At 41.7% G+C, this 57,671-nt stretch carries 49 protein-coding genes and 2 pseudogenes (2 of these 51 running past the window's edge); 19 read left to right on the top strand and 32 right to left on the bottom strand.

Translation table 11 applies throughout. The annotated features are described in order from the left end of the window. Together PU629_RS17080 and PU629_RS17085 are read right to left on the bottom strand one after the other, a co-directional pair. Positions 1 to 247, bottom strand: partial view of an aminopeptidase gene (locus tag PU629_RS17080; RefSeq protein ID WP_481900451.1) — the 5' end (the start) only. It extends 998 nt beyond the left edge of the window; only the first 247 of its 1,245 coding nucleotides appear in the window; the start codon lies at positions 245 to 247; its stop codon lies off the left edge, out of view. A gap of 44 nt (positions 248 to 291) precedes the next feature. Beyond that, the gene (locus PU629_RS17085) at positions 292 to 1,515 is read right to left on the bottom strand and encodes an aminopeptidase (protein ID WP_275284478.1); all 1,224 of its coding nucleotides are present in this window, start codon (positions 1,513 to 1,515) and stop codon (positions 292 to 294) included. 177 nt (positions 1,516 to 1,692) lie between these two features. Here PU629_RS17085 and PU629_RS17090 point away from each other — a divergent pair, with 177 nt between their 5' ends. From PU629_RS17090 to PU629_RS17105, 4 genes are all read left to right on the top strand, one after another. Beyond that, the gene (locus PU629_RS17090) at positions 1,693 to 2,925 is read left to right on the top strand and encodes an MFS transporter (protein WP_275281248.1); all 1,233 of its coding nucleotides are present in this window, start codon (positions 1,693 to 1,695) and stop codon (positions 2,923 to 2,925) included. A 223-nt stretch (positions 2,926 to 3,148) separates the two neighbouring features. Then, on the top strand, positions 3,149 to 3,244 hold the full coding sequence (locus tag PU629_RS17095) for a YjcZ family sporulation protein (protein ID WP_275281249.1): 96 nt from the start codon (positions 3,149 to 3,151) through the stop codon (positions 3,242 to 3,244). A gap of 155 nt (positions 3,245 to 3,399) precedes the next feature. Then, a complete protein-coding gene (locus tag PU629_RS17100; RefSeq protein ID WP_275281250.1) occupies positions 3,400 to 3,570 on the top strand; it encodes an SE1832 family protein in 171 nt (56 codons plus the stop codon). Between the two features lie 57 nt (positions 3,571 to 3,627). Continuing rightward, positions 3,628 to 4,644, top strand: a complete 1,017-nt coding sequence (locus tag PU629_RS17105) for an NADP-dependent oxidoreductase (protein ID WP_275281251.1) — start codon at positions 3,628 to 3,630, stop codon at positions 4,642 to 4,644. A gap of 593 nt (positions 4,645 to 5,237) precedes the next feature. On the opposite strand, the gene PU629_RS17110 is transcribed toward PU629_RS17105, so the two are convergent. The 9 genes from PU629_RS17110 to PU629_RS17150 form a co-directional block, all read right to left on the bottom strand. Further along, positions 5,238 to 7,157: an FtsX-like permease family protein gene (locus PU629_RS17110; RefSeq protein WP_275281252.1), complete on the bottom strand. Its 1,920-nt coding sequence runs from the start codon at positions 7,155 to 7,157 to the stop codon at positions 5,238 to 5,240. Next, positions 7,154 to 7,912 (bottom strand): ABC transporter ATP-binding protein, encoded by a 759-nt coding sequence (locus tag PU629_RS17115; RefSeq protein ID WP_275281253.1) that lies wholly within the window; start codon positions 7,910 to 7,912, stop codon positions 7,154 to 7,156. The genes PU629_RS17110 and PU629_RS17115 overlap by 4 nt, the downstream gene beginning before the upstream one ends. A gap of 109 nt (positions 7,913 to 8,021) precedes the next feature. Continuing rightward, positions 8,022 to 9,086: a sensor histidine kinase gene (locus tag PU629_RS17120; RefSeq protein ID WP_275281254.1), complete on the bottom strand. Its 1,065-nt coding sequence runs from the start codon at positions 9,084 to 9,086 to the stop codon at positions 8,022 to 8,024. Continuing rightward, entirely contained in the window at positions 9,083 to 9,784 is a 702-nt protein-coding gene (locus PU629_RS17125) for a response regulator transcription factor (RefSeq protein WP_275281255.1), read from the bottom strand. Before PU629_RS17125 ends, PU629_RS17120 begins: the two co-directional genes overlap by 4 nt. Before the next feature lie 101 nt (positions 9,785 to 9,885). Further along, positions 9,886 to 10,854, bottom strand: a complete 969-nt coding sequence (locus tag PU629_RS17130) for a sugar phosphate isomerase/epimerase family protein (RefSeq protein ID WP_275281256.1) — start codon at positions 10,852 to 10,854, stop codon at positions 9,886 to 9,888. Between the two features lie 39 nt (positions 10,855 to 10,893). Continuing rightward, on the bottom strand, positions 10,894 to 11,916 hold the full coding sequence (locus tag PU629_RS17135; RefSeq protein WP_275281257.1) for a Gfo/Idh/MocA family protein: 1,023 nt from the start codon (positions 11,914 to 11,916) through the stop codon (positions 10,894 to 10,896). 23 nt (positions 11,917 to 11,939) lie between these two features. After that, positions 11,940 to 12,698: a sugar phosphate isomerase/epimerase family protein gene (locus PU629_RS17140; protein ID WP_275281258.1), complete on the bottom strand. Its 759-nt coding sequence runs from the start codon at positions 12,696 to 12,698 to the stop codon at positions 11,940 to 11,942. A gap of 18 nt (positions 12,699 to 12,716) precedes the next feature. After that, positions 12,717 to 13,727: a LacI family DNA-binding transcriptional regulator gene (locus tag PU629_RS17145; protein ID WP_275281259.1), complete on the bottom strand. Its 1,011-nt coding sequence runs from the start codon at positions 13,725 to 13,727 to the stop codon at positions 12,717 to 12,719. A 138-nt stretch (positions 13,728 to 13,865) separates the two neighbouring features. Further along, positions 13,866 to 15,647, bottom strand: a complete 1,782-nt coding sequence (locus PU629_RS17150; RefSeq protein WP_275281260.1) for an ABC transporter substrate-binding protein — start codon at positions 15,645 to 15,647, stop codon at positions 13,866 to 13,868. Between the two features lie 148 nt (positions 15,648 to 15,795). On the opposite strand from PU629_RS17150, the gene PU629_RS17155 reads away from it, so the two are divergent. The 5 genes from PU629_RS17155 to PU629_RS17175 all read left to right on the top strand — a co-directional run bounded on the left by PU629_RS17155 (position 15,796) and on the right by PU629_RS17175 (position 21,730). Beyond that, a complete protein-coding gene (locus tag PU629_RS17155; RefSeq protein WP_275281261.1) occupies positions 15,796 to 17,031 on the top strand; it encodes an MDR family MFS transporter in 1,236 nt (411 codons plus the stop codon). Between the two features lie 100 nt (positions 17,032 to 17,131). Next, the gene (locus PU629_RS17160) at positions 17,132 to 17,992 is read left to right on the top strand and encodes an NAD(P)-dependent oxidoreductase (protein ID WP_275281262.1); all 861 of its coding nucleotides are present in this window, start codon (positions 17,132 to 17,134) and stop codon (positions 17,990 to 17,992) included. Positions 17,993 to 18,071: 79 nt separating this feature from the next. Then, the gene (locus tag PU629_RS17165) at positions 18,072 to 18,878 is read left to right on the top strand and encodes a VOC family protein (RefSeq protein WP_275281263.1); all 807 of its coding nucleotides are present in this window, start codon (positions 18,072 to 18,074) and stop codon (positions 18,876 to 18,878) included. Positions 18,879 to 18,928: 50 nt separating this feature from the next. Continuing rightward, positions 18,929 to 19,783 (top strand): AAA family ATPase, encoded by an 855-nt coding sequence (locus PU629_RS17170; protein ID WP_275284479.1) that lies wholly within the window; start codon positions 18,929 to 18,931, stop codon positions 19,781 to 19,783. Between the two features lie 45 nt (positions 19,784 to 19,828). Then, entirely contained in the window at positions 19,829 to 21,730 is a 1,902-nt protein-coding gene (locus PU629_RS17175; RefSeq protein ID WP_275281264.1) for a vWA domain-containing protein, read from the top strand. Positions 21,731 to 22,121: 391 nt separating this feature from the next. Here PU629_RS17175 and PU629_RS17180 read toward each other — a convergent pair whose 3' ends face one another. The 6 genes from PU629_RS17180 to PU629_RS17205 form a co-directional block, all read right to left on the bottom strand. Beyond that, complete coding sequence (locus tag PU629_RS17180; protein WP_275281265.1) at positions 22,122 to 23,402, bottom strand: ArsB/NhaD family transporter; 1,281 nt, start codon at positions 23,400 to 23,402, stop codon at positions 22,122 to 22,124. Positions 23,403 to 23,592: 190 nt separating this feature from the next. Next, positions 23,593 to 24,420: a YihY/virulence factor BrkB family protein gene (locus tag PU629_RS17185; protein ID WP_275281266.1), complete on the bottom strand. Its 828-nt coding sequence runs from the start codon at positions 24,418 to 24,420 to the stop codon at positions 23,593 to 23,595. Between the two features lie 469 nt (positions 24,421 to 24,889). Next, positions 24,890 to 24,997: a small acid-soluble spore protein P gene (locus PU629_RS17190; RefSeq protein WP_275281267.1), complete on the bottom strand. Its 108-nt coding sequence runs from the start codon at positions 24,995 to 24,997 to the stop codon at positions 24,890 to 24,892. A 163-nt stretch (positions 24,998 to 25,160) separates the two neighbouring features. Beyond that, a complete protein-coding gene (locus PU629_RS17195) occupies positions 25,161 to 25,598 on the bottom strand; it encodes a MarR family winged helix-turn-helix transcriptional regulator (RefSeq protein ID WP_275281268.1) in 438 nt (145 codons plus the stop codon). A gap of 49 nt (positions 25,599 to 25,647) precedes the next feature. After that, entirely contained in the window at positions 25,648 to 27,255 is a 1,608-nt protein-coding gene (locus tag PU629_RS17200) for a DHA2 family efflux MFS transporter permease subunit (RefSeq protein WP_275284480.1), read from the bottom strand. A gap of 547 nt (positions 27,256 to 27,802) precedes the next feature. Next, positions 27,803 to 28,459, bottom strand: coding sequence for a beta-barrel domain-containing protein (locus PU629_RS17205; RefSeq protein WP_275281269.1), 657 nt, complete (start codon positions 28,457 to 28,459; stop codon positions 27,803 to 27,805). A gap of 636 nt (positions 28,460 to 29,095) precedes the next feature. Here PU629_RS17205 and PU629_RS17210 point away from each other — a divergent pair. Further along, positions 29,096 to 29,170 (top strand): annotated as a pseudogene (locus PU629_RS17210) (YjcZ family sporulation protein); the annotation flags it as partial. A gap of 135 nt (positions 29,171 to 29,305) precedes the next feature. Here the strand turns inward: PU629_RS17210 and PU629_RS17215 are convergent. From PU629_RS17215 to PU629_RS17225, 3 genes are all read right to left on the bottom strand, one after another. Next, positions 29,306 to 29,494 carry a hypothetical protein gene (locus PU629_RS17215; protein ID WP_275284529.1) on the bottom strand — a complete coding sequence of 63 codons (189 nt, stop codon included), beginning with the start codon at positions 29,492 to 29,494 and terminating at the stop codon, positions 29,306 to 29,308. Positions 29,495 to 29,635: 141 nt separating this feature from the next. Next, complete coding sequence (locus PU629_RS17220; protein WP_275281270.1) at positions 29,636 to 30,442, bottom strand: undecaprenyl-diphosphate phosphatase; 807 nt, start codon at positions 30,440 to 30,442, stop codon at positions 29,636 to 29,638. 323 nt (positions 30,443 to 30,765) lie between these two features. Next, positions 30,766 to 31,131 (bottom strand): DUF2680 domain-containing protein, encoded by a 366-nt coding sequence (locus PU629_RS17225; protein ID WP_275281271.1) that lies wholly within the window; start codon positions 31,129 to 31,131, stop codon positions 30,766 to 30,768. 244 nt (positions 31,132 to 31,375) lie between these two features. Here PU629_RS17225 and PU629_RS17230 point away from each other — a divergent pair, with 244 nt between their 5' ends. The 7 genes from PU629_RS17230 to PU629_RS17260 all read left to right on the top strand — a co-directional run bounded on the left by PU629_RS17230 (position 31,376) and on the right by PU629_RS17260 (position 38,367). Beyond that, positions 31,376 to 31,984, top strand: coding sequence for a manganese efflux pump MntP (locus tag PU629_RS17230; RefSeq protein WP_275281272.1), 609 nt, complete (start codon positions 31,376 to 31,378; stop codon positions 31,982 to 31,984). A 238-nt stretch (positions 31,985 to 32,222) separates the two neighbouring features. Beyond that, positions 32,223 to 33,008, top strand: coding sequence for a ZIP family metal transporter (locus PU629_RS17235; protein ID WP_275281273.1), 786 nt, complete (start codon positions 32,223 to 32,225; stop codon positions 33,006 to 33,008). A 298-nt stretch (positions 33,009 to 33,306) separates the two neighbouring features. Further along, the gene (locus tag PU629_RS17240) at positions 33,307 to 33,954 is read left to right on the top strand and encodes a DedA family protein (protein ID WP_275281274.1); all 648 of its coding nucleotides are present in this window, start codon (positions 33,307 to 33,309) and stop codon (positions 33,952 to 33,954) included. A gap of 476 nt (positions 33,955 to 34,430) precedes the next feature. Continuing rightward, positions 34,431 to 34,970, top strand: coding sequence for a DUF420 domain-containing protein (locus PU629_RS17245; protein WP_275281275.1), 540 nt, complete (start codon positions 34,431 to 34,433; stop codon positions 34,968 to 34,970). A gap of 326 nt (positions 34,971 to 35,296) precedes the next feature. Beyond that, positions 35,297 to 36,466 carry an MGDG synthase family glycosyltransferase gene (locus PU629_RS17250; protein WP_275281276.1) on the top strand — a complete coding sequence of 390 codons (1,170 nt, stop codon included), beginning with the start codon at positions 35,297 to 35,299 and terminating at the stop codon, positions 36,464 to 36,466. Beyond that, entirely contained in the window at positions 36,441 to 37,085 is a 645-nt protein-coding gene (locus PU629_RS17255) for a TVP38/TMEM64 family protein (protein WP_275281277.1), read from the top strand. The genes PU629_RS17250 and PU629_RS17255 overlap by 26 nt, the downstream gene beginning before the upstream one ends. Positions 37,086 to 37,134: 49 nt before the next feature. Then, entirely contained in the window at positions 37,135 to 38,367 is a 1,233-nt protein-coding gene (locus tag PU629_RS17260) for an O-antigen ligase family protein (protein WP_275281278.1), read from the top strand. A gap of 553 nt (positions 38,368 to 38,920) precedes the next feature. Here the strand turns inward: PU629_RS17260 and PU629_RS17265 are convergent. After that, positions 38,921 to 43,078: a DUF6359 domain-containing protein gene (locus PU629_RS17265; RefSeq protein ID WP_275281279.1), complete on the bottom strand. Its 4,158-nt coding sequence runs from the start codon at positions 43,076 to 43,078 to the stop codon at positions 38,921 to 38,923. 347 nt (positions 43,079 to 43,425) lie between these two features. Then, positions 43,426 to 43,527: a YjcZ family sporulation protein gene (locus tag PU629_RS17270; protein WP_275281280.1), complete on the bottom strand. Its 102-nt coding sequence runs from the start codon at positions 43,525 to 43,527 to the stop codon at positions 43,426 to 43,428. Positions 43,528 to 44,206: 679 nt separating this feature from the next. On the opposite strand from PU629_RS17270, the gene PU629_RS17275 reads away from it, so the two are divergent. After that, the gene (locus PU629_RS17275; protein ID WP_275281281.1) at positions 44,207 to 44,362 is read left to right on the top strand and encodes a hypothetical protein; all 156 of its coding nucleotides are present in this window, start codon (positions 44,207 to 44,209) and stop codon (positions 44,360 to 44,362) included. A 1,367-nt stretch (positions 44,363 to 45,729) separates the two neighbouring features. On the opposite strand, the gene fsa is transcribed toward PU629_RS17275, so the two are convergent. Beyond that, positions 45,730 to 46,386 carry a fructose-6-phosphate aldolase gene (gene fsa / locus PU629_RS17280; RefSeq protein ID WP_275281282.1) on the bottom strand — a complete coding sequence of 219 codons (657 nt, stop codon included), beginning with the start codon at positions 46,384 to 46,386 and terminating at the stop codon, positions 45,730 to 45,732. A 137-nt stretch (positions 46,387 to 46,523) separates the two neighbouring features. After that, the gene (tkt, locus tag PU629_RS17285; protein ID WP_275281283.1) at positions 46,524 to 48,521 is read right to left on the bottom strand and encodes a transketolase; all 1,998 of its coding nucleotides are present in this window, start codon (positions 48,519 to 48,521) and stop codon (positions 46,524 to 46,526) included. 395 nt (positions 48,522 to 48,916) lie between these two features. Between tkt and PU629_RS17290 the strand changes: the two genes are divergently transcribed. Continuing rightward, positions 48,917 to 52,360 carry a glycoside hydrolase family 2 TIM barrel-domain containing protein gene (locus PU629_RS17290; RefSeq protein WP_275281284.1) on the top strand — a complete coding sequence of 1,148 codons (3,444 nt, stop codon included), beginning with the start codon at positions 48,917 to 48,919 and terminating at the stop codon, positions 52,358 to 52,360. Between the two features lie 107 nt (positions 52,361 to 52,467). Here the strand turns inward: PU629_RS17290 and PU629_RS17295 are convergent, their stop codons facing one another. From PU629_RS17295 to PU629_RS17330, 8 genes and pseudogenes are all read right to left on the bottom strand, one after another. Next, entirely contained in the window at positions 52,468 to 53,259 is a 792-nt protein-coding gene (locus tag PU629_RS17295) for a Nif3-like dinuclear metal center hexameric protein (protein WP_275281285.1), read from the bottom strand. A 17-nt stretch (positions 53,260 to 53,276) separates the two neighbouring features. Further along, on the bottom strand, positions 53,277 to 53,897 hold the full coding sequence (locus PU629_RS17300) for a polysaccharide deacetylase family protein (RefSeq protein ID WP_275281286.1): 621 nt from the start codon (positions 53,895 to 53,897) through the stop codon (positions 53,277 to 53,279). A 63-nt stretch (positions 53,898 to 53,960) separates the two neighbouring features. Further along, positions 53,961 to 54,374 (bottom strand): VOC family protein, encoded by a 414-nt coding sequence (locus tag PU629_RS17305; RefSeq protein ID WP_275281287.1) that lies wholly within the window; start codon positions 54,372 to 54,374, stop codon positions 53,961 to 53,963. 15 nt (positions 54,375 to 54,389) lie between these two features. Then, positions 54,390 to 54,593 (bottom strand): annotated as a pseudogene (locus tag PU629_RS17310) (Gfo/Idh/MocA family protein); the annotation flags it as partial. Positions 54,594 to 54,785: 192 nt separating this feature from the next. After that, positions 54,786 to 55,631: an SDR family oxidoreductase gene (locus PU629_RS17315; RefSeq protein ID WP_275281288.1), complete on the bottom strand. Its 846-nt coding sequence runs from the start codon at positions 55,629 to 55,631 to the stop codon at positions 54,786 to 54,788. A 20-nt stretch (positions 55,632 to 55,651) separates the two neighbouring features. Beyond that, positions 55,652 to 56,677: an endo-1,4-beta-xylanase gene (locus tag PU629_RS17320; RefSeq protein ID WP_275281289.1), complete on the bottom strand. Its 1,026-nt coding sequence runs from the start codon at positions 56,675 to 56,677 to the stop codon at positions 55,652 to 55,654. A gap of 33 nt (positions 56,678 to 56,710) precedes the next feature. Then, positions 56,711 to 57,400: a YesL family protein gene (locus PU629_RS17325; protein WP_275281290.1), complete on the bottom strand. Its 690-nt coding sequence runs from the start codon at positions 57,398 to 57,400 to the stop codon at positions 56,711 to 56,713. Between the two features lie 171 nt (positions 57,401 to 57,571). Then, on the bottom strand, positions 57,572 to 57,671 hold the end of the coding sequence (locus tag PU629_RS17330) for an ABC transporter substrate-binding protein (RefSeq protein WP_275281291.1). It continues 1,559 nt past the right edge of the window; only the last 100 of its 1,659 coding nucleotides appear in the window; the start codon falls outside the window, past its right edge — the gene reads right to left on this strand; the stop codon is at positions 57,572 to 57,574.

Below are 57,671 nucleotides of genomic sequence, written 5' to 3' on the forward strand. Positions count from 1 at the left end.
CATTAAACACTTCGCTTGGAGCTCCTTCATAATCAATACGGGTCAACTGATCATCCGTCCATCTGAAATAGACTCTTTTGGCGCCTGCGTCGTAGGCCTTTTTGGCTACTAAACGGACGAAGCTGACGGATTCAACAGAAGCGCTTACGACTAATTCTTGACCTGGTTGAAGGTTAATTCCGTTCTTTACCGCAAGCTCTGCATATTTTTCTAATTGTATTTCGAAATTTGACACCTTAGAATCCATCCCTTCTTCAATTGCTTAAAAATTAATTTATAAGAAACAGCCCATTACTTCACCCATAGTCCGTTTCTTAGGATCGGTTCAATCGTCCCATCCTCAGTTTCTCCATCAATGTTCAACTCATTCGAACCAATCATGAAATCGACATGGACGACACTATTGTTCATGCCGCGAGATTCCAGCTCTTCCTTAGATGCTGTATCGGCATCCTCGAAGGTTGGATAAGCCCGTCCTATGGCTAAATGGCAAGAGGCGTTTTCATCGTACAGAGTATTATAAAAAATCAACCCAGACTGGGCTATAGGCGAATCCTGTGCGACAAGTGCGACCTCACCAAGATAGTGAGAACCTTCATCAGTTTCAATAATACTCTTAAGCATCTCATAGCCCTTTGTGGCAGAATAATCGACAATTCGTCCATCCTTAAATGTAACAGAAATGCCTTCAATTAATGTTCCGTTATAGTTAAGCGGCATGGTGCTTGCAACGGTTCCGTTGACACTCATTTTATCTGGCAATGTAAATAGTTCCTCTGTTGGAATATTTGGAGCAAATGAAACCTCTCTTTGCTCAAGATCATTGGGCACCCAAACATGCTTTGGATGAAAACCAATAGAGAGATCCGTGCCTGGTGCTTTATAGTGAAGCTTCTTATATTTAATTGTATTAAGACGTCTTGAATTTTGATTAAGCGTATTAAAATGGTCTTCCCAAGCTTTTACCGGATTCTCCAAGTCAGCCCGTGTCATTTTAAATACGACCTCCCACAGCTTCTCAACGCCCTCTTTTGGATCAAGATCTGGGAACACCTTTTCCGCCCATTTCTCTGAAGGGATGGAGAGAATCGTCCATGGGACCTTATGAGACATTTGACCTTGAACAAGAGTCTCTAATGCCTTTCCAGAAGCTTGACTGTTAGCCGATAATCGCTTTGGATCGACACCTTCCAACATTTCTGGGTTTGGGGAGTTAAAATGAATAAAAGCTGCTTTTCTCTCAGCTAGTGTATTCAATGTCAAAGCATCCCACTCTGGGAATTCTGAAAATGTCTCTTCAGGAGCTAACAAATAATGAGTTCGAACTAATTCATCATCCGACCAGCGAAAATGAACACGTTTTGCTCCCGCTTGATAAGCTTTCTTTGCGACTAAACGGACAAATTCGACCGCATGAATTGGAGCTTGGATGACCACATCTTGTCCTTCTTGAACATTGACTCCAACACGAACAGCCAAATCTGCATAATTTTCTAATTTTTCTTCAAATGACAACATATAAACCCCCCTTGCTTTCTTTTCTACACGCTTTCATCTTACCACAAATAGACCATGAAGTCATTTTTGTGTTTTCGAAATAATTGTAAGCCTTTACCTCTTTCAAAAAGTAAGTTATTCTAATGTAAAACATTCTTACAATTACAAATATAAAATTAAGTCAGGAGAATCTTTGTGAGACTCACTCTTATTCGTTTGTCTGTCATGATGTTCCTTGAGTACTTTGTCCATGGCGCCTGGTATGTCACTTGCGGGCTTGCTATGGCTCATTATGGGTTTTCATCCATCATCGGCCTTACTTATTCTCTTGTGGCAGTAGCCTCAATCATTGCACCACTCATCCTCGGGGTTATTGCCGATCGCTTCTTTTCATCTGAGCGTGTTTTAGGCGTGCTTCATTTAATTGGCGGGCTTTTGCTGTTATTTATTCCTGCCCAACTCAAAGAGGGTCATTCCCTCCTCTTTTTACTTCTATTATTTTTATTCTTACTTTGTTTGATGCCAACCTTTGCCTTGACCAATAATGTCGGATTCCACCATGTATCCAATAGTGAAAAACAGTTTCCCATCATTCGTGTTTTTGGGACAATTGGTTGGATTATAGCCGGCCTTTTCATCGGGCAGCTCGGCCTATCCGACAATAAAGCCATCTTTTTTATCTCAGGGGGAGCCGCCCTGCTGCTAGGCCTTTACAGCTTTACACTTCCACACACACCTGCCCCAGGAAAGGGAAAACCTTTTTCCAAAAGGGATCTCTTTCGACTGGATGCCTTTTTATTATTCCGAAATTGGAACTTTGCTGTCTTTATGCTGACGTCCTTGCTCTTTTACATCCCCATCTCAACCTATTATTCTTTTGCAGCCACCTTCTTAGGGGCGGCAGGCTTTAAAAATGTCAGTTCCATTATGTCGATTGGACAAATGCTTGAAGTGATTTTCATGCTCTCCATTCCTTTCTTTCTATTACGAGTGGGAATTAAGAACATGCTGATGATCGGAATGGCAGCTTGGATCGTACGGTTTGTCATCTTCAGCTTTGCTGGGCCCGCTGGTCTGATGGGCCTCATCATTGTCGGCATCGCGATTCACGGAATATGCTCTGATTTCTTTATGATCACGGGGACTATTTACGCGGAAAAAGCGGCTGGTCCCGAAGTAAAAGCACAAACACAAAGCTTATTTACTCTATTCACAAATGGTTTTGGATCCTTCATCGGCTCTCTAATTGCAGGTGGTCTCTACAATTCAACGATTTCACAAAATGGAGCGGATATACTACGGCAATGGCAAACTTTCTGGATCGTTCCAGCTCTCATTGGATTAGGCCTACTCATTGCCTTTTTCATCAGCTTCAAACAAGAAAAGAAAGCGCATAGAAATTCTGGAAAGAAGCAGGCGGCACTATAAAAAACTGTCTGCTTTTTTAATTCGTCTACATGAGACGAGACGCTTAGGTGACTTCTTTTAGAAAAACAAGGCTTTGTGCGAAAGCGGTCCCTAATTTTTCTTAAGTCGATTTTCTGCCTAGCTAAAATTAATGCAGAACAAAAAAAGATTAGTCATTTGCCCTAACCAATTTATTTTTTTTGCGTACAATGTACTATCTCGAGATTCAAGGGGGTGCACATCCATGGCATACGCAGGTGGTGGTTACGGCGCTGGCTTTGCGCTTATCGTTGTTTTGTTCATCTTGTTAATCATCGTTGGTACTTCTTACGTTTGGTAAGACGTCACCATATAAGGCAGGAACGTTTATCCGTAACGTTCCCGCCTCACTTTGTCAATTTAAATTAGTTTTTTAATAGGACAAGTCTCTCGAGTTTATGGGAAAGGCATGATTTAGTATACTTAGGGTAAGATTTGTGAGGAGGTTCTGCTCAAATGCCTACCAAAAAGGAAATTGAAGAACGAATTGCCGAATTAAAAATGGATTATATCCGAATTCAAGGTGATATGGAAAAGCTTGAAACAACCGGGAGAACCGTTCGTCCTCTTGAACGCGAGCTCAAGGCTATTGAAGACGAGCTTAAAACACTTAGAAATCAACTATAAGCTGCTATCCAACAAGGACCGTTCGAGATAAAAGAAGAAATTAATGGAGGTAATAAGATGGTTGAAGCAAAACGCATTTTATTAAAAGAAAGACCGGTTGGCTTCCCGAATCACGAGACCTTTCAATTTGAAACTGTGCTTGTCCCAGAGCCTGACGAAGGGCAAGTGAGGTTAAAGGCCTTATACATATCTGTCGACCCTTACATGCGAGGAAGAATGAGTGATCAGAAATCTTATGTGGCTCCCTATGAAGTGGGCCAGCCTATTACAGGCGGAGTAGTAGCAGAAGTCACGGCAACGAACAGCGACAAATTTCAGTTGGGTGATCTTGTCTTAGGCGAGCTTGCTTGGCAAACCGAACAGCTAGCCCAAGATCGTTATTTGCAAAAACTTGACCCAACCCTTGCCCCTCTGCCTACATTCTTAGGTGTTCTAGGAATGACAGGGCTCACGGCTTACTTTGGTTTACTAGATATCGGAGATCCTAAAGATGGGGAGACCGTTGTTGTATCTGGTGGGGCAGGCGCTGTAGGGACAGCAGTCGGCCAAATCGCCAAAATAAAAGGAGCCCGCGCCGTCGGGATTGCGGGGTCCGAAGAAAAATGCCGCTATTTGGTTGAAGAACTCGGCTTTGATTCAGCAGTCAATTACAAATCGGACACCTTTCGTGATCAATTAAAGGCCGCCTGTCCGAGTGGTGTCGACGTGTATTTTGACAACGTCGGCGGTACGGTATCAGATAACGTCATGTCATTAATTAATGATGGGGCGAGAATTCCGCTTTGCGGCCAAATTGCCCTCTATAATAACACAAAGCTTGATATGGGACCGCGTATCCAGACACTCATTCTGATTCATCGCGCCCTTATGAAAGGCTTTATCGTCAGCGACTATCGCAGCCGATTTGGCGAAGGAATGAAGGAGCTTGCGACATGGGTGAAAGAAGGTAAACTAACAGCGCGTGAAACCGTTGTTGAAGGGTTTGACGCCGTACCCGACGCTTTCCTCGGCCTGTTCAGCGGCGAAAACATCGGAAAATCTGTCGTAAAAGTCGCCGACCTAAGCTCACGCTAAAGAACCTTTTAGCCGAAACCAAGATTCGCTATTCTAAAAAGCAAATCCAAATTGGATGGCCAAGATATTATGGCCATCCAATTTTCATTCATCCAAGTGGAAGCGCCGGATTTCGTGGACGCTCATCCGAAATAGGCGTAACGACATTCCCTTATTTCGGCTTTCCGGCCGGATTCGCGGCGGTTAGCGTATCCTCGTTACGCTCAAGCAAAATAAGCGTAACCTCAGTCCCTTATTTCGGCTTTCCGGCCGGATTCGCAGCGGTTAGCGTATCCTCGTTACGCCTATCCAAATTAGGCGTAACGTCATTCCGTTATTTCGGCATTCCGGCCGGATTCGCGGCGGTTAGCGTATCCTCGTTACGCTCATCCGAATTAGGCGTAACGCCAGTCCCTTATTTCGGCAGTCCGGCCGGATTCGCGGCGATTAGCGTATCCTCGTTACGCCTATCCGATTTAGGCGTAACGCCAGTCCCTTATTTCGGCATTCCGGCCGGATTCGCGGCGGTTAGCGTATCCTCGTTACGCTCAAGCAAAATAAGCGTAACCTCGATTCGCTATCTAGCTCAATCAATGGATTGGGCATTGCTTTTTTTACCTTAGAATCCGTCTAACAAACGATTGCTTAGTTATATAGAAATAGATAAGTTGCATGACAAAGAACAGTAGAATGATCAAACCACCGTATCCCCACACGTTTCCAAATAGCTTCAAATTTTGAAGCATCTTAAAGGCAAAGAGTGCATGAATGACACTTATTAGAAACGGAACAAAAAAGATAGCTGCGATTTGGCGGGTTACGATTCGCTTGATTTCCTGATCCGACATCCCAATGCGGCGCAAGGCATGGAATTGAGCTTGATCCTCTTGCAGCTCTGTAAACAACTTAAAATAAATCATACTGCCCGCTGCGATGAAAAATAGAAAACTCACAAAGATCCCAATAAACATCGTGAGTGACCCCAATTGTTTGGCAAATTGGTAAGGCTCTATTCTCGAAGAAAAGGAAGATTGCACGTCACTTGGAAGGGCACTCTCAACCTGTTTCATAATGGATGGAGATACATTTTCCCAGTTCACCAGATTATAACCATTAAAGGTCCACCATTTGCTCTTGGGAATATCGGCTGTCAAATTTTTAAATTGCCCGTCATTAACGACTAGTACCCCTGATCCTAACTCACCTAGATCTGCAATACCTTGATTGCTTTGGCCGGCAAGGGTCATCTTAACCGCTTTACCATTTATTTGGACCTGCTTAGTCAGACCCTTATCGTTCGCCGGCGCAAGATTAGGACTGGCATAGGAAAAGAAAACTTGCCCTTTCTTTAGAGAAATCGGCTTAGCCCCTTCGACATTGGTTGACGCTTTATTATAGTTGCTCTCTGGTATTAATAGAGCAGTGACAAGCCTCTTCCCATACTTATCTAGCTGTAAATTGGCAGGCACACCTTCAACTGTCAGTGTATTTTTAACCTTAATTCCGTTCTGATCAAGAATTCGATCGATTTTTTCTCGATCGACAAGTGTTGTCTTCATCTGTACATAACTAAACGTTTCCGGATACGATTCCTTCACATTAAAGAGCATCCCTTGAAAGAAGATATAGAAAGTTCCACTTGCTGTTAGAACCACTGCACTCAGAATGGAGACCATAAAAAGCACACGGGCATTATCTTTCATTTTGAAAATCATTTGTGAAAACGTTACTAAATTGGTCCCGCGGTAATAAATAGACAGTTTCTTCTGAATCAAGTTGAATACCGCGACACTCCCTTGAGTAAATGCGAAATAAGTACCGATAAGAACAAGGATTAAAACTGGAAACATCACGACTGGAACCGTGAGAAGCGTTGAAAAATAGGCCATGCCATAAGCGACTAGAAGACAAATAACTGCCAAGACCACAAGCCATTTGGATGTAATCGGCTGACTCTTAGGCTTTCTTGAAGCTCGGAGCAGGTCAATGACTTCGCTTTTTCCGACACGGACCAATTGAAACAACGTGACTATACAAAACAGGACAAGAAACACAAGACTAGTAATCATGATCGCTTTAGGGATTAATTGAAAGTGGATCGGACTGCTAACCTTTAATAATTGGCTGATCACCATTAAAAAAAGTTTAGAGAACAACGTCCCTAAAACAAGACCTGATAGAATAGATAAAACGGCAATCAGCATATTTTCCAAAAAAACAAGCTTCCATAGTTGACCTCTTGTCATTCCGAACAGCGATAAAAGTCCAAATTCCTTTTTTCTAGACTTGATAAAGGCTGATTCCGAGTACAGAACAAAGAAAAATGAGAAAATGATAATGATCGATTCACAGGCTTGTAAAGCAATTCGCACATTTTTCCCGCCTTGAATATGGCCATTGACGACATCTGGATGATAGATAAATGACGCGAACATCGCAAAGATCATGACAGAAAATGTGCAGCTTAAAAAGAAGGCCGTGTACTGATGCCAATTTCCCGTTACATTTTTTATGGCAAGCCCCCGGAAGGTCATTGGAAGCTCCCTCCTAAAACACTTAATGAGTCAACAATTTTTTGAAAAAAAGCTTGGCGATTATCCCCTCTGCGAATTTCTGAGTAGAACTTGCCATCCTTAATGAATACAACCCTTTGGCAGTAACTAGCGGTAAAAGGATCATGTGTAACCATCATGATCGTTGCACCTTTTTGCTCATTTAAGTCTTGTAGCGAATCCATTAATTGCTTAGCCGCTTTTGAATCGAGGTTCCCAGTCGGTTCATCTGCTAGTAGAATGGCAGGATCGTGAATTAAGGCACGCGCAGCTGCAGCCCGCTGCTGCTGACCACCGGATACTTCATACGTCCGTTTGTTAAGGATCTCTTTGATTCCTAGAAGTGATGCAAGATCTTCCACTTTTTCTTCCATTTCTTGAACGGGCTTCTTTTCCAACACAAGAGGCAAGATGATATTTTCCTTAATGGATAAGGTATCAAGCAAATTGAAATCTTGGAAAATGAAGCCCAACTGGCGCCTGCGAAAGAGCGCAAGTCTTTTCTTCTTTAATGAACGGATATTCACGCCAATGATTTCAATGACACCTGAAGTAGGAGAATCAATCGTTGATAGGACATTCAAGAGCGTTGTCTTCCCGCTTCCCGATGGTCCCATTACACCGACAAACTCTGCTTTTGATATAGTCAAATCCACATGATCAAGCGCTTTATAAGTAAGTTCACTTTTTTTCGAACGATATATTTTAGTAAGAGACTGTGCTTTTAAGACGTCCATTCGTTTTCACTCCTGTTTGGTGTAGTTACATCAATTATAAGCAGCCTCATCGCACAGCCCCATCGATTTACCTTTCATTTATTATCTCAGACCTTACAAATTTGTCAGGCTACCATCCTAAAACATCCTTATGCAAGGTTTCACTTGGAAATTTAATTGTGACACAGGTCCCTTTCCCAGGTTCTGACTCAATCGTTACGGGATGTCCAAGTTTTTTACACACCTCTTTGACTAAATAAAGACCCATCCCTGTTGACTCTGTTCCTCTCCTCCCGTTTTCACCAGTAAAAAAGGCATCAAACACTCGAGGAAGATCTTCTTTCGGGATCCTCATACCATAATCACGGACAGACAGCTTATATGAGTCATGGTCCAAAACGATATGATAGACGATGGACTGATTAGCTCCTTTTGCTGAATACTTTATAGCATTAGAAGTTAATTGACTGATAACAAAATGAAGCCATTTGGGATCCGTATATATCCAAGCTTCACCACTGTTACATTCAAGCTTAGGAAAAATAGAATGGTGAATCATTGTTCTTTTATATGTGTTGATACAATCACGAACCACCCCGGCCAGATCTACCTCTTTAGGAGAGAGATCTGTCTCAAATTTTCCTAATCTCGCTAAATGAAGAGCCATCTCGAGCCCTTTAGTTAATCGAACCGTCTCCTCGCGAATGCTTTGAAAAAGTTCTTGAGCCTCTTCATCATGTACGGACTCATGCCCCTTCTGAGTCAAAAGGTCAATGACTGATACAGGTGTTTTCATATGATGAACCCATTGATTAATAAAGGTTAAATGCTGTTCTTGCTGCTTTTGGTAGCGAACAAGTTCTTCTCTAAATGACTGATAAGTGGATTGAGCCAATTCTTGAAAATGAAGCTGTTCCTTTGTGAGGGCACTTTGAAGGCCTATGACTCGTTCCAGGCTTTCGTCCGCTCTGGCACGTTTCAATTCTCGATAGAACGGCATCTGATTTAAATAACTGATAGCCAAGTAAATGATTAAAACAGCTAAACTTAATATGTATATATATAAAATATTGCTGAAGCCTAAGGCATTCCCAGATTGCAGCCAATCTAATTGAATGACAAGAATGGAGAGGCTGATGCTGATAAAATAAACCAAAATATAAAGAAGCCGGTCCTTTAAAAAGTCAAGAATCATGCGCCGCTCCCCCAGGTCACATTTAATCGGTAACCCTTCCCACGAACCGTCTCAATAGCATTCGGAATAGCCAATTCCTCAAGCTTCTTTCGAACGCGTGTAACGTTGACTGTCAAGGTGTTATCGTCGACAAACTCCTGGTCATCCCAAAGGACCTCTAATAGCTCTTCTCTCGGTACGATCTGCTCCTTCCGTTTTATAAGACAATCTAATAATAAAAATTCCTTTTGGGTCAGTATCACTTTTCTCTCCTGCCATTCAAGGGCGTATTTTGACCGATTAAGATAAAGTCCGTTCAAATCGACAAAATCACTTTGCTGCGGCATGGCGTATTCCCCATAAGCACGCCTTAAGGCACTCTTGATTTTGGCCATGACGACATCGAGATGAAACGGCTTCGTAAGGTAATCATCACCGCCGTTTTCAATGGCCATGACTTGATCCATCTCACCAACCCGAGCTGACAAGAAGATAATAGGTACATTGGAGATACCGCGAATCTGCCGGCACCAATAAAACCCGTCATAATAAGGCAGGTTAATATCGAGGATCACTAAATCAGGCTGAAAGCGAAGAAATTCCCCCTTCACATCATCAAATTGCTGAACTCTATATGTTTTATAATTGTATTTTTCAATATATCCACTTAAAATATCTGCAATTTTATCATCATCTTCTACAATCATAATTTGGTACATCCTTGTCCCTCCTTATTCTTCCCATTATTATACATGAAACAAAGGTGAAACAAAGGGACGGTTCTCCTGTTTCAAAAACAGGAGAACCGTCCCTTTAATTATTAAGCCCACCACATATCGGTCGGTTGATCTCTTATGATAAGTTGTTTGAGATTTGATACGGCTCTGTCAAAGCCTTCGTCAATGGACATGAGCGGATCCTCATGTTCAATGCTGACCACATAATCATAACCATAAGTGCGGAGGGCACTGATGATATCTGACCACTCTTGAAGTCCATGGCCGCAACCCACTGAACGGAAGGTCCAAGCACGTGACTGGACGTTTCCATAAGGCTGCATATCAGTTAACCCGTACATATTGACATTTTCTTGGTCAATATAGGTATCTTTTGCATGGAAATGATGAATCGCGCCTGCTTTTCCTAAGATCTTAATCGCTCCAACAGGATCAATTCCTTGCCACCATAAATGACTTGGATCAAGGTTGGCGCCAATAGCATCACAGGTTTCCTCACGAAGCTTTAACAGGGTATAAGGAGTATGGACTAAGAAACCACCATGCAGCTCAAGCCCAATTTTCACATTAGAGTCCTTCGCGAGCTGACCCACCTCTTTCCAATAAGGAATGAGCTTCTGTTCCCATTGCCACTCTTTAACATCCTGATATTCAGGCGGCCATGGTGTTACCGGCCAATTCGGATATTTGGCTCCTTCATGATCCCCTGCCGTTCCAGAGAAAGTATTGACAACCGGCACATCCATAAGACTTGCCAGTTTAATGGTTTTACGTATGGTCTCATCGCATTCCTTTGCAAAGGCCGCGTCTGGTGAAATCGGATTCCCGTGACAGCTAAATGAACCAATCGTTAACCCGTAGGATTCCACTGTCTTTTTATACTGCTCACGTTTTTCAGCATCCTCAAGCAGCTCATCAAGCGGACAATGAGCGTTCCCTGGATAACCACCTGTACCAATCTCAACCGTATCTAAGCCAGCATCTTTCACCCGCTTCAACATGTCTTCAAAGGATTTCTCAGAAAAAAGGACTGCAAATACACCTAGTTTCATGGTTGACCACTCCTTATTTTATTAGGTTATTTAAACCAATTACAGTTTTACAACGGTTCCTTTTTCATTGGATTCAAGTGCTGCCAGAATAACATCAAGCGATTTCGCGCCTTCTTCTCCTGTGATCAACGGTTGTTTGTTATTCATCACGGAATCAACAAAGTGATCAATAACATGCGAAGTGGACTGACCGCCTTCATCATTTGTTTGGATTTGGCCAAGCGCTTGTTTATCAACCGTTCCATCTTTGTATTGAATAATGAAGGAATAATCAGGATCATCCTCTAATCGAACAACCGCATTCTCAGCGAAAATCACTGTTGCATTGTTATCCCCTGCAACATATGCCCATGAAGCAGCCAAATTCCCAATTGCACCATTTTCCATTTTCAAAATAACAACCGCATTGTCATCCACATCTGCGCCTTCTTTTGCGCTTGTTTCAACAAAGGATGCCACCTCCGACACCTCACCAAGCAAATAGCGAATAAGATCCGATTTGTGCACACCTAGATCCCCAAGTGCCCCAATAAAGGCGCGTTCTTTATCAAAGAACCAGCTGTCCCGGCCATCAATGCTCCAGCCTTCTGGACCAGGATGACCAAAAGTCGTTCTGAAGCTGTAGACTTTCCCAAGCTCGCCGCTGTCTAAGAGCTCTTTTGCTTTTTGATGGGAATCGACAAAACGTTGATTATGACCAATCATTAAAATCTTATTAGTTTCCTTCGCAGCTTGAATCATCGCATTGGCTTCTTCACGCGATGTCGCCATTGGTTTTTCACAAAGAACATGCTTTCCTGCATTTAGAGCATCAATCGTGACAGGTGCATGCAAATAATTTGGCAGGCACACACTAATGGCGTCAACGTCGTCCCTTTTTAGCACTTCTTTATAATCAGTGTAGGCTTCAGCGCCATACTTCTCTGCCATTTCTTCAGCGCGTTCAGGAACGATATCACAAACGGCCACAATAACGGCTTGATCGTTCAAATCATATTCAGGCAAATGCCGATGTCTTGCGATCGACCCGCAGCCAATCACACCTACTCTTAACTTCCCCATTCTTTAACACCCCTCTTATGGAATTAGATAATTCCTTTTTCTTTGAGATAATTGATGCTTATTTCGATACTTTTAAATGGATCGCGCTTGCTTTGGTCTTGTTCAACCACCCACCATTCAACACCTTGAGCCTGACCAAGTGCCAAAACAGCTTCTAAATCCACGCCGCCTGTTCCAAGTTCAGCGAAAAACTGCTCGGAATCGGTCGTCATGTCTTTCAGATGGACAAGCGGAGTGCGTCCCTCATAGCGCTTCAGCCATTCAGCAGGCACTTCACCCGCTTTGGCTAACCAATAAATATCAAACTCTGCCTTAACGTATTCAGGATTGGTTTCATCTAGAATATAGTCTAAAGCCCGTTTTCCATTCGATAATGTTTCTAATTCAAAATCATGGTTATGATAAGCAAGAGTCATGCCCTCTTCGGCTAAGCGCTTTCCAGCATGGTTAAGCGTTTTAACCAATTCTTTATAATGAGCCTCTGTCCGCTGATCGGGCATTAAAAACGGACACACGATAAAGCGGTTACCAATTTCTTTATTAAAAGCTATCTCTTCTTCCAAGTGATTTGTAATTCGGTCTAAAGGAACGTGACTCGAGCTTGCCTTCAATCCTAAATCAGCAAGTACATTTTTAAGTTCACTTGCTGTAAGGCCGCCATAACCGGCAAATTCCACCCCATTGTAACCAAGCTCTGCCACTCTCTTTAACGTTCCTACAAAGTCCTTTTCTGTTTCATTACGCAACGTAAATAGCTGAAGTGATACAGGTATTTTTGTCATGTACGATTCTCCCCTTCTTCATTTTTCATTAACTTTATTGGCACCGCATGATTGACGAATGATTAATTCACTATCCAGAACAATTTGCGGATGTTCAATCTCTTCTTGATTAATCTGCTTCAATAATAATTTCATCGATTGAACACCCATGTCATGAAAAGGTTGTGCGACAGTTGTCAGCATCGGTTCAAAAATAGATGAAAACTGAATGTTATCAAATCCAACGACTGCAAGATTATTAGGAATATCGATCCCTTTTTCAATAGCTGCTTTCATAGCGCCGATTGCCATTTCATCATTCGCTGCAAAAAGAGCGGTAGGAGGGTCAGGACTCTCCAGCCAACCTTTCATCAATTCACTGCCTGATTCAAACGAGAAATCCCCTTCCTGAACTAGCCCTTGATCATATGGGATGCCATGGCGTTCCAGCGCTTCTTTGTAACCTGCAAGCCTTCCTTGACTCAATAAGCCTTCTAATGGACCGGTTAAATGAGCGATTCGCTGATGACCCAACTGGATCAAATGCTCTGTCGCTTGCTGCCCACTTCTGACATTATCAATCGAAACAGTTGGAATGATAGAACCGGGGATAAACTCCGAAGTTAAGACGATCGGGTACTCCTTTGCAATATCCGCCAATAACGCTTCCCCAAGCTCTGAGGTTAATAGAATAACCCCATCCACTTGCTTTTGCTTCAAATGATCAAGATAGCTCATGCTCTTTTCTTTGTGACCATTTGAATTAGCAAGAAGGACACGGTAGCCATACTCACCTGCCAATTGATCAATCCCGCCTAGAACCTGTGCAAATACAGTATTCGTAATCGTTGGGACAACAACCAATATGGTATGAGCTCGGCTCGTCCGAAGCTGACGCGCCAGCGCGTTTGGCTGATAATTCAGCTCCTCAATAACTCTTAGGACCTTTTTCCGCGTCTCCTCTTTTACTGAGTGGGGATTCCGCAACACCCTAGAGACAGTTGCAGTTGAGACATTGGCCTTTCTTGCCACATCACTCATTTTGATCATCTTTTTTAGCTCCTAGAGAATCGGCATATCAATATGTAATCGATTACATCTAGTATAAAATGAATCTTAACACTTTTCAAGGGGCTTTTCGTATCCGCTTACTTTTTATTTTTGGCAGAAGTCTGCCTGAGATGAAAGTTAATTAGGTTTCTTAAACCAGATGGTACGAAGATCAATCCAGCCTTGGCGATCCAACGTCACATTCTGAACCTGTTGATCGGTATCAATCGTCACTCTATTTCGATACAACGGTTTAACCATATGATGATCCATTATCAGCTTCTCCATCTCTTCTAACAAGTTCTCCCTCTCTTGCAATGAAGAGACTTGATAAAATTGAAGACGCTTTTGTTTCAATTTATTCTTAATTAAGCTTGGCATATGATTCCATAGAAAACTATTATTAGCAAAGAGAAACTGCAGAAAACTCATCTCAATTTGATCACTGATCGTCGCGCTGTCATGAATGAGGTCAGCTTCTTGGATTTTTTCTGGCCTTAATAGTTCTTCGTCATTAAGAAATACTGGGTTAATCGTCAAGCCGTAATGAGCTGCCCTTTGAACTAACCATCCCGCATCTTCAATATGATCTTGGTCATTAAATGTATAAAGCAGAAGCTCCTGTCCTTTAGCAATATCTAATTTAAAATGCCCTTTGTTTTCTCTTTCACTGTGAGGCCTGCTTGACTTACGAGGTAAAAAACCGAATGCCGCAGAATCTCTGTCCCCCTTTAAATCGTTAATAATCTGATTAGGATCTAGGATGGACAGAAACCATTGGCGGAAATCAGGATCCTGAAATGGCCCCTTTTTGTGCAAATTTAATGAGAGATATTGAACATTCCATTCCAATAGTCTAAGTTGTTGTCTCGATAATTTTTCATCAGGAAATACGCCCTGCCAGATGTCTTTTGGTGTCGGGACAGAAAGAGCCTCATCTTGTACATTTTCAACAAACCAATACTCAATTCGATCGAGAAATGGACGAGTCTGAAAGTAGCGGTCAAATACTTCAAGTATCAATCGATCCTTCTGATTCTCAATCAGCTGATAAGGGCCTGTTCCTATAAGCTGATTGTCAATGGACAACTCATTTGTCTTGCTGGAAAGAATGGACAGGTGTTCATCTGCAAGCAAATCAAGAAAGAAAGGATTAGAAAGGGAGAGACCGAATTCAACCGTGTACTCATCACGAACGATGATTGTATCAATCGTTTCCATCATCCAATGAGCCGCCCCCTTCCGATTAGCGATGGCTCGATTAAACGTATATTGGACATCTCTTGCGGTTAAAAGCTGTCCGTTGTGAAAATAAATGCCTTTTCTCAAATAGAAGTGCCACAATTTGTTATCCTCTGTCTCCCAGTAGAAGGCAAGATGGGGTTCCATTTTTCTTGACTTAGGATTATATCGAACAAGCGTATCACATACGTGTCGAACAATATGAGTTTCAGATCGCAAAGTGAGATTAATTGGCTCAAGGGGAGCTATGGGGAGTTTGTTTAGCCTTAGCCGAAGGACATCTTGCATCCGCTCATCAGTCTGCTCTTGATGAAAGCCAAATAGGCCTGTAAACCATAGGTTAAATTGCTCTAGCAAACTTGGAAACTCGGTAGTGAACAGATGGATATGGGAAATCGCATCCTCATAATGGCCTGCCTTTACAAATGACTTAGCTTGATTCAAAATCAACCACTCTGGCGCGACTAAAAATCGAATGGTTGAGGCACGTCCTCTCCCCCGTCCAGGAATCCAATATATCCATTGCTCCTCTTCTAATCGCTTAATAATAAATTGGCTGTTGCGGACCGAACAATAAAGAAACTGAGAAATTGCTTGAATCTTGACCGATATATCCTGTTCCCGCTTCCCCGCGTTCAACTCTTTATACAGCGTGACATAATGCTCTAATAAATTCATGATAAGTCCCTCTATTTCAAAGCCAGACAGCTTTTCTTAAAATTAATTACTTTATCCCTTAAAAACATGAAATAAAACATGCCTTCATTTTACACTTTTTAATCCTCTCTAAACAGATTAACCTCTATTTAGAAAGGAAGTGATTTTAATGAAAGTATGGCGGTTAGTGAGGAATCGTTATCCTCAATCTGTATGGGTTCGCTTTATCGGAGAATTTATAATAAACTTGTCGGGCGGCATGCTTGCCCCTTATTTAATTCTTTATATTAATCATCAATTAGGTGGTCATCTTCTGATTTCAATGATCGTCATAGGAATGGGTCCTTTATCGGAAATAATGGTGACAGTGATTGGCGGACGACTGACTGACCGAATCGGCAGAAAGCGGATCATCACATTTTCTGTCATTTTTCAATCTCTAGTTATGGTTGGGTTTATGGGAGCACATGGAATCCTCCTTATTGCTGGTCTTTATATCCTTAATGGTATGTGCCGTTCTTTATATATTCCGGCAGCAAGAGCGCAGCTTGTGGATGTGACAGAGCCGAATCAGCGTGCAGAGATTTTTGCTGTCCTTTCAACCATTGGCTCCATAGGTTTTACACTAGGTCCGGCACTTGGGTACATCGTCTACATCTCTCACCCAGTCATGATTTTTGGTTTCCAGGGTGCGACTCTTTTCCTTTACAGTTGCTTATATCTCAAATGGATTCCAGAAACATCCCCCTGTCCACTAAACCCTGTTCAAACCGCTCACTGCCCGAGTAAAAAGAGAAGGTTCCCTATTCATTGCTATCGAACGGTCTTAACTCTTATGGCTCTAACCTTACCAATCAGCTTTTTTCATGCCCAATCCGAGACCAATTATCGGATTTATCTCTCTCATTTATTTACACACTATTTATCTGTGTTAGCCCTTTTATCAACCGCCAATTCATTAATGATGCTGTGTCTTGAAATTATTTTAGTGAAATGGTCCGAGCGCTATAGCATGAGAATCATTTTGGTCATCACCTATAGCTGCTATGCCTGTGTGGCCCTTCTCTACGCCTTTTCTGCTAGTCTTTGGCTGTTAATGTTGGCACAGCTTATCTTAACAATAGGTCAAACCATTGGTCTTAATCATTTACAGCGCTATGTATCAGAGCTGGCTCCTGCCAATGAACGGGGGCTTTATTTTGCTATCTTCGGGTCACATTGGGATCTTTCACGGATGATTGGCCCATTCATAGGAAGTGTCCTAATGCTTCATTTTGGCGGAGCTGTTTTGTTTGTAGTCACTGCCTGTTTACTGGTCGCAGGAGGAATCGGACAATATTGGTTTACCACTAAATCTCAATCCACTCTCAACCAACAAAAAATTTCCGAAGCAACCCCTCGTTAAGTTCATTCAAGCAAATCAGTTTCTGCTTGAGACAAAATGGGACATAATGAAGGTATTCAGAAAATGACACTCATGCTTATCTTAGAAAGGAGCAATTACTATGACAAAAATTGCTTTTATTGGTCTCGGAATTATGGGCAGCCGCATGGCTCTCAACTTATTAAAGGCTGAAGTTCCGCTGATCGTCCATAACCGTACAAAGGATAAGGCCAACGAATTAATCGAAAAGGGAGCAGAATGGGCCTCTACCCCTAAAGAAGCGATAGAAAAGGCTGACATTGTCTTTACAATGCTTAGTACTCCACAAATTGTCGAGGATGTTTACTACTCAGATCAAGGCCTCAAGGCTGGTTTCAAAAAAGGGACGCTTTGGGTCGATTCGAGCACGGTTAATCCTTCATTCAGTGAAAAGATGGCCGAAGAAGCTGCATCAATAGGAGTCCGTTTCTTAGATGCCCCCGTTTCAGGTTCATTAGTTCCTGCTGAAAAAGGCGAACTCATCTTTCTAGTTGGAGGAACAAAGGCCGACTTTGATGAAGCTAAGCCATACTTTGATATTATGGGGAAGGTGTCACACTTCTTGGGTGAAAACGGCAAAGGCTCTTCGATGAAGCTGCTCATCAACTTATTGCTTGCCCAATCAATGGCGACCTTCACTGAAACCCTTCGTCTTGGCGAAGCGATGGGCTTTCCACAAACTCAGCTTTTAGAAACATTGCTTAACCATCCCGTAACCCCTCCTATTCTGGCAGGGAAAAAGAGCAAATGGATCAATGACGACTATAGTCCTGAATTTCCTCTTAAGCATATGCATAAGGACTTGCACCTTGTTGCCGAAACAGCCTTTGAATTGAATAGGGCCATGCCGCTTGCCAATGCCGCTAAAGAGGTGTTTGCACAAGCGAAGCAAAAAGGTCTCGGAGACTTAGACCTATCCGCACTGTATAAATCAATAGAATAACCGTTATAGAAAGCTAACGGGCTCTCAAACAAAAAGAGACGTTAGCTTTTTTCTTAATTTTAAATAAGGGGAGATCCGAATGAAGTTTGATTTTGACCACCTCGTTCATTTGACAAAACGACCTGAAGAAGCTGTTCAAGCTTGGAAGGACTTGGGGTTTCATGCTGCTAATGGAGGTCATCATGAAAATTGGGGAACGTATAATGGCATAGCTCATTTTGGATTAAGCTATATTGAGTTTCTCGGGTTAGAAAACGCCTCTATCGCACGTCAAGTAACCGATAATACCTTAATTCAGCAAACCGCAGGCACCTCACCTGATTACGAAGGCTTTCTACGCCTTGCATTCCGGACCACAAATATGAATGAGGCCGTTGCTCATTTTAAAAACCAGGGCCTCCGCGTGATCGGCCCAGTCCCCGGTGAACGCCGCCGTACCGACGGGTCTCTGCTCAAATGGGAAATGCTTTTTATTGAAGAAGAAAACGAGGATCCCTATAATTTTCCCTTTATTATTGATTGGAAAATGTCTGATTCTGACCGCGAACAACAGCTGAAAGATCAGCAATTAATGATTGACAAAATGGCAGCCCCGACACTTTCTGAAATCGGCATATACACCGCAGCACCCGCTAAAACTGCCCGAGCATGGCAAAAACTATTTAACTTGGAATTGAGCAGCGGCATGGACTCAACTGATGATACAGCTGTAAAAGGCTCATTAGGTTCAACTGCCTTCGTTTTTCATCGAGATACTCGCTATGGATTTAATTCAGCAACGTTTAAGGGAAAAGTTCGGCCTTCTTATGTTAAAATTAAGCAATCGCTTTTTCTTGCTAGTCAAGAAATCTATGGCGGACTTTACCTATTTAATGGAGGTTCATAATGAACTCTTTCAATCATCTAACGAGCTCCTTGTCTCCACGTGTTGTGGAAATGTTAGAACAGCGTCTTCAGCATCTCCCTCCTGTTACGTTAACGGACGAAGAAAAGCAACTATTAGGAGAACCTGGGTATACGGCTCCTGAACCTTCTATTATAGAAGATGCACTGAGTGCCTTAATTTTGGGGAAAAACGTGCTCCTGAAGGGACCCACCGGTTCAGGCAAAACGCGATTAGCCTCACTCCTCGCTGCGCTGCTTCAACAGCCAATGTATTCTATAAATTGTTCTGTAGACCTTGATTCTGAAGCTCTTCTCGGTTATAAAACACTAGACTATGATGACAATCAAAAAGCTCAAATTCGTTTTGTACCAGGACCAGTTGAAAAAGCCATGAAACGCGGTCAGCTTTTATACATTGATGAAATCAATATGGCTAAGGCCGATACATTACCTATTTTAAACGGCGTCCTCGACTATCGCCGAATGATTCTAAATCCCTTTACGTCAGAAACCATTCAAGCTAAAGAAGGTTTTGGGGTCATTGCCGCCATTAATGAAGGTTATGTCGGGACAACCCCTCTTAATGAAGCACTGAAAAATCGTTTTGTTGTCATTGATGTCCCTTACTTGCAAGGCAAAGCACTAAAGAAGTTAGTACTCACCCAATCTTTGCAAAAAGATGAGGAGATTGTCCAATTCTTCGTTCAATTGAGTGATGACCTGCTATCAAAGGTTCGGGATGGACAACTATCTGAGGATGCTGCCTCCATTCGTTCCCTACTAGATGCCTGTGATTTATCGACGATCATGCCTCCTCTTCGCGCCATCAAGCGGGCGATCGTTGATAAATTAGAGGATGAACGAGAACGTACGGCTGTTATAGACATCGCTGAAACCTACTTCTAACTTCATTTATAGAAGCAAGCGACAGACAAAGGAGGTGTATTCAGCTTGAAGTTTATTGACTTTATGGAAAAACGAATGGATCCTTTTATCAAATTATCTTTAACGGATCTCGCCAAAACATTAGCGGAAGAACCCGATCTCATTTTTGATTATTCCTTCTATTCGACTTATCGCCCTTATGCTCAAACGGTTACTGCGAGTCATTACTGGTCAAGACTGCTTGATCCGAGAAAAAAGGATGGAATGAAAAGTGATGTTTATTTGAGAGCCTACGGGAATTATCACTTTACCGATTATCAGCCTATCCAGCCTTTTTGGAAGCAGCTTGATGGATCCGACTACCCTTTATTTTTTAAGCAAGTCTTTTCTTTAATAGAGGATTTTCGGCTTGAGCGTTTGATTGTTAAGAAACGTCCCGGAATGTCCAGAGCCTTTTCTGCTCGCCATGACCTTTTTCAAAAAAGATTCCGTGAGCGCTTTTCTTATCATTTCAATCGAAACGAGGCATTGGACCAATTATTCTGTGCGATCTACTTACAATTCATTGAGCGTCCCATTGTCTTGCCTCATACGTTAGCCGCTATGAAACCTGCTATCCGTGAGATGGCTCATCAACTGGCAAGCTTAAGCTCCACCGAAGAGAGCATCTCGCTTACCAAAGCCTTTCTTAATGAGCTCCCTTCAACCTTGTCAGATATGCATGAAACCTATTTTTTGATGGATCCATTTGGAAGCGCTGAATCCAAAGAGATCCCCTTCCCTGGTGAAAAAAATGCGCTCGTTCAGGACCGAAAAATCGAGATTGAACAAGAACCCGATGCGGATACAAGCCAAGAACAGCTCCCAACCTGGCATGCCGACCAGGACCAAGAAGGAGACAGTTTTCTTCAATTCGATTTGGATGAAGGAGCAGCCTCTGACCTGATGGGTGAGGGAGAACGAAAAGCGGAATCAGGTGACCAAGCCTTTGCGAGTCTAGAAGGCACTTCAAAAAAAGGAGAGGGAAATCAATTTGATGAACTGCCTCCTACCCAGTCTGCTAAGCCCCCTTCCTTTTTGGCTCCTGGAGGGAAAGGAAGGGCCGTCAGTGATCCTAATCGATTAGCCAAAGCTTATTATAAAAAGGTGGAAATGCTGACACCCGAAATGAAGGATGAGTATCGGCGACGAGCGGCCGAGACCGTTCCCGCACAAAAAGCGCTCATGCGGTCCATCCAAAAGCTTATTGAACATAAACAACAAGCCCCGCGAAATGATTTGCATGTAGGCCGACTTGGCAAGAAGTTGTTACGAATCGTGACAGACCCGAACTCCCCGCGGCTTTTTTATAAAAAGCAAGCGGAAAGTCAGGAGCTAGATGTCGTCTTTTCACTTTTGGTGGATTGTTCAGCCTCTATGCACGATAAAATGGAGGAAACGAAAAATGGGATTACGCTCTTTCATGAATCTTTAAGAGCGCTCCATATTCCGCATGCTGTGATTGGTTTTTGGGAGGATGCCTTAAAAGCAGATGAAACCCATCAACCCAATTACTTTTTTGAAGTTATTCCTTATGAGACTTCTTTATTCCCCGGGCAAGGGGCCTCCATTCTTCAGCTTCAACCGGAAGAAGACAATCGCGATGGCTTTGCGATTCGTGAAACCGTAAAAAAATTGGTCCGTCGTCCAGAAATGAATAAACTGCTCCTCGTTTTTACAGATGGTGAACCATCCGCGTTCAATTATCAAGAACAAGGAATTGTCGACACTCATGAAGCTGTACTAGAAGCAAGAAAACGAGGTATTGAGGTCATCGGAGTGCTCCTCGCTGATACCTATACACAAGATAGTGAACGGGAAACCCTAAAAAATATTTATGGCCGCTCAAGCCTTGTCATCCCATCAGCTGAAGAAATTCCAACGGTCCTGACACCGCTGCTTCGGAAACTGTTAGCTAAGTATATATAAATCTCATCATATACAGAAAGCATAGCTCCTATAAAACTTCTAGCCCTTTCATCCGTTTTCGGCCCATGGTAACGTCGTTTTTCTTGCGTTATCATGGGCATTTGTTTTGCCCACGAAAAATTGAGTTGCGGCTAGGAAAATGGTGGGAAACCATGAGGTCATACCATTGTGTAATGAGGATGGTGTATACTCCCTAATTAGGCCGATTTCAAGAGAAAGGGTCACGGCATTTAGTTGTCTGCCAAATAGCCAGGATGTTTCACGTGTATCGTTTTTATTCGTCAGAAAATTCATTAATTCGCCATAACGGACTAAAAACAGACGGAGTTCCTAATAATATGTCAGGCCCCTCGACATCACGCGTCGAAGGGCCTGACATATTATTTTTATACTAAATAAGAAATCTTAAATAGAGATAAAGAGACGAGATCATAACCGACACGATCATGACAGGGATCCCAATTAAGAGGTACCGGCCGAAGGTTATCATGACACCTTCACGTTCAGCCATACCCGAGACAATCACATTAGCGCTTGCCCCAATTAACGTTCCATTTCCTCCGAGACAAGCTCCAAGCGAGAGGCTCCACCAAAGCGGGTCCAAATCCTCCATACCAAGTGAACCCATTTCTTCAATCAAAGGTATCATCGTTGCGACATAAGGAATATTATCCACGAACGCGGAAGCAAACGCACTCAGCCATAAAATTAGGAATGAGGTGGATTTAAGTTCACCCCCGGTTAGATGAAGCACACCTTTTGCCAGTTCCCCAATGATCCCAGTTTCCAGCAATCCGCCAACCAAGACGAATAAGCCGATGAAGAAAAACAAGGTCGACCATTCAATTTTTTCAAAGGCTCTCTCAATGTGATGTCTTCCCGCAAGAAGCAGCAAAATAAAGGCACCCACTAACGCAACCGTTGCTGATTCAACAGGAAGAATCGAATGTGAAAAAAATCCTAACATAGTCAAGCCCAGAACGCTCAAACATTTTATTAATAATTTTTTATCACGAATCTCTAATTTAGGGTCAAGCTCTGAAATCAAGTTCCTTTTCTCATCTGACACGACGAGGTGTTTCCTATACAAAAGAATTAAGGCTGCCAAAGTGATCGCGCCTATCACGAGCACAGCAGGTCCCAAAACATTTATAAAATCTAAAAAAGACAGATGGGAGACAGCACTCCCAATCATAATATTCGGCGGATCACCAATCATCGTTGCTGTTCCACCAATGTTTGACATTAAAATCTCACTGATTAAGAAAGGCATAGCTGGCAAAGCTAATCGCCTCGTAATATTAAAGGTAACGGGCACCATTAGAAGGACAGTCGTCACATTATCTAAAAATGCGGAACAAACAGCCGTCACCACAGAAAATACAAGTAAAAGTGGAATCGGTCGTCCTTTAACCAGTTTCGCTGACCATAATGCAATAAATCGAAACAAACCTGTCTCAGATGTAATATTCACAATGATCATCATCCCAACCAGTAGTCCAATTGTATTAAAATCAATATGTTGGATCGCCGTCTCTTGATTAAGGACTCCGAATACAATCATCGCAATTCCCCCAATCATTGCCATAATTGTTCGGTGAATCTTTTCAGATATTAAAACGGCATAGACTATAATAAAAATACCTACAGCAAGCCAAGCTTCCCAACTCATTTGGTTAATTCCTCCCTCACGCAGAAAGGAGGAGTCTAGCCAAACGGACAACCTTAAATAGAATAGAGGAGCCCGTTAGGTGACAGGCTCCTCCAGTAAATCCGTGCGTTTTTTATTTTTCTTTTATCATAATTATACTTTTTTTATCCCCCATTCATCAAGCCAAATGAACTTGTCTACACAATTAAACTCATCGTCTATATTGATGACGTTCAAAAAATACGGCATTCACTTCCCCACCGATCATCAAAATCATCCCTGTTAAGAAGAACCAAAGCATCAAAATAATAACGCCTCCCAGGCTTCCATAGGTTGAGGTGTAATGCGCAAACTGTGACACATAGAATGAGAAACCTAATGAAATGAGCTGCCAGCCAACAGTCGCTACAACAGCCCCTGGCAAAACCAATCTAAAATTCAAATGAACATCAGGCACAAAGAGATAAAGATTCATAAGAACGATTACCATTATAACCATTCCCGTCCCCCACCGAACAACATTTAAAAGAGAAGACATAATAGGAGGGATGATTACAAAGTTCGAAACAATCTTAAGAATGAGGTCGCCAAAGACTGGAAGAATCAGGGTGATTAAGATCACAAAGATTAAAGCAACGGTGAGGAGGATCGCATAAAGCTTCACCTTCCAAAACGGCCTTGTCTCTTCTACATTATAGGCTTTGTTTAATGCCCGAAAGATCGCACTTGTGGCATTAGAGGCGGACCATAGAGTGGCCAATGCGCCGAATGACAGCAGTCCGCCGCTCGCTTTTGTCAACAACGGTCTAACATTTGACTCAATTAATGCTGCCGCTTCACCAGGAGCAAGAGAAACCAGCCACTGAATAACAGGATCTGGATTGATATCCAAAAAAGGCAACAACGTTAGAATAAAAATAAAGAGGGGAAATAAGGATAACAGGAAATAAAAAGCGAGTTGAGCGGATAAATCATTGATTTGGTCGCGCAGAATTTGTCCAAGCAATTGATTAATAAATGTCGTGCGTGGCCTTTTCATGAGTATCCTCCCCTCCAGCTTTAAGCGGGCCACAGCCCGTCTTATTTCATCTTATGCCAGGAGGAGGGAATTCTTTAATAGGAATATGAACTTTGAGCAACCTTATGAGCGTGAATTGGAAACAAAGTGGACGCGAGTAGCATGTTCGTTACACCTAACTGCTCAAGCGGCCCTTTAGACGCGTATAGCGTATTCTCGTTACACCTCATTCAGTTTTGTGTAACGACGATTCGCTATTTGCTCAAATCGAGGGCTTTTTTGGTGTCATAGCGTTTTCTCGTTACACCTAACTGCTCGAGCTGCCCATTTGGACGTGAATAACATATTCTCGTTACGCCTAATTTCTAAGTCAAGCCGCTCCCGCGAAAATCAAGTGTTTTTCCGCACTAAAAAGTAACATTCGAGTCACAAAGCCGAGTTTTTAAGGATGCTATACAACAAAAACAGCCGCTTTGGCGGCTGTTTAGTTTTAGTGACCTTCACCGTGATTATTTCGGGAATGGTTTTTATTTTTCACCTTTTTCGAACCGCTTAACGGTTTTGGTTGTCCGCTTTCTGCTTGGACCTTTTTCTTCATGCGTGCGCCCCCTTTTAGTAGCATTATTAATAGTATGAGGCAAAATGCATGTGTTTATCAGTCACAATTAGAAAAACATCTTTTTGGAGACAGACCTATCTGAAAGACTAACTGGTCGTAAAGGGTTGTCTCCAAAAAAAAAGACCACAGCTTGTGTGGTCCGTCATTCAGGATAGGTGGCCTTTTCAAATTTACCGATGAGGATATCTAAGATTTTGAGTTCCTCAATCGAAAAATGCGAATAGAGTTTCAAGAAAAATTGACTTTTTTTGTTGTCTAATTCGACTACAAGGGCCTTCCCTTGGTCCGTAGAGGTTAATTCGACAATCCTTCGATCAACTTCTGAACGCTTTCGTTCTATATAGCCGCGCTGAAGCAGCCGATCGGATAGAGCTGTTGCATAGCTAGGCGTCACGCTCAGTTCCTTAGAGAGGTCTGATATTTTGACAGGCTCTTCTATGGAGATTTGTTTTAAGAAGACTAACTCATGGCTTGTGATGTTTTCTCCTCTGAACAAATCATTAAGCTCTTTCTGAATTTGACGAAACATCATCCTATATCTTTGCTCGATGGATTGAATTAACGCTACTTTTTCCTCCATAGCTTCACCTGCTCAAAGAGAGATCCGCGATACTTATCACTTTTTTTCCTCATGATTGATCGGTGGCAAGCTCATTTGATGGACTAACGGCCGGCAGATTGGATTTATCCGTTACCGGTTCTTTAGGCTTTCGGTTAGTCTTAACCGCCCGTTTAATAAAGAAGGATAAAACAAATGCAATGACAGCGAGTATCGTTGCCACAATAAAGGCATCATTAATCCCTTGGATGGTCGATTCTTTCGCAACTTGCCCATAAATCAATTCTTGTAACATGGCATTTCCTTCAGCAGCAGGAGCGTGCAACATACCTGAAATGGCCTGCCCTAATGTTTGCAATTGCTGACTTGCAAAATGATTGGAGAGCGAAAGGCTGTTTGCATAGGCCCCCTCGTGAAACGTTGTTCGATTTGTCATGACCGTGACCAAGAACGCGGTTCCGAGTGACCCCGATACTTGCCTTAGCGTGTTGGACATCGCTGTACCATGGCTGTGAAGCTTTGGTGGAAGCTGATTAAGTCCCTCTGTCATAATTGGCATCATCAGCATCGACATCCCGAACATCCGGAAAGTATACATAACCATTATATGACCATATGTCGTCGCATCCGTTAAATGGGCGAACATCCAGGTTGTAATAATCGTGATGAAAAGACCGACAACAGCAAGCGGACGTGCTCCTATCTTATCGTAGAGAATCCCTGTAACTGGAGACATAATCCCCATTACGATGGCTCCTGGCAGCAATAAGAGACCTGATTGTAACGGTGTAAATCCGCGAATGTTCTGCAAGTAAATTGGAGTTAAGATCATCCCTGCAAACATAGCCATTGTTATAACGGCGTTAACAACTGAAGTTAGCGAAAAAATATTGTATTGGAAAACACGGAATTGGAGTATTGGATTCTTGATCACTAACTGTCTCCAAACGAATAACCCCAGTGAAATGATTCCGCCAATTAAAGCTATTTCAACCCTGGCAGATCCCCATCCGGAATTACCAGCTTCACTAAAGCCGTATAAAATTCCGCCAAAACCGATTGTTGACAAGATAACACCAATGAAATCAAGTTTAGGGAATGTCAGTTTTTTAACGTTACGCAAGAAAAGGAACGCTAAAATCAAATCAATAATAATGATTGGCAACACGACATAAAACAGAAGGCGCCAAGAATAATTTTCAATAATCCATCCTGAAAGCGTTGGGCCAACAGCCGGCGCGAAGATCATCGCCACCCCCATAGTTCCCATCGCTGCACCACGTTTTTCGGGAGGGAAGATCGCCAGCATAACATTCGTCATGAGCGGCATGATGATCCCGGCTCCAATTCCCTGAACCAATCGTCCAACGAGAAGGATTGAGAAGGTTGGCGAAAGCGCACAGAAAATCGTACCAACACCAAATGAAGACATAGCAAAAATAAATAAAACACGTGTTGTAAAAGTTTCCAATAGAAAAGCGGTGATTGGAATTAAAACACCGTTAACAAGCATATAGCCTGTTGATAACCACTGTACGGTATTATAGCTTACATTCAGATCGGTTTGGATCTTAGGTAAAGCTACGTTTAGAAGTGTTTGATTTAATATGGCTGTAAAAGCCCCTAAAATCAGCACAGCCACAATTGATATAGGGTGCACACTTCTTGGATCAATAATCTCAGATCGTTTAGTATTCTTTCTTCTTTTCTTCGATTTTGTAGATTCTTCACTTGCTTCTGTTGTCTCAGTTACACCTTTTTGCTCAATATTTGTAAGTGAGTAGCTCTCCACTGCTTCCTTTTCCAATGAAGTTCTTTCGGTTGATGGCTCAACTTCCTCATTTGTCTCGGTCGCGGCTTTTGAGACTAAAGGTGCCTCTATTTCATCTGAGTGCACTGAAGATTCATTTATAACGGCTTCATCGGCAAGTGCAGCGGATTCCTTAACTGTTTCGTCAAGTTCTGCCGCTTCATTCACAATCGGCTCATGAAGTGTTTCATCACTTGCATCCGTCTGTCTGCGGCGGCTAGAGCGTGAACGGCCCCTTGAACGATTGGGCGTGTCATCGGCAGTCACATTCTTAGAAGCTTTTCCTCTTCGAAACAGCATGTTTAAGCCTAAAATGACAAGCACAACAAAGATGACATAACCCCAAATAAAAGGTGACATCGTGACCCTCCTTCCATCAATTCTTTCCTTTCATTCACCTTTACGTGACAAATTATCAAGTGTGAATACGGACAGTGACGTTCATACCAGGGCGCAATTGAACACCTTTGGAAGAATCGATTGAAATTTTAACTGGGATCACTTGTACCACTTTGGTGTAGTTTCCGGATTGGTTTGTTGTTGAAAGCAATGAGAAATTGCCGGATGTCGCAAAACCAATTTCTTTAACGCGACCAGTCAAAGTTGTTCCTTTATAAGCATCGACATAAATATCAACTTTTTGACCAGTTGAAATATCATCAATATCAGTTTCTTTGATATTCGCTGTAACATAAAGGGCATTGTAATCATAGGCGTACGCTAGCGGTGAACCCGCCGCAACAAATGTGTCTTTAACGGCATTGTTTAAAGCAATTGTTCCATTTTTCGGCATTGTAACTGGAACTTGAACATTATTTCCTTTAGCATCTTGAGTGGTAATTTGTCCAACAGTGTCACCTGCACTGAAGGTTTGCCCCTCTGTCCCATTCCACTCAGTTAACTTACCGTTAGTCGATGGTGCAATAGCAATTTGCTGTCCATCAATTTTTGCATTATCCGTTTTGACGTAGTTAGCGCTTTGATCGTAAAAATAAAATCCAAGAGCGCCTCCGCCTATAAGGACAATAATGACAATAATGTTTGTTAACAAAAGACGTCCAAAATTATTCATGACGTATATACCTCCCTTATTTTAACTTAAGACAAAGCAGGTTCCTTGTATTTTTATTATGTCGTTAGCATGCCTTTTTTCCTAATTGATTATCAAAAAATCAGAATCCGATTTTCAATAAAACCAAAAAAGAAAAACCTCACCTCAGGATGAAGGTCAAGTTAACAATTCCCTTAAAAAAAGAAGCTAACGCCACAACGGAACAACAGCTAAGTCATTAAGTCGGTTAATACTTAACAAGGTTAAGTATTATTTCAACGTAAAGTATCATAACACGGGGATTAACAGGTTGCAACTTCTTTTACTTAATTAAAATTCGACAAATAACAGCCGCTTTAAGCCGTTTTGGAGACAGACTTCTGTAAGCCGCTATTCTCTCAGTCAAGGTCTGTCCCCACTATATTTATTCACTTTGTTCACTATTATTTAGGGTTTCTTCACAATGCTTACCGCCCATTTTTAATTAATTCCCCCAATTCATAAACACTTTCACTAAATTCTACATAGGATACATTGAAACTGAACCAAAGGGGGTGAAAATAAATGGTCTACGGTGGCTACGGATACGGCGGCTTTGGTGGCGGCTACGGCGGCTACGGCGGTGGCGCTTGTTGCTATGGTGGCGGCGGCTACGGCGGTGGCTACGGCTTCGCTTTAATTGTCGTCTTGTTCATCCTCTTGATTATCGTTGGTACAGCTTATGTTTACTAATAAATGATTGATCTAGAGGGTCTGACAACACGTCAGATCCTTTTAGTTTGTTCTATTATAAAAAGTCATTCTGTGTTTCTTCTGTTTTTTAGAAAGAAAAAAAGATGAGGCTTTTGCCCCACCTTTCTCATTGAACTAATACCAAAATCCACCGTAAAAAGGTCTGCCCCAAGGTCCAAACCAAGGTCTAAACCAAGGTCTAAACCCATACCCGTATCCGAAGCCATAACCTGGAAAACCAAACCCGAAAGGACCGTAAAAGGGATACGCCCGAGTTTCATTCATATCATAACTGTTTATATAGGGTTGCACATATGGATTCATGCGCGTTTGCCTCCTTAGTTGTTGTCAGTCATAAGGTATGCAAACACCCAAAAGGAAGCGCAAGTCCACCTAGATCCGCACAAGCCCAAAAAATAAGGACATGGTGACTTACTTAAGTCACCATGTCCTTAAAGGAACGAGTTAGACAAGACTTGTAATTAAAATAATGATCCCGACGATCCAACAGTAGTAAGAAAATGGTCTCATGGCATTAATTTCTTTACGCTTAAACCAATTCATAAGAATCCAAGCACTTATAAAGGCAAAAATTCCGGCTAACACTCCGCCTAAGAGGGACATTTTCAAAAGATCGCCTCCAGCGTGAACGATCTTCGGTACTTCTAGAATACTTGCACCTGCAATAATTGGCGTTGCAAGCAGCATCGAAAAGCGTGCAGCGGCTTCATGCTTAAGACCGAGCCAGAATCCAGCTGTCATACTTGATCCAGAGCGTGAAAACCCTGGGAATAGGGCAAGAGATTGAAAAAGACCAATCACAATAGCTTGTCCAAACTTCAAATCCTCAATTTCTTTATTTCCTCGCGACCGAAGTTTTTCACCAAAAAATAAAAAGAAGCCGTTTATTATTAATAGGATAGAAGCACTTGTTACATTGCTAAACCCATTTCGAATTGGGGTTTCAAGCACTAACCCAATAATGGCAGCAGGTATAGTTGCTACAATAACCAGCAATAAAATCCGACGATTCCCAACAAAGATCGACTTTATCATCTCGACCCAGTCACGCCAGAAATAAATGAGTAAAGCTAAGGCTGTCCCCAAATGCAACATGACAACGTAAGGTAAGAAATGTTCTTCTAAGAAATCGGGGCTCAGTTGCCAATGAAAAACATATGGTGTAAAGACACCGTGAGCAACACTGCTTATTGGAAATAATTCAGAAATCCCTTGGACAATGGCAAAAATAAACGTCTGTAATAAATTCAATGGTCACCTCTCCTAAATCTCGACAAAATTCATTTTTTAGTCTAATTTTAATAGTTATGAAACAATAAGTAGTTATCTAATTGACAAGCTATCCCCTTCTATAAATAAACAACTCCCTTTTCACTCGGTGAACGCAAGACCGTTTCATGGAATAAGCAAGGCTCTAGAAAATGTCAACCAACTGCTTTAAGACTGCTTTTCATTGTCAATAGTTCTAGTTGCTTTGTACAGATCAGAGAACCTTCCCTCCTTTATTTTATAGTAATTTCTCGTTTAATCAATTCTAATATTATTACAAAGGCCATCTATTAAAAAGAAAGCGTTTATTTCTTAGAACCCTCTTTTTTGGTCCGTGTTTTTTGTTTCGGTTCTGCTGGTTTCTTATTTTTTTCTTGCGACTGACTGATGACATCATTTTGCCATTTAGTCTCCCGGCTTTTGAGGTCGGAAATAAGCGCATCTCCCTTATCCCTTGTGAGAACACCAAATTCCACATATTTATTGATTAAATCGATTTGTCCCTTAAGAATCCGTTGACGAATCGTCTTTATTTCCATTTTCTGTTCTGCCGTCAATTGGGGCTGTTGCGTCTTAACCGCTGCTTTCGTTACAGCGCCTGCCGAGCTTTGTGGTAGGAAGATCCCCATACCGATTAAAAAAGAGGCTAATAAAGGCATGAATCGTTTCATACTATCCCATCCTATCCATTAAGTATTTGGGTATAGTATTTGTCACATTTAATTTAACATGCATCGGACACTCATGCGGCATAGACTGGAATCTAACGGGCCTGGGCGGGGTTTAGCGCTTTGTTTATTTCAGACAAGCTCATGAGGCGCCCTCTTACCAAAAGAATGGGCTTATTTATAACAGTCTTTTTGCTCACGCCTCCTAGGCATTTGCATACCTTATGCATAGGAGGAACAAACACCTATGCATATCTTAACTATTCTATTCGTAGGGATCATTGCAAATGTCGATAATCTTGTTATTGGATTTTCATATGGCATTAAAAAAACAAGGATTCCTATTATTTCAAATATCATGATTGCCTGTATGTCAATGGTTTGCTCATTAATAGCTCTCCTAATTGGTCATTGGCTCTCTTCCTACCTCAAGCCAAATTTCGCGGGAATCTTAGGCGGGACATTGCTCATTATTATAGGAGGGCTTAGCATTTGGTCAACTTTTTATGAGCGGAATCAAAAAACAAAGGAAATATCACCCAATTTAGTTAAAGTTATATACGAACCCACAACAGCAGACCTTGATTTTAATAATACGATTTCAATGAAAGAATCCATTTTTTTAGGGCTTGCACTTGCTTTAAATAGTATTAGCACGAGTTTCAGCGTCGGTTTAACCGATCCCAGTATCCTTCTCTATATTTTATCCATTGGACTTTTTTCACTTCTGTCTATTTGGATAGGCGGAAGACTTGGCGACAAACTAAAAGCTTCACTAACTAGTTTGGAGACTTTTGCTCCAATTGTTTCAGGGATCTTGCTCTTTCTAATTGGACTCTATGAAGTCATTCACTAACTCCATGTCAAAACCACTCTATATAGGGTGGTTTTTGTTCATAACTCTATAAAACGCCTCTATTGGATTCATCTAGTTATAAAAAGACTAAAAAAATCAAAAACGGACATAATTAGCTAATATTTCAATCGTCCTCCTTTCAAAAAAATCGTAATCATTATTATTTACAATTACATCTAAGCTTGATACAATGTCAAAGCAGTTTGAACCTTGCAGAATTGATCAGGAGGCAGTTAATGTGTGGCTAGTCCTTTTACTTTGCTTCATTGCCGCTATTGCGGATGTATTAGGTGGAGCACTTACCGTTATAAAGAAGTTTAATCAAAAAGAGATTTTTCTAATTACAAGCTTAGGTACCGGATTTTTACTTGGGGCTACTTTGTTAGATCGTCTTCCTGAATCCTTATTGGACTTACCGGATACAGCACCGCTCTATATAACCATCGGCTACTTAATATTGTTGGTTTTAAGCCGTTTGAATCATCATCACCATGGGAATACCCCCATTGAAGCTAATTTAAGTATGGACACCTTTTCGGATAACCACGGCAGCGCACACAGCAAAGCGCTCATTCAAAATCAAAAATCAGTCATGGCATCCTTTTTAAGCCTGCTCTTTCATACCTTTATTGATGGGGTCATTATTGCAGGGGCTTTTACCATTAATGAATCCACCGGTATTCTCATATTTTTGGCCATCACCTTACATAAAATACCAGAAGGCTTCAGTATGGCTTCTCTTTTTCTTGCTGCAGGAAGTTCGCGCGGACGAGCCTTATTGACTTCGGCCGGACTGGCTCTTTCGACAATAATTGGAGCTGTCGTCACCCTTCAGTTAAAAACATTAGATTCACATCTCATTAATATTTTAATGGCACTTGCAACGGGCACTTTCCTATATATCTCTACATCCGAACTGATCCCTGTTGTAAGGGGACGTTTTCAAAATCTGCTGGCAGTTGTTATAGGTGTTGTTTTATTCTACGGGTCGCTTCTATTAGTTAAACATGTGGGATTAGGTTAATTCTCCACATGTTTTTTATTTAGGTCTACGTTGATTTGCAGGACAGGTTTCCACTTGATGGGTATGGGTAGATTCCATTCGATTAAAGTCTAATCCTTCATTAATATCAGGAAAGAAAGAATTATTGATCATTTGAATACAGATTCTTACTCGCCTCTCCCCTTTAATGATAAAATAGACAATGAATTAAAGTGTAGGATGCCAACATAAAATTAAAATAATAAATTTAACTATTGCCTGTATGATACTTATAGATTCATATTCTTGTTATATATGGCCATTTGAAGGGAGAATTGGCTTGGACCTTTTATCGTCTATTCAGCCTTTAATACAACACTACGGTTATTTTGGCGTGTTTATCATACTTTGTCTTGAAATGATCGGCATTCCCTTTCCTGCAGAAACAACACTTGTTCTTTCAGGGGTCGAATGGAAACAAGGTATTTTTTCTTTTTTTCCTCTAGTCCTCTCTGGAATTCTAGGTCATTTATTGGGATCATCTATAGCCTATTCCATTGGGCGTTACCTTGGACGCCCTTTCCTTATCCGTTATCAAAGGATTTTTCGGATTACAGATGCAACGCTTGATCGTGCCCAACAGCGCTTGGAAAAGGCCAGAGCCCCCGTTCTCATTATTTCAAAGTTTATTGCCGGCATTCGGATTATTGTCCCCTATTTAGCTGGCATTAACGGACTTCCTTTTACCGAGTTCATCGTTTGGAGTTCAGTTGGTACAATTATATGGGTATTTATATTTATCATGTTTGGTCAGACAGTGGCTTTCTTAATTCATCATGCGATTCAGGTGATTAGTCAGAATCCGTACCTGTCTATTCCAATTGGCCTTGTTCTCCTAGGCATCATCATTGCGTTTTTCATATTCAAAGCTAAAAGAAAGAAACAGCTTCGAGAAAGGGAGTCAAGCGTTTCACAAGATAAAGATTAGATCGTTCCAAATGTGAAACGAAACGAGCGCACTAAATTCTAACTCTGCTAATCATTGGAAATACTATTTAAAGAGGGGAGAGCCCTCTTTTTCTTTATGAAATGTATGATGTCTGCAAGCCTATGCTTCGGAGCAAGCCAGCACGATGTTGTTCGTCGAAGTGAATTCATGAGGGAGGATACGCTATCCGCTGCAAAATGGACCGGAATGCCGAAATAACGGAATGGCGTTACGCCTAACTTGGATGAGCGTAACGAGAACACGCTATCCGCCGCGAATCCGGACGGAATGCCGAATTAACGGAATGGCGTTACGCCTAACTTGGATGAGCGTAACGAGCTTCAAGGAAGTAGGCTTGTCATTGTTTTGTCACTGTCTTAATTAAGTAAAAAAAGTTATAATGACTATGGTTATTCGTTTGATTACATTTTCTATGCGGAATATACATATAAAAATTGAAGGAAGGTTTGCTGAATATGACGGTTAATACGTCACATAATAAACAATTTGCAACTCTGATCATTGTTTTTTCTATTGTTGCTAACGTGATCATTCTTTTGTTGTTTTTTTCACCGCTCGGTTATCAGGGAAAAGTGAGCTTTGATGTCAACATTTTTCCTCGTCTTGATGCTATTTTTAACAGCTTTACATTTATTTTCTTATGGGCCGCGCTGATTGCAATTCGCATGAAAAAAATCAATGTCCATAGAGGCTTTATTTTAGCCGCCTTTATCTGTACCACTTTATTTCTCTTTAGTTATTTAAGCTTTCATTATCTAACACCACCTCCCCATTATGGCGGAACAGGGGCGGTTCGGACGATTTATTTCATTCTCTTAACAACTCACAGTATTTTAGCCTCCATCATTGTCCCACTTGCTCTCTTTGCCCTCTATTGGGGTTGGACAATGCAAGTAAGTAAACATAAAAAGATCGTACGCTGGACTATGCCCATTTGGCTTTATGTGAGTTTAACGGGTGTCATTGTATACTTGATGATGTCCCCATATTATTAATAATAAAAAATGAGAAAGGACCTTTTGCTCGTTTGCAGGAGGTCTTTTTTTTAATCGGGATACTTCAAAATCAACATTGTAAACTTAGTCTTTACAAAAGATTAAGTTTACATCATCCAAGCATTTGGATATCCTTTTAATATAGATCTTTTTTTTGAACGCAGTTATTTTATTCGATTCATGTGATAAACTAAGGTGACGGTCTAGAAATTTGACCAGCTATTAACGACTCCAACATCATTATTATGAACAGTATCTCCTAACCATAGCTAGGTGTTAGATTACAGAAGAAGTTTGGGGGATTTCACTGAAAAAGGAGTTTTTTGATGAATGAAAGGAACCGCATATTAATCTTATATGCAAACTATGGTGAGGGCCATAAGATGGCTGCAAAAGCCATCGAAGCCAATCTTAAAATTCAATTGCCTGAGGCGGATATACGGACAGCTGATTTCCTTGGTGATACTTTTCCAATCAGCGACTGGATTATGCGCAAACTCTATCTGCAGACCTTTTCATGGGCAAAACCCATTTATAAACAACTTTATTATCGAACGAAGGATTTCACAGTCGATTCCTTTGCTTTTTCCATGCCTTCTTCCTTACTCACTTTAAAATTAGAGCAGTACATAGAAGATTTTAAACCGAGCCTGGTCATTAGTACCTTCCCTTCCATCACTGGGATATTGGCAAAAACTAAGGAAAAAGGCCGTTACAGATTTACTCTTTATTGCGTTCTCACCGATTATGTGGCTCATAGTCAATGGCTCTACCATTCCGTTGACCGATATTTCGTGCCAACGGAAGAACTTCGTGAGGATTTGATCCGGCGCGGAATTCCTGATGCCAATATTCAAACCACCGGGATTCCTGTCATGCCTAAGTTTGAAACACGTACTCAGAAATCCACGCTTTTAGAAAAGTGGGGATTATCTGAAAAAAGTCCCATTGTATTAATTTCGGCAGGAGCCTTTGGTGTCATTAATATCAAAAAAGCGTGTGAACAGCTGCTTGATGATTGCCCAGATGTTCAATTTCTTGTTGTTTGCGGGCGAAATGAAAAACTCTACCAGCAGCTCTCACAGTTGCCCAAGCTCATTACGATTCATTATACGGAGGACATGCATGAACTCATGCAGCTATCCGATTTATTTATTACAAAAGCTGGTGGATTGTCCATTTCTGAAGCTATTATGAGCGAGCTTCCCATGATTTTATTTAAATCGCAGCCTGGTCAGGAAACGGAGAATGTTAAATTTCTCATTCGACAAAGAGTAGCAAAAAGGGTAAAATCAACAGAGGAATTGTCTTCCGTTGTTTTGGGAATATTGAATGATAACAAGCTATGGACGAGAATGAAGACTAATATAAAAGAGTTGCGCAACACGATGATTCGCAATTTATCCCTGACTGATTGTGTGATTAAAGACCTTGGCCGAACTCCTAATGAGGTGGATGTAATTAGACTCCGTGAAAAAAGATTATATGAAATTTAATAAAAGCTTTAAAAGCTATATAATTATAGGGCTTGTGGTGATTGGGGTCGTCTTGTTTTTTTACTATGATCGCCATCACGCGATTTCACATGCGATTCAGTCCTATGGATCGACAGGGAGATTTGCAGCTATTTTAATGATGACATTAGTCTTTTTGACCCCCATACCATCTGAAGGGTTGCTCCTTATTTATTTTAACGTTTATGGCATCTTCTTAGGCTTGGTTTATGCGTGGATCAGTTATGTCATCAGTATTATTGTTCTATTTGTCATAGCACGCTATATTAGTACAAACTTTATACGCCGAACGATCAAATCCAGTCAATTCGAAACGGTTGATCGCTGGCTGAACAAGAAAGGGATTATCGGTCTGCTTATTGTGAGACTTCTCCCGATTCCTGCCTTTATTGTGAACTGTGTTATGGGGGCCATGCCTTCAGTCAATTTTTATAAATATTTTATTACGGCCATAATCGCGATTCTTCCTTACTATATCACCTCAAGCCTTTTATATTTTGGGTTTTCAACATCCAACCATTATGTTTTAATCATTGGATTTCCCATTTTGCTTGGCGGTTGGTGGCTAGGTGTTAAAATAAAGAAGATGAATCAGCAATAATTCAATTCCTTTACAGAACTAAAAGCTAATTAGAAGTTGAGTGAACTTTATGACTTTAAATAATGATCAAATGCTTTCAAATACACAAAGAGGAGATACCTGGTTCAAAAATCCAATTGCGATTGGAATTTTGCTGCTGATTATTTTGCCTCCTATTGGTGTTGTCTTTTTTATGGTAATGGGATGGATCACTCTCTTTAATCGATTGAGGTCCTTCAAACCGATTCCCATTAATATGGTTACGATCTTTTTCTTGGCGATCACGGTTTCTTCTACTGTTTCGCTTATTACAATTCCAAATCTAAGTACTCTTTTCTATATACCTGTTCCCTTAATGCTTTTGGGGTATTATGGAATCTATTTGCGCCTATTTGTTGAATTAGGGGATAAATGGGATACTTACTTCCGCTCTTATACCATTGCCATGATTGTCGGCGGATTATACATTTTTCTCTTCAGTCAGTTCTTAAGATTGACTCATTTAAAAATCTCTGCACCGTTCGATTATTTAACAGGGCGGGCACTGCTAGGGACACCCCCTACTCCAAGGTTATATGGATCGACCTTTAACCCTAATTTCGCTTCCTATCTTCTTTTGATGGTCGTGGGCTTCTCTTTTGCCTATTTAATGAAGGAAATAGAGAAGAGAAACATTTTGAAGATGAGTTTATTTATTACGCTTCTGATATTAAACGGCGTCGCCATTTTTGATACGGGATCACGCTCAGCTTTTATTGCAATGCTTGTTATCGTTGAATTATTTATCATCAAATTCAACTGGAAACTAGCTGGTCTTATTTTATTAGTTATTATTATTCGATTCCATTGGTTCCTTCATTTAATACCGAGAAACGGAATGATTGATCTAAGTTACAACGGTCGGCTTATTATCTGGAAGACAAGTCTCAAGATATTCCATATGCATCCTATTTTTGGAGTGTCACCTGCTGGATTCAGCGTCTTTTACCAAGAAATTGTCCATAAATATGTCCCCCATTCTCATGATATTTTTATTGCCTTTCTTGTGGAATATGGAATTGTTGGAGAGATTGCTTTTCTAAGTTTGGCAGCTATCATATTTAGTTTGTACTTCAAAATCCTATTTAAGGTAAATAGAACGAATTTGTTCCTGTCAGCCTGTTTTGTTCTGACACTGCCAATCATTATATTTACAGGGATCTTAGACCATCCTCTGTTCTCACCGCAAATCGCGATCCCGACGGTCATTCTCATTGCCTTCTTCCATCGATTTGCCTTAAAAACGACTCAGGGCATCTCTTAAGATATAACTTCAAACCAAACAAGGTGTTCACTCATGTGAACACCTTGTTTTTTAATTAGCGAATCATACCCTCTACCCGAGAGTAACAGGTCCTCTTAGGAAGAGTTTTTCCAAAGCTACATGCTGACATGTGATGCTTTTTTATGTCTAACCCCTACTGATTTCTTTCTCTTTTTTTTGGGCCTGAGAATTGATAGGCGGAGAATCTCCGGTTAATGGCTATTGAAGCGCTTAATAGAGAAATATAAGCGGAGTAATTCCGTTTAACGACACTAAATAAGACAAAATCCAAGGCTTTGGATCGACATAAACGGAAAAATTCCCCTTATTTTTAAGGAAATAGTCGTATTTCCCAATTTTAACGGAATATCTCCTTCTATTTTTCAAAGACTGTAAAATCAGCGAGACAAATGAAGATGAAAAGAAAGGGCATCGAATGAGATGCCCTTTCTTTTTAGTATCCGTGAACTTTTTAGGGAATGGTGGAATACTTCTTCTTTCACAACTCTCCCCATTAAGAGAGCTTTTACTTAAGACTGCTCCTGTTTCAGTTTTACGCTTTTATTTTCTTGTTAGACCTTCTTCTAACGATTAATGCCATTGTCCCAAATAGGGCAAGCAAAAGGCCTGATAGCACATAATTAGGATAGGGTGTTGATGTAACTGGCAAAGAGGAATGGCTACTCCCATTGGTCGCTCCTTTACTAGTAGAAGTTGTGGAGCTTCCTGAGGTTGCCTTTTTCGCAAAAACTCCGTATGTGGAGAAGTGCTTCACGTGTACGGTAATGGTTCCATTGGAAGCATTAACTGTTCCCTTTAGAAGCTCCCATTTTTGCGTCGTTTCATTGAAGTAATAAATCCCGACCTGATCAGCCGAATAGTGAGCCGCATCATACTTTAAGGTAAGCGTAAAATCACCCGTAAATAGCCTCCCATTTGGGTAAGCAAAGTCAAAGTGATAAACATCGCCTGCTAGTTCAAGTTCATTTGCCATTTTTACCTCTGAAGACTGCTGATCAAGCTTCTCAACCTTTACAGTTGTCCCCGCTGGTAAATTACTTGGCAAGATAACTTGGGCATTGGTTCCGCTAATTTTTAGGGTTTCTCCAGCTTTTACAGCCACTGCTGTTTCGCTACCTGGAGTAACCGTAACAGATTTGATGGTTCCACTGTTATCATTAGAGCCACCCTTATTAGGGCTACCGGAGTTGCCATTTCCGTTATCCGCACTGCCTCCGTTTCCAGAGCTGCCGCTGCCGTTATCCGTGCTGCCACCGTTTCCGGAGTTGCCATTTCCGTTATCCGCGCTGCCTCCGTTTCCAGTGTTGCCGCTGCCGTTATCCTTGCTCCCTCCGTTCCCAGTGTTGCCATTTCCGTTATCCGCGCTGCCACCGTTTCCAGAGTTGCCGCTGCCGTTATCGGTGCTCCCTCCGTTCCCAGTGTTACCGCCGCCGTTATCCGTGCTGCCACCGTTTCCGGAGTTGCCATTTCCGTTATCCGTGCTCCCTCCGTTTCCTGTGTTTCCGCTGCCGTTATCCGTGCTGCCGCCAGTTCCAGTACTAGCTGCTGTGATATCATCAGCTGAACGTGGTTTTAATAAATAGGCTCCATTAAATACAGAACCAACACCAGTTAGATCCAGCTTGTCGTCTTCTTTATACTTAGCAGTGAAATCTGTATAGTTGATGCCCGAACGACTGTCAACACGGACGCGAGTGGTTGTGTCACCATTTACTGCATCAAATTCAAACGTTCCATAGCTATCCGGTGTTCCTATGTTCTTAACCGTTACACCTTGGACCTTTAATAACTGACCTTGGTTATCGTCGTTTACTGTTTTGACAACTGTTGGTGATGGAATAGTTCCGTCTCCTTCATCGTGGGAATCAATTAAATTCGAAAGCTCTAATTCCCCATTATAAGGAGAAACCGTTCCGCTTAACTTTACCTTTTGACCAAGGTGGTAGTTGGATGTACTTTGATAAACGTAAATTCCACCTGTAGCATCTTGAAGGTAGAAACCTTCACCGCCCCAAATACCTGGCTTTGTCGTTACAACGCCGTCTACCGTAACCAATGTCCCGGACGCTGCTTTTCTAGCATCAGATATTGAAGATTGAGCCGGTACTGGCACTTGATAAGGATCAAGCGGTGTGACCTCAACATTGCCAACCGTCACATTTTCTGTTACTACCGCGTCACCATTTGACTTCAATCTTAATCTTGCATCACCTGTATAGCTTGGGTCCAACTCAACATCTAAATCAATATGGGCATTTCCTGCTGTATCAGCCGTCACAGAAAATTTATTCGAATAGCCATAACCGCTCGCCCAGTTTCCATCACTATCCTTAAATTTGGCGATTTGTGCACCGCCATCAGGATTATAGATGCCAACTTGCAGGTTATCAAGATTCTGACCTGCCGCTAAGTCTGTCACGTCTAATCTAATTTGAAAGGGTGCTTCGTTTGGCAGTGTGTCTTGGTGTTCGAAAGAAAACTTCGGATTTGATTGTACGGCTTTAGGTGATCCATATGAGCCTGCAGCGAAGGTAGATGGATCATACCATTTATAGCCAGCAATAGGATCTGACCATGGTTCTTTTTCAGGTTCAGTTGTTTTCGAAGGCGTCTCATCAACGGTTGCTGTATGCAGCAATGGCGTCGGTTGATCTAATTTGATTTTCCCTTGAAAACTTGTATAATCATCGTCTTCCTCTCCTAACCAATTCATAAGGTTGATTAAGAAAGTTGAATCATCACCTTCAGAAGTAAAACCAGGGTAATCTGATTTCGCTTTCCCTGTATCTTCACGAAGGTATTTGGGTGTACCACCTTCAACTGGTGATGAATCGCCGATAAATGCGGCTTTCCCTTCACCAACTTTAGCGATAGCGGCCATTGGACCTTCATCAACACCCCCGCCATTATATACCCCTTGATCAACGGCAAATGCTGATTTATCTGCTTCTGTTAACTTTGGCAAATACACCAAGCCCTTTGCCTTAGTTGGATCCGTTATAGCAAGTGTTGAACCATCGTGCATTTCAACAGACTTTACTCCATTATTGATGCCAAATGAATCGGCTTCAGGAGCAAAGGTTTCACCCGAAGTGACCGTTCCAATCGCATTTCCACGGAAGCGGACACCAAATGTATCAGATAACCAATCAGAGCTTGGCGCGACGTCCTTCATGGCACCAGAATTGGCTTCTTCTGTACTCATCCCTTTTGTCGGATCGTCAAAAGCACCACGCCTGAAACCATTATAAACTTCTCCAGAGTCCCAACGGTTTAAGTTACGATCTGAATTATAGTGGTCACCAATGAAGAAAATACTTCCGCCTTGTTCAACATACTCTTTCATAGCTTCTTGCTCTGAAGCTTTAAAAGGAATATTAGCTTCTCCCAACACAAAGACATCATATTGTTCTAATTTATCTAATGTAATAGCTGGTTGACTAAAGTCGATAGGCATTGGTCGGTCAAGTTCAGCAACCGTAAAGCCATCTGCTTTTAGTCCATTCGCAAAATCGGAGAATCCACCATCTGGAACCCAATCAGCAGCTCCAGCTGTCTCACCGTGCGTATTATCAAACAAGACCTTTTTGCCTGTACCATTTGGTAAAGGAGTTATCGGATCAGTAGGAGGGTTGTCTCCATCGCCAGCATCAGAAACGACTGTAATCGCATCGGTTCCAGCAGGTTTGATTTCAAAATCAGAACCATTTGGTGCGACAATTCCTGTCACATCAATTGTATCGTCGTTTTTAACCACATCTTTTGTTATTCCTGTACGATCATCAACGTATACACTGATTTTATCGGATCCCGAATTCGCGTTAAACGAGAAGGAACCATATGTATCGACATCAGCTAAGTCACTGACCTTTACATCGGATAAGGTAACAAGCTGACCTGGGTATTGGTTAGCTGTTGTTGGTGTGACTTCTACTGGAGCCGGAACAGAGGTTGTCCCGATTTTTTGTACATCTGTTGCTTTCAATTCGATCTCATTACTGAATGTAGACTTTGTCCCTGTGGCTGTTACTTTGTCTCCAGGAGTTAAATCTACTGAATCATTACTATCTTGATAGAGATAGATTCCACCAGTATCATCCTGTACGTAGACACTTTTTCCTCCAAATGCACCTGATTTTGTCGTGACCACGCCAGTAAATGTTGCTGTCGTATCATCTGCTAAGGCACGCACCTGAGCAATGGTTAACGTATCTGAGGTTGGATTGGATGGAGTGCTTGTGTCATCCACGAATGATATAGAAGATGGTGCTAATATACCTGGAAAGCTATTATAAGAACTAAAACTTCCTGTTACCTCAATCTTCTTCCCAATATTATCGGAATTAGTATGCAGTCCAAATTCAGACCTATCACTTGCCGTCTTCAATTGAACATCCATCATCTTGTTTAAATCAGTTTCATCCGGAGAATCAGCAATTAAGACGTTATAATCATTTGAAAACGCAGCACTGAAATTCGCCATTTTGGATCCTGTTGCATGAGCAACTATGTAGCCCTCAACAGTCCCGGTACTTCCATCATTTGCATTACTAGCCAGTGCTTCTGCTACCGTCATCGCACCATCCGTCGTTGCAGCTTGAGCTTGATTTCCAGCGATCAAGACAAGCGAGGAAAACGGAATAGCAATCATGATGGCAAGAAGCAATTTTAATAATCTCCCAATCTTCAACTCTTGCACCTCCCTATTATTTAGACAACGGAATAATAGAATAAAAGTTGTCCAACTATTAAGTTACATGAAATATTTTGGAATTAGTAGAGTTTTTACAGAATTTTAGTAAAAACTTCACAAAAAAATAATAATTGAGTAAATCCACTTACATACTCATTGACAATCTTGCCTATTAATCCGTCTTCAGGCGGAGCGCCCTATTTAAAGTTAGGGAGGAGTGAAGACGATTCCTTATTAAATTAGGAAAGACGCCTAATTAGTCGATTAGGCGTCTCTAATAAACGAGTTTCTTTTGGGTAATGTCAGATAACAAGAGCAATCGCATGGGCTATCACTCTTCATTTTTAGTATACGTAAGCTGTACCTACAATAATTAATAGAATAAACAATACAACGATGAGCGCGAAACCTGCGCCATAGCCATAACCACCGCCACAGTAAGCCATCTCGTACACCACCCTTCTGTCTTGATATTAAATTCTATGACCATGGGTTCGAAGAGGTAAGGGCTAAACGTCTAAAACCTAAAAAAAGAGTAAATCGTCCGCTAATTAATCGTTAAATGTGCTTACTCAGACCTTACTCTAATCTAGTTCGGATTTTCTTGATAAAAGCTTGAAAATCCTCAGCGCCGCTTACTCAGACCTTGCTCTAATCTAGTTCGGATTTTCTTTTAAAAGCTTGAAAATCCTCAGCGCCGCTTACTCAGACCTTACTCTTGTCTAGTTCGGATTTTCTTAATAAAAGCTTGAAAATCCTCAGCGCCGCTTACTCAGAGAAGCTTAAACTAGAGTCCTAAGGGAAACGCACACGTCTGATGATCCACTCGGGAAAATACTCCGTCAATTGCCAAGAATGCTTGAAGCCGTGCCCGCGGAAAAGCGACGTTTTCATTGCAAGTAATCCAAAAGTTCAGTTCTATAATCTCCAAAAAGAACAAAATCGCTAACGCCGCGACTCCCTTCTTCCCAAGTATAGATTTAACCTATGAGTTTTTCTCGGGCACTGTTTTTATGTTTAAACACTTAACAAAAATGGATGGTTGTCTAACCAATGTGGAAAATCGTCCCATTTTAACATAAGAAGCGTAACTAGGCTACGTTACTGGTCAACTTCCTGGGTAAAATGGGCCGTTCCGAGTTAAATAGAGAATGCTCGTTACGCCTAACGACTCAAATGGGCAATTGGGAGAGGGATAGCGTATCCTCGTTACGCTCAATCAAAATAGGCGTAACGGCATTCTCTTATTTCGGCATTCCAGCCCCGTTTAGCGGACGATAGCGTATTCTCGTTACGCTCAACCGAAATAAGCGTAACATCATTCCGTTATTTCGGCATTCCGGCCCGTTTAGCGGAGGATAGCGTATCCTCGTTACGCTCAATCAAAATAGGCGTAACGGCATTCCTTTATTTCGGCATTTCAGCCCCGTTTAGCGGCGGATAGCGTATTCTCGTTACGCTCAACTGAAATAGGCGTAACGGCATTCCTTTATTTCGGCATTTCAGCCCCGTTTAGCGGCGGATAGCGTATTCTCGTTACGCTCAACTGAAATAGGCGTAACGGCATTCCTTTATTTCGGCATTTCAGCCCCGTTTAGCGGCGGATAGCGTATTCTCGTTACGCTCAATCAAAATAGGCGTAACGGCATTCCTTTATTTCGGCATTTCAGCCCCGTTTAGCGGCGGATAGCGTATTCTCGTTACGCTCAATCAAAATAGGCGTAACGGCATTCCTTTATTTCCACATTCCGGCCCATTTCGCGGAGGTTAGCGTATCCTCGTTACGCTCTACCGAAATAGGCGTAACGGCATTCTCTTATTTCCGCATTCCGGCCCCGTTTAGCGGAGGTTAACGTATCCTCGTTACACTCAATCAAAATAGGCGTAACGGCATTCCCTTATTTCGGCATTTCAGCCCCGTTTAGCGGACGATAGCGTATTCTCGTTACGCTCAACCGAAATAAGCGTAACATCATTCCGTTATTTCGGCATTCCGGCCCGTTTAGCGGAGGATAGCGTATCCTCGTTACGCTCAATCAAAATAGGCGTAACGGCATTCCTTTATTTCGGCATTTCAGCCCCGTTTAGCGGCGGATAGCGTATTCTCGTTACGCTCAACTGAAATAGGCGTAACGGCATTCCTTTATTTCGGCATTTCAGCCCCGTTTAGCGGCGGATAGCTTATTCTCGTTACGCTCAATCAAAATAGGCGTAACGGCATTCTCTTATTTCGGCATTTCAGCCCCGTTTAGCGGCGGATAGCTTATTCTCGTTACGCTCTACCGAAATAGGCGTAACGGCATTCCTTTATTTCGGCATTTCAGCCCCGTTTAGCGGCGGATAGCTTATTCTCGTTACGCTCAACCGAAATAGGCGTAACGTCATTCCTTTATTTCGGCATTCCAGCCCCATTTAGCGGAGGATAACGTATTCTGGTTACGCCTAATCGTTTTACGTGTAACGACGATTCCCTCGCTTTGCGCAGACGTATTGCCGTGCCCGCGCAAAGCGAGGTTATTTTCGCACAAAAAACGACGTTTCAATGTCGATGTATCCACAAGTCGAGAATTTTATAATTTCTAAAACAACAAAAAAGTGGTGTCAGCTCTATGTGTAGAGTCTGACACCACTTAACTATTTAGTATTGCTTAATTTTTCCAATCAGCGGCAAATTTTTCAATGCCTTGATCGGTTAAAGGATGCTTGGATAATTGTTCAATGACTTTAAATGGAATAGTGGCAATATGAGCACCCGCTAAAGCCACTCGAGTAACATGGTCAGGATGACGAACAGAAGCCGCAATGATTTGTGTATCTAAATCGTGAATAGCGAACAATTCAGCTATACGCGTAACCAGTTGAACGCCATCTTCACTAATATCATCCAGGCGGCCTAGGAATGGGGAAACATATGTAGCACCTGCGCGAGCTGCCAATAAAGCTTGGTTAACACTGAAAATTAGCGTAACATTCGTTTTAACGCCTTTTTTTGTGAGGTAACGGCAAGCCTCTAAACCTGCTAAAGTCATTGGAAGCTTGATGGTAATTTTAGAATCGCCACCATTAATTTTAATTAGTTCATTAGCTTCAGCAATCATTTGCTCGGCTGTAACAGCATGAGGTGTGACTTCAGCTGAAACAGACTCCACCTCAGGAACAGCATTTAGAATTTCTTCAATACGATCCTCAAACTTGACGCCTTCTTTAGCGACTAGAGATGGATTGGTTGTTACACCAGATAAAACACCAATCTTATAAGCCTTTTTAATATCGTCTAAATTTGCTGTGTCAATAAAAAATTTCATGTTTCTACCCCTCCATATTTAATAAATCTCTTATTCAACTAGCATAGACGTCTTTTGAATCATGAACCATTCAAAAAACGCCTGCTAATTCTTAAGCTTTTAATCAGAAGCCTAAATTTATATTAAAATAGCTTTGATTAACGATTTTTTACTAATTGGACAATCGTTTCTGGTGTAAAGCCAAAATGCTTCATAACAGCTCCACCGTTTCCGGAAGCCCCAAACGTATCGATAGAAAGGATTTTCCCTTCAGCGCCAGCATATCGATCCCAGCCTAATGAAACGCCCATTTCAACCGCCACGCGATTCTTAACGGATGCAGGAAGGACTGACTCCTTATACTCCGCGGATTGCTTATTAAATAATTCCCAGCTTGGCATAGCTACTAAACGGACAGACGTATTGTCTTTTTCGAGCTCTGCTTTCGCTTTTGATGCTAAGGCAACTTCAGAGCCTGTAGCGATTAAAATAACATCCGGATTAGAATTCGTTTCAGATAAAACATAAGCTCCTTTAGAAACCTTATCTAAGTTAGCCTTTGTTTCATTGAAAACAGGAAGATTTTGACGGCTCAATACGAGTACAACAGGACCTTCTGTTTGTTGCAAAGCGTAAGCCCAAGCACTTGCAGTCTCATTAGCATCCGTTGGTCGAATGACGGTTAATCCAGGAATCGCACGAAGCGCCGCCAAATGTTCAACTGGCTCATGCGTCGGTCCATCCTCACCTACGGCAATAGAATCATGCGTAAAGACATAGGTTACTGGAAGCTTGGATAAAGCTGCCAACCGAATGGAAGGACGTAAGTAATCATTAAATACAAAGAACGTGCTGACAAAAGGCTTAAGGCCGCCATGATAAGCCATTCCATTTGCTGCTGCTCCCATCGCATGCTCACGAACACCGAAATACACATTACGTGCTGCATAGGATTCAACCGCGAAGATTTGTTCACCTTCAATTTCAGTCATCGTGGAGTGTGAAAGGTCTGCACTTCCTCCGAAAATAGCTGGAACTGATTTCACAAAATGATTAATGGCTTTACCGCTCGCAACACGAGTTGAAACCTCTTTATCAGGATCGAAAGTTAAAATGTCGTTAGCTTCAATAAGAACCGTTCCATCAATCGCTTTGCTTAATTGATCCGCTAATTCTGGGTAAGCTTGCTTATAGGCATCAAAGGCTTGATTCCAAGATTTTTCAGCCTCGACCCCTTTTGCCTTCAACTGTTCAAAATGAGCTTTGACTTCTTCAGGAACATAGAAGTCCTCTTCGTAAAGCCAATCATAAGCTTTCTTGGTTGCTTTGGCTTCTTCAGCGCCAAGAGGAGCACCGTGTGCTTTATTCGTTCCGGCTACTTTTGGACTGCCAAAACCAATTATGGTTCTAACTTCAATAATAGTTGGCTGGTCTGAGTTGGCTTTAGCTTCTTCAATAGCCTTTGTGATCGCGCCAATATCATTGCCATCTTCCACTTTTAAATACTGCCAATGAGCGGATTGAGCTCTCTTCTCAATATCTTCTGAGAAAGAAACATTGAGTTCTCCATCTAATGAAATATCGTTGGAATCATAAAGAACGACGAGCTTGCCTAACTTCATATGACCGGCCATGGACATAGCTTCATAAGAGATGCCCTCCATGAGATCCCCATCACCTACTATCGCATAAGTAAAGTGATCAATAACCGAATGCCCATCTTTGTTAAATTTGGCAGCGAGGTGAGCTTCTGCCATAGCCATACCGACCGCATTGGCAATACCTTGGCCTAGAGGCCCGGTTGTCGCTTCAACACCTGGTGTATGTCCGAATTCTGGATGTCCTGGTGTCAAGCTGTCTAGTTGGCGGAAATTTTTCAAATCATCAATCGATACATTATAACCAGCTAAGTGAAGCAGGCTATAAAGCAATGTCGAGCCATGACCGGCAGATAGAACAAAGCGGTCACGGTTAAACCATTTCGGGTTAGCTGGATTGTGTGCCATGTGGTTGGCCCATAGAGCATAAGCCATTGGCGCTGCTCCCATAGGAAGGCCAGGGTGACCAGAGTTTGCCGCATTTATCGCATCTATTGCTAATGTCCGAATGGTTGTTACGGCTAATTTTTCAACGTCTTGTGTTGTTTGTATTGCCATAGTTTTTCCTCTCCTTCATTTCTATTAAACTTTTATGTAAGTTCCAAAGACCATCATACCATATACTTATATAAAATATTTAAGTTCGAAATTTTCTTTAGAATAGTAGTCAAGTCTCTTTTCAATGAAATCATATCACGGTATACTTACTTTGTCTAACAACCACACTAAGTAAACTAACCATTTTCTGAATAATTATTTTTAATCATCAACTTAATTTTACCCCTTTCTTCTTGCCTTTTCTACAAACAACCAGTTATTTTACAAGTGTAGTTAGATGACTTAACTTATTACATGGACTTTATTAATCTCTGAGTCTTCTTAACTCATCTCCAACGTCTCACGGGTGCAGACATTTTATTTTTTATCAAAAATTACCAGAAGGGATTTTGTACATGAAAACTAAAAAGGTCCTGTTTAATGACCGATGGCAATTTGCCAAGAGCCCCCTTGAAGTAACCGATCCAACTCACTTAACCTTTCAACCGATTGATCTTCCGCATGATTGGTTGATTGCTGATTCACTGAATTTATACGAAAACAGCATTGGCTGGTATAAAAAAACATTTCACTGTTCTGAAAAAGCCGATCACCTTTTACTCAACTTTGATGGCGTTTACATGGATTCTACCCTTTATGTTAATCAGCAATTAATCGGTGAATGGAAATATGGCTACTCCTCATTTGAACATGAAATCACAGACGCCGTGGTCATAGGCGAAAATGAAATTCTTGTTAAAGTCGTCCACCAAAGTCCAAATAGCCGCTGGTATTCAGGGGCTGGCATTTATCGCAATGTCTGGCTTAAAGAACGAAACAAAACCCATATTAAAACAGACGGGATTTACATAAGCCTAAACCAAAGCGAGAACAACTGGACAATCGAGGTCGAGACGGATCTATCCGTTTCAGAAGACGTGAAGCTCTCTCATCAGATCTTTTATAAGGAGAACTTGATCACGACCGTTTCAAACACACTTACAGCTGCCCCTCATTTTGAAAGCGATGTCTTAGATCGGCAGATGATTCAAATCAAGGACCCGCACCTTTGGAGCCCTGACTTTCCCAATCTTTATCAACTTGTTACACGACTAGAACCGATTACCGAAGAATCACAAATGTCAAAAATGGAAGCGCTTGAAGGCTTAACCCAGAACATCGGCTTTAGAACGATTCAATTAGATCCGAATGAAGGCTTTATATTGAATGGAAATAAACTCAAATTGAATGGCGTTTGTGAGCATCATGATTTAGGTGCCTTAGGGGCTGCTTTTAATAAAACAGCTTTAAAGAGGCGGCTTTCCCTGTTAAAAGAAATGGGTGTTAATGCGATCCGAACCGCCCATAATATGCCAGCGCCAGAGTTAATGGACTTAGCCGATGAAATGGGATTTGTCATCGTCTCGGAAGCCTTTGATATGTGGGAGCGTCCAAAGACCACTTATGACTATGCCAGATTTTTTAAAGAATGGGCAAAGACTGATGTCAAAAGCTGGGTCATGCGTGATCGAAACCATCCGAGCTTAGGTTTGTGGAGTATCGGCAATGAAATCTATGATACACATGCCGATGACCGCGGCCTCGCCATCGCCAAAATGCTTATGGAGGAAGTCCGAAAATATGATCCTAAAGAAAATGCACGGGTAACCATTGGCTCCAACTATATGCCATGGGAGAATGCCCAAAAGGTTGCGGATCTCGTCAAAGTAGCCGGCTATAATTATGCAGAAAAGTATTATCACACGCATCATACCGAGCATCCCGACTGGATCATTTACGGCAGTGAAACAGCCTCAGTTGTGCAAAGCCGCGGCATTTACCACTTCCCATATGATGCTTCCATTCTGGCTGATGATGATGAACAATGTTCAGCACTTGGAAACAGTTCTACAAGTTGGGGAGCCAAGTCAGCTGAAGCTTGCATTCTAGCAGAGCGAGAGACTCCCTTTTCTCTCGGTCAATTTATTTGGACGGGATTCGATTATATTGGAGAACCGACCCCCTACCATACAAAAAACGCTTATTTCGGACAATTGGATACTGCCACTTTCAAAAAAGATTCTTTTTATATCTATCAAGCGGCATGGACCGATTACAAGACGCACCCAATGGTCCATATCTTTCCATACTGGGATTTCAGCCCTGGACAAATGATCGATGTTCGCGTCGCTTCAAATGCCCCTCGCATTGAACTCTTGGTAAATGGGGAAAGTGTTGGCACTCATGATATTGATCATGAAAACGGTACACAACTTGTCGGTTGGTGGAAGATCCCTTATACACACGGAGAATTAAAAGCCATTGCTTATGATGAGACGGGTCGGGTTATTGCAACAGATGTCCAGCATTCATTTGGCAATCAAAGCTCGATCTGCTTAACCCCAGATAAGGACGAGTTAACAGCCAATGGGACCGATTTAATGTTTGTTGAGATCGCGATAAAGGATGCGAGTGGCCATATGGTGGCAAACGCGACCAACCGTGTACATGTTCAGGTAACCGGTGCAGGACGATTAGTAGGGCTTGATAACGGTGACAGTACCGACTATGACTCTTATAAGGGGCTAAGCAGGCGCTTGTTCAGCGGCAAGCTCATGGCCATTATCGCTTCCACCTTAGAACCAGGAACCATAAAGTTAGAAGTATCATCAAAAGGCTTAGAAACGGTCACAGCCGACTATACGGCTGTTCCAAGTCAAGAGAGCCTTCAAGGGGTTTCTGCTCAGATGAAGAATAGTGACTCACCTATTCTTTTAGGAAGCCTTGACGAGCTTCCATTGCGGAAAATTGAATTGATCAGTGAGTCTGGACAGCTTTTTAATGAAGAGACTAAAGAAATGATGGTCCGGGCAAAACTTTATCCTGAAGAGGCAAGCTACCAAGAGGTTCAATGGAGTGTCGTTAACGAAACTGGGATTGAATCTAACATGGCGAAGATAGAGGCCTGTGGACATGAAGCGAAGGTGACCGCTCTAGGCGATGGCGAATTTCGCGTCCGTTGTACAAGTAAAAACGGCGGGGAAAAAGTGCGTTTGATCTCTCAGCTTGAATTTAAGGCAACGGGTCTTGGAACGGCCTTCAAGAACCCTTATGAATTTATTTCGGCAGGGCTTTATGATTACAGCAAAGGTGAGCTTGGAAATGGGAATGAACGCGGTGTGGCTACAAGCCGAGATGGCGAAACGCAAGTCGGATTTCGTGGCATCGATTTTGGTTCATATGGCTCTGACACGATCACCCTTCCGATATTTGCTTTATCTGGTGACGAGTATCCTATACAGATTTGGGAAGGCATGCCGGATGAACCCGAAAGTGTCTTCTTGGGTGAATTTATTTATCAAAAAGAATCCAAATGGAATGTCTACCAAGCAGAAACCTATCAGTTGCCAAAAAGGTTAAAAGGAATCACTTCTATTTGTTTTGTTCTTCACCAAAAGGTTCATATAAAAGGCTTCTCTTTTGAAAAACAAACACGTGCCTTTGAACAAAATTCCGCTCGTGATTGCGATTCGATCTATGGAGATTCATTTGTCTTAACGGACAACTGTGTTGAAAACATAGGAAATAACGTCTCATTAGTGTTCGACCACATGGACTTTGCTCAAAACGGTGCATCAAAAATTAGGATTTATGGGAGAACTCCTCTTCCTAACAACACGATTCATATCCGATTCGAGAATCAAAATGGAGAGAGCAATCAAATCGTCGAATTCCGGCAATCCGAAAGCTATGAAGAACAGGTGTTTAACTTAGACACGATTACGGGAGAGCAGAAAGTCACCTTTATCTTTCTTCCCGGCAGCCAGTTTGATTTTGGCTGGTTCCGGTTTGAGCATTAAACGGATAATGGACAAGGACAAATCAATCAAGCGTTAATAAGCTGAAAGCACCTCTTCTATAACCTGTATATAACAGGCTAATAAGAAAAGGTGCTCTTTAAGTAGATTTATATGAGTTGAAAGGCAGACTCTGTCGGAATAAAGTGAACAGGGATTGATGGCCACTCTTCCTTGATTGTTCTGGCGAGGCCTTTCATTCCAGGCTCTTCACTCTCAGCATGCCCCACTATTAATAAAGCCTTATGATCGCCTTGGCTAATCGCATCTCGGACATACTCCGGAGTTTCCCATTCTGGTCCTTCTCCATATAAGACTAAATCGAGATGATACTTTTCAAAAAGAGGGATCGCCGTTTCCCCTCCGCCTCGATACCCAACAAGCAAACCGACTCGAGAACAAGGCATGGATAAATTGCCTACACATCGTATATATTCGATACCCAATTTGTTTTTCACGTATTTTCCAACTTCTTGAACTGTCATTTCTGGAATTGATAAAATAGTCGCAACCGGTTGATGTTCCTCGACATAGTTGTCCCATTCTAACGCTTCCACTAACCCATTCGTAATTCCATCCGGCTGAAAACGGTGGATATAATCATGTAACCGAAAGATCGCAATCCCTGAGTCGTTGATTAGTTTTTGCTTCTTGTCATATACCCGATTGAAATCAGAGGCCAATTTGTCCCAGTGACTGAAAAAGACACCTTCGTGAGTAATAAGCAGATTGGCACCGATCTCCACTGCTTTTTGGATGACCTCATAAGTAGGCATGAAGCTTACCGCTATCCCTGTCACAAGAGTCTCAAGTGCCCCCGCCTTAAGAGTATCCACCGTTTTTTCAAGCGCTCCAACGGGTTTGGTTAGAAAGTTGATGACATCCTCTACTCTAATTTCCATTCGTCCATCCCCCAAATTTATCTGGAAAGGCTTAACAGTTCACTTACCGTCACCAATTGATAGCCCGCTTTTGTCAGATCTCTTACAAGTAAGCGAACGGCTTCAATCGTTTGTGAACGATCCCCATACCCATCATGAAAAATGAGAATGCTGCCGTTCTGAACATGCTTTCGCGATGCTGTATAAATATGATCGACACCAGGCTGCTCCCAATCGGTTGCCTCCATGTTTAAGGCTCCGATCGCTTCATAATCAAACTGATGTACGACTGACTGAACGATCTCGTTAAAGGCAAGATACGGCGGTCTCATGATCGCTGGTTTCCTCCCCGTTAATGTTTCAATCAGCTTCTCATTCTGCCCAAGCTCTCGTTGAATGGCCGCTTCGTCGATTTCCGTCAAATTGGCATGAGTGTAACTATGATTGCCGATTTCATGCCCTTTTTCTGAGATAGTTTTGACAAGCTCAGGCTCTTTAACCATTTGTTCGCCAATCATAAAAAAAGTGGCCTTTCCAGACACCTCATCAAATATCTCCAACACTTGCGGGGTGTATATGGGATTAGGACCGTCATCAAAGGTAATCGCTACCGCCAATTCATCTGTATCGATTTTTGCAAGCGTGCTTTTAGATGCCAAGTTGATCCCTCCTACTTTTATAAAAAGCCTTAAATGGAGTCATTAAGAAAAGGAATGAGCGACTCATTCCTTTTTTTTAAGATGATTGATTCTTTCTTTTTGATCAACATGAAACTCGATGACATTGCCGTCTGGGTCGGTACAAAAAATTTGTGCAAAACCGCTCTGGCTAAAGGGCTTTTCAAGGACCGCCACGTTTTTTTCCTTCAAGTAACGAAGTGTCTCGTCATAGTCCTTTACTCGAATGGCAAAGTGACCGTCTTTCGTATCAATCGAAGAAGTGCTTCTTAAAGTCTTCGCTTCCGGATAAACGATCAAGTGAAGCTGTTGCTCACCGACTTGATACCAGGCACCCGGAAAGTCAAAATCTGGCCGCTTTAATTCAGGGAAGCCTAGGATATCTCCATAAAAATGCTTTGCTTTATCAAGGTCCGTTATCGCTATGCTCACATGATGAAAAGCCTTAATTTGAATCAATTCCGATTCTTCCTTTCACTTGACTTTCGTGATCTCGTCAGCCGATTCTATTTTAATAGCTTGATTTTCGGCTATGATACAGAGCTCTGCTGCCTTGAAGGCATGCTCTTGAGTCCTAGCCTTTTCAGTCCCGTTTAAACAGTCTAAAATAAATTCACGAAAGAATGGATAGCCTACTTTTCCAGTCAGTTCAAAATGCTTTTCTCCTTGGTGGTTAACGCTTGTGTCCCCATATACCTCATCGTTTAGATCATGTGACAGTGCTTGCTGTTTTGATTTTTCAGGATAGACAAGTTCGACAGTCATTCGGAAATTGTTGATACGCCTTTTAAATGGGCATTTGAGATAGAACCAGATCCAATAATTCCTATAGTTATCATGGTTACACCTCCTCCGAGATGCTTTCCCGTTTTAAACGCCTGAATAAGCCATAAACCCGCCGTCAACAGGAACACTGATCCCCGTCACAAAACCGCTCGTTCCGTCATCCACAAGCCAAAGAAGGGTTCCAAGCAAATCCTCTGGACTGCCTAGACGTCTCATCGGCGTATGGGAGAGAATCTTTTTGGTTCGATCCGTATAGGACCCGTCCGAATTTGTTAATAGATTTCGGTTTTGCTCCGTCAAAAAGAAACCCGGTGCAATCGCATTGACGCGGATGCCTGCTTCTGCGAAATGAACCGCCAACCATTTCGTAAAATTCTCGATAGCCGATTTAGCTGCACTATAGGCTGGAACCTTTGTCATGGGGCTTGGTGCACTCATAGATGAGATATTAATAATGGATCCCTTTTGCTGAATGAGCTCCTGCCCAAAGACTTGGCTCGGAATAAAGGTCCCAATAAAATTTAAGTTAAAAACGAAGTCAAAGCCTTCTGGTTTCAAATCAAAGAAGCTCACAATATCAGCTTGATTAAGGTCCTCTTTTTCAAAAATTTCCTTAGTTGTAATGCCATCCGGGTGATTCCCGCCTGCCCCATTGATGAGAAGGTCACATCGTCCATAATGGTCCAAAACTTTTTCCTTCGCTTTTTGAACACTTTCCACACTCAACACATTGCATTCAACAGCCAAAGCATCCCCGCCATTTTCGACAATCTCACGGGCTACCTTATCACCTTTCTCAAACGTACGATTCAAAATCGCAACCTTCATCCCTTGACGCCCGAGCTCTTTTGCCATACAGCCGCAGAGAACACCGCCTCCGCCTGTCACAACCGCAACTTTCCCTTTTAACTGATCATGTATAGGTAACATGTCATCCCTCCACTCAAAAGTTATTCGTTTGAAAATTTATTAGAATTTATGTCAATCACTTTCCAAAAGGCCTCTTTTGGCTGATGGTTCGCATCAAATAGAAACGGCCAATTCTTTCTCCCTTTAACAGGAAAATCATTTAACCAGGTATAATCATCGGCAACACCCCAAAAAGTAACCGATGTGATCGCTCCGGCATACTCCTTAAATAATTGAAATAACTGTTCGTACTTCTTTGTCTGCGCTTCCATCATCTCCGGAGTCGGCCGTTCGAGTTCTGTCCGCTTATCCTCCCAAGTAAAACAAGATACATCAAGTTCAGTTATATGTAAGCTTAGTCCTAATGATGCATAACGCTCAATTGCCTCACGAATCTCATCGAGCGATGGACTCTCGAGATTCCAATGCCCCTGTAAGCCTACTCCATGGATGGGTACGCCTTTATCCAAAAGAGACTTAACAAGCTTGTATATCTTTTCTCGTTTGACAGGATGCGTTTCGTTATAATCGTTGTAAAAAAGAAGGGCATTAGGATCTGCATCATGAGCAAATTCAAATGCCTTCTCGATAAAATCGTCGCCAACATATTCTAGCCATTTTGAGCGCCTAAGAAGTTCTGGCCCCTCATCCGCGATCGCTTCATTCACAACATCCCAACAATAAATGTCTTTCTTATAACGGCTGACAACAGTCGTAATATGGGTTTTTAGACGATCTAATAGTTGATCTCGGCTGACGGGTACGCCCTTTTGATCTTTAAAAAACCAATCGGGTGTTTGATTGTGCCAGACGAGGTTATGTCCGCGGACCTTCATATTATGCTTTTTAGCAAAAGCAACCAGTTCATCCGCTTGACTGAATGTGAAACCATTCTCCTTTGGCTGAAGAGCTTCTGGTTTCATATGGTTTTCCGAAGTTAAACTGCTGAAATGCTTGGTTAAAAGCCCCTCACTCGTTTTAAGTGTGACAGGGTTCACCGCTGCGCCAATCTCAAAATCATTCTTGAAGACTTCTTTTAATGATGGCATCTTTTTAAGCGTTTCCATACCTTGCCAACTCCTTTATAAGGTATTAGAAGATTATTGGGAGGATTGAATATAGTTCTCCTCAACATCCTTAAGAATCACTTGACTATTTAATAGAAAGGCATAGCATATAAGACTGCTAAACAAAATCACAACAAGATTAGACGTTATCATAGAAAGAAATAAAAGAATAATTATTAAGGCAATATTCCCAAGTGTACATTTGACTTTTGTTAAAAGGTACAAGATGGACAGCTTGAGGAGATCCTTGGTTCGGAATACAAACTGTGAGCTGATTAATAAACCATAGAAGACGGCGACAGCCAAAAAGAAAAGGGCCATAACAAAGACAATCTCTAGAACCGAATTCATAACACTTGAGTGTCTATTAAAATATTGCAAATCAGCCACGAGAACAAACGAAATCACAAGAAAAGGAATCCACAATTTGGATGCGTCCTTGAGGTTTCTTTTATAGCCATAGAAATAGAGTTTAATTGGGGCAATTTCTTTTTCTTTCATCAGTTTTCGAATCGAATAAATTAACGCAGAAAGTGCTGGCCCTGTTGGAATAAGCGCTAGAAAATAAAAAATCATATTTGAAAAGACTGGCTTAATCACTAAGCTGACAAACAGAAGAAGACAATTGCACACGATGAAGCTTACGCTGGTTAATAGAAAGCCGTAGATATGATTCGTTATTGTAAAAAATGGACCTGAGCCAAATTCCTTCTTATTACTCAATTGCTTTCCCTCAAATCGTTAAATTATAGGACAAAAAACTGTCTATTATAAAGATACTTGAAATTCACCCGCTAGAACAAGACTATTTTACTTGGAAAACAAATATCCCCCTAAAAAAAGGAGAAGATAAACTGCCTCCCTTAAAAGGCAGTTTATCTTGAATGGACGTCCTTATTTCTTTTGAGTTTTCAAATAAGCTTGGTAAGCATCATTTGCAGTTTGTACATATTGATCCATACCTTTAGATTTGAGCTCATTCACATATTGATCC

It is taken from the genome of Pullulanibacillus sp. KACC 23026, assembly GCF_029094525.1.
Lineage (GTDB): Bacteria > Bacillota > Bacilli > Bacillales > Sporolactobacillaceae > KACC-23026.

Bases quoted from the DNA above. Each gene is read 5' to 3' on its own strand.
- PU629_RS17245 (WP_275281275.1), top strand. From the start codon at position 34,431: ATGACGGTTAATACGTCACATAATAAACAATTTGCAACTCTGATCATT.
- PU629_RS17320 (WP_275281289.1), bottom strand. From the start codon at position 56,677: ATGGAAACGCTTAAAAAGATGCCATCATTAAAAGAAGTCTTCAAGAAT.
- PU629_RS17250 (WP_275281276.1), top strand. From the start codon at position 35,297: ATGAATGAAAGGAACCGCATATTAATCTTATATGCAAACTATGGTGAG.
- PU629_RS17105 (WP_275281251.1), top strand. From the start codon at position 3,628: ATGGTTGAAGCAAAACGCATTTTATTAAAAGAAAGACCGGTTGGCTTC.
- PU629_RS17190 (WP_275281267.1), bottom strand. From the start codon at position 24,997: ATGAAGAAAAAGGTCCAAGCAGAAAGCGGACAACCAAAACCGTTAAGC.
- PU629_RS17205 (WP_275281269.1), bottom strand. From the start codon at position 28,459: ATGAATAATTTTGGACGTCTTTTGTTAACAAACATTATTGTCATTATT.
- PU629_RS17120 (WP_275281254.1), bottom strand. From the start codon at position 9,086: ATGATTCTTGACTTTTTAAAGGACCGGCTTCTTTATATTTTGGTTTAT.
- PU629_RS17185 (WP_275281266.1), bottom strand. From the start codon at position 24,420: ATGAAAAGGCCACGCACGACATTTATTAATCAATTGCTTGGACAAATT.
- PU629_RS17160 (WP_275281262.1), top strand. From the start codon at position 17,132: ATGACAAAAATTGCTTTTATTGGTCTCGGAATTATGGGCAGCCGCATG.
- PU629_RS17275 (WP_275281281.1), top strand. From the start codon at position 44,207: ATGGGCCGTTCCGAGTTAAATAGAGAATGCTCGTTACGCCTAACGACT.
- fsa (WP_275281282.1), bottom strand. From the start codon at position 46,386: ATGAAATTTTTTATTGACACAGCAAATTTAGACGATATTAAAAAGGCT.
- PU629_RS17140 (WP_275281258.1), bottom strand. From the start codon at position 12,698: ATGACAAAAATACCTGTATCACTTCAGCTATTTACGTTGCGTAATGAA.
- PU629_RS17115 (WP_275281253.1), bottom strand. From the start codon at position 7,912: ATGGACGTCTTAAAAGCACAGTCTCTTACTAAAATATATCGTTCGAAA.
- PU629_RS17170 (WP_275284479.1), top strand. From the start codon at position 18,929: ATGTTAGAACAGCGTCTTCAGCATCTCCCTCCTGTTACGTTAACGGAC.
- PU629_RS17180 (WP_275281265.1), bottom strand. From the start codon at position 23,402: ATGAGTTGGGAAGCTTGGCTTGCTGTAGGTATTTTTATTATAGTCTAT.
- PU629_RS17295 (WP_275281285.1), bottom strand. From the start codon at position 53,259: ATGGAAATTAGAGTAGAGGATGTCATCAACTTTCTAACCAAACCCGTT.
- PU629_RS17130 (WP_275281256.1), bottom strand. From the start codon at position 10,854: ATGAAACTAGGTGTATTTGCAGTCCTTTTTTCTGAGAAATCCTTTGAA.
- PU629_RS17150 (WP_275281260.1), bottom strand. From the start codon at position 15,647: ATGAATTTATTAGAGCATTATGTCACGCTGTATAAAGAGTTGAACGCG.
- PU629_RS17260 (WP_275281278.1), top strand. From the start codon at position 37,135: ATGACTTTAAATAATGATCAAATGCTTTCAAATACACAAAGAGGAGAT.
- tkt (WP_275281283.1), bottom strand. From the start codon at position 48,521: ATGGCAATACAAACAACACAAGACGTTGAAAAATTAGCCGTAACAACC.
- PU629_RS17315 (WP_275281288.1), bottom strand. From the start codon at position 55,631: ATGTTACCTATACATGATCAGTTAAAAGGGAAAGTTGCGGTTGTGACA.
- PU629_RS17225 (WP_275281271.1), bottom strand. From the start codon at position 31,131: ATGAAACGATTCATGCCTTTATTAGCCTCTTTTTTAATCGGTATGGGG.
- PU629_RS17125 (WP_275281255.1), bottom strand. From the start codon at position 9,784: ATGTACCAAATTATGATTGTAGAAGATGATGATAAAATTGCAGATATT.
- PU629_RS17290 (WP_275281284.1), top strand. From the start codon at position 48,917: ATGAAAACTAAAAAGGTCCTGTTTAATGACCGATGGCAATTTGCCAAG.
- PU629_RS17135 (WP_275281257.1), bottom strand. From the start codon at position 11,916: ATGGGGAAGTTAAGAGTAGGTGTGATTGGCTGCGGGTCGATCGCAAGA.
- PU629_RS17165 (WP_275281263.1), top strand. From the start codon at position 18,072: ATGAAGTTTGATTTTGACCACCTCGTTCATTTGACAAAACGACCTGAA.
- PU629_RS17110 (WP_275281252.1), bottom strand. From the start codon at position 7,157: ATGACCTTCCGGGGGCTTGCCATAAAAAATGTAACGGGAAATTGGCAT.
- PU629_RS17230 (WP_275281272.1), top strand. From the start codon at position 31,376: ATGCATATCTTAACTATTCTATTCGTAGGGATCATTGCAAATGTCGAT.
- PU629_RS17155 (WP_275281261.1), top strand. From the start codon at position 15,796: ATGAAAGTATGGCGGTTAGTGAGGAATCGTTATCCTCAATCTGTATGG.
- PU629_RS17095 (WP_275281249.1), top strand. From the start codon at position 3,149: ATGGCATACGCAGGTGGTGGTTACGGCGCTGGCTTTGCGCTTATCGTT.
- PU629_RS17215 (WP_275284529.1), bottom strand. From the start codon at position 29,494: ATGAATCCATATGTGCAACCCTATATAAACAGTTATGATATGAATGAA.
- PU629_RS17195 (WP_275281268.1), bottom strand. From the start codon at position 25,598: ATGGAGGAAAAAGTAGCGTTAATTCAATCCATCGAGCAAAGATATAGG.
- PU629_RS17270 (WP_275281280.1), bottom strand. From the start codon at position 43,527: ATGGCTTACTGTGGCGGTGGTTATGGCTATGGCGCAGGTTTCGCGCTC.
- PU629_RS17145 (WP_275281259.1), bottom strand. From the start codon at position 13,727: ATGATCAAAATGAGTGATGTGGCAAGAAAGGCCAATGTCTCAACTGCA.
- PU629_RS17100 (WP_275281250.1), top strand. From the start codon at position 3,400: ATGCCTACCAAAAAGGAAATTGAAGAACGAATTGCCGAATTAAAAATG.